Here is a 57,671-nt window from a genome sequence, read left to right on the forward strand (position 1 = left end):
GTACTTCGCGCGGTGGTGGACAGGCTCCAAAGCCTCCAGGTGATTGTCCTCACGGCGCACGGGTCTCTGGATTCGGCAATCCAGGCCCTGCGTTTCAGAGTTCATGATTACATGCTGAAGCCGGTTTCTCCGGAGCAAATTATTGCAAGTATTGAGAAGGCTTTAGATGCCAGGCGGGCGGGCGATTCGGGTGGTTCTTCACATAGCAGAAAGACTAACCTTTTTTCCCTGCCGGGTGGAACCACTTTAGACCTGGCTAAACGGGTGGTTTGCTGGAAGGAGGGAGAAATCAACCTGACACCAACCGAAGCGCGTCTCCTGGGAATTTTAATGACGCATCTGGGTGAAGTGATCCCTCACTCCGAACTGGTCAAGCATTGCCAGGGCTACCATGTGGATAATGAAGAGGCGGCACGTATTTTAAGGCCAGTTGTGAGCCGGTTAAGACAAAAGATGACCCTGATTCCGGGATGGGGGGAATGGATTAAAAACGTGAGAGGTTCAGGGTATATGATTGAGTTCCCGCATGATCAAAGCTGAGAGTTCCAGGGTGGTTCGGAGGCGGGAATGGACGGGGGATTGAGCCAGGAAAGCCAACCGGTACCGGCTCTTTTTTGAGGCGGAATTTTATCCAGTCCAACCAAAAGCAGGCTGATTGCCAGCAAAGCGGCACCCAACCATTGCTGAGGGCTAAAATGTTCTCCGAGAAATGCAATAGAAAGAAATACGGTCAGTAAAACCTCACTCAGCCCGAGCAAGGAGGTTTGTAACCCGCCCAGCTTTTTTACCCCCATAAATAATGTAATCCTGGAAAGGAAAGTGATCAATGCCATGGCGAAGGCTGCCCACCAGGCTACCTGAGGAGAAGGGAGGTGGTGATCGAAGATGAGGAAGGCAATTTCTACGGTGGCGGCCATACTGAGCAGGGTATAAAACGTGACCGTTGGTGCGGGTACATCGATTAGAATTCTCTGGTTGATGAGAAGATGAAGGGCATACAAAGCTGCCGAACCGATCATCATCATGGATCCGGCCAGGTCGATTGCCCGGGTCGGGTGCACCAAAAGAAGCATCACTGCCGGGATAGATAATCCTAACCTGAAGGCAGTAAGACGCGTGATGGTTTGACGGTCAAGGAGTAACCAGAGAGCAACAAAGAGGGGATAAAGCGAATAAAGCATCTGGCCGATTCCTGCTTCAAGGCGACCGAGAGCGGTATAGTACAGAATCGACCCTACCCCATTAATCATTCCGGCGAGGAGACAACCGATTAATCCTACTGGATAAATGTAAAAAAAGGGCCGCATCCAGAACAGCATGGCGATGCTCATTAAAATTACAGCGATGCCGCTCCGTAAGGCAATAACCGCCAGTGGAGAAAAACCAGAAAGGATAGCTACTTTTCCGAGAATGGGTACTGAGCCAAGGAAGACAGCCGAAGCCAGCGCCGCTGTAATTCCCTGATGATGTGCACTGGTTCGCATGAGCCGTATTCCCCGGGTGTGCTACCCAAGCAGTGCGCGAACTTCATCGAGTAGCTCGTCGCTCAGAAAATCGCCTTTCTGCATCAGGGTTTGAATGTGGCCGCGAAGGCGATCTTTCTCGGCTGGGGTTAATTCTTTTGCGGTTACCACGATGACCGGAATTTGAGACGTCTCCGGGTCTTTTTCGAGCTCCTGAATGACCGAGAAGCCGTCCATTTCGGGCATCATGAGGTCAAGGATGATCAGGTTGGGGCGCTCATTTTTGGCGATGGTAAGCGCCTCACGTCCGTTGGTGGCTTCAAAGAGGGTGTAGTTTCCCTGGGTTTGCAGAATTCTACGAATGAGCCGGCGGACATCGGGATTATCGTCAACGATGGCAATTCTTGGGAAACGGTCGACAGAAACCTTAGTAAGGGCTGCCAGCAAGCCTTCCTCATTCCCTTCTTCCATGGAAGAGGGAAGTGTCACCTCGCGAGACCATCCCTCGCCGAGGATATTCCGTTCAATGGGCATGGTATGGCCGGTGCAGTTAATCACCACGGTTTCGTGGGGAGCGATGACACCATTACGAACGAGTTTAACCAGCCCGGCGAAGGCAACCGCAGCTGCCGGTTCTACTGAGAATCCTTCCATCTTTGCCAGGTAATGCATGGCACGAAAAGCCTCAGCATCAGAAACACTTTCGATGGTACCACCTGAATTCTCAAGCATTTTTTGTCTGAGAAGTGAGTAAGTGCGCCCCGGATTACCAGTAGCCAGAGTGGCGATTAGGGTTTGAGGATGTTGCACGGGGGTAGCAGTGTCTTTATTTTGTTTCCATGCATGAACCATGGGCGCACACCCCTCAGCCTGAATGGCGGCAATTTTGGGGACTTTATCGATCAGTCCCATATCGTACAATTCTCTGAAACCTTTGAGAACGCCAATGGGACCCATGCCCCCCGAGACGGCCTGAATATACCAGTCTGGAGCCCGCCAGGGACCGGACGACGAGGGCTGTAAATGTGCCAGTTGTTCTGCCACTTCATACGCGATGGTTTTCATAGACTCAATACAGGTGAGGGTCCGGGCTCCCAGATCAATACTCAAACCGCGTTGTCTGGCGAAATCGGACGCGACCTGCTTGGCCTGATCGTATGAGCCTGTAATTTTGATCACCTGGGTTCCGTAAATGGCCACTTCGCGCATTTTAGCCGCCGGTACCAGGCTGGTGAGAAAAGCCCAGAGTTTAATGGAAGCCCGGGCGGCGTAAGCAGAATACGAAATGGCTACATTCCCGGTAGAGGCGATCACGAACTCATGAATGTTTGCTTCTTTCAATGCGGCTACCGTGATGGATGCCTGCCGGTCTTTGAAAGAGGCGGTTGGGCCCTGGCGTTCGTCCTTGATGAACAGATTAGGGTTCCCAAGCATCATGCCAAGGTTGGTTGCATGGATCAGAGGTGTGCCGCCCTCTCCCAGAGAAATGGAGCGATTGGGGGCGGAAAGGGGGAGAAGTTCCTGATAACGCCAGATATCAAACGGGCGTTGTTTAACAAGATCATAAAGACGGTTCTTCAGACCATTCAGGTCGTACCGGGCTTCGCGCCACAGGCTTCCACAAGCCGGGCAAGCCGGTTGAGCAATGGAAAAAGAAGAGCGGTTTCCGCAGTCAAGGCATTCTACGATGAAAGAGTTTGACATAAATAAGAATCAGGATACCTTTCTATTAGAACGGAACTGGCGCAGGGCAGATTCAAGCGTATTGAGCAATTCTTTTTCGCGTAGAAATCCCTTGGAATACAAACCGTGCCCAAAGTCTTCCAGTTCCTTATGTTGTTCGGGGGTTAAGTCTGCACCGGTGAGAATAATAACCGGAATGTTCTGATAAAGCTCTGCACTGCGCAGTCTGGCGAGCAAGTCGAATCCATTGAGACCAGGCATAAAGAGGTCGAGAATGATTGCGTCGGGGACATTTTGCTGAATGCTTTCCCAGCCCGCCTCTCCGCCTTGAGCCAGCTGCACATGGAAGCGATCATTCGCTTCGATCATCTTTTGAACCAACCGAAGGTCTTCTGAATCATCGTCGATTACCAGAATGTTTTTGATTTCTCCGGTGAAATTCAAACGATTGAGAGCATTGAGAAGGTCTTCAGAAAGGAAGGGCTTGACCAGGTAATCGGCTGCACCTAAATTAAACCCTTTTTCTTCTTCCTCAAGAATGGAGCAGACGACAATCGGGATATTCCGGGTTTCAGGGTCGTTCTTAAGGGCCTTCATCACCTGCCAGCCGTCCATTTCGGGCATCATAATATCAAGCGTGATGGCAAATGGCTTCACCTCTTTTGCCCGCTCCACTGCGGTGCGCGGGTTGGTGTGCGGAATAATTTGATATCCTTGAGGTTGTAGATAACGCTCATAAAGATGAATGACCTGCAGATCGTCATCGATGGCCAGCACAGTATATCCTTCGCTGAGAGGTGAAGCCGTTGGAGCACTCTCGGTGACGGGTAAGGGTAAAGTGAAGAAGAAAGTACTCCCTTTCCCCACCTCACTGGAGAGCAGACCAATCCTGCCGCCATGGAGTTCGATGAGGGAACGGCAGATCGAAAGGCCCAGCCCTGTGCCTCCGGTTTTGCGGGTGGGAGAATCGTCTACCTGAGAGAAAGGCAGGAAAAGTTTAGACTGATCTTCAGGGGCAATGCCGGGGCCTGTGTCGGTGACAGTAACCATGACTTCTGGTTTTCCGTCGGGGCTTAATTGCTGGCAGGCCTCTACGGTGATAGAGCCTTCTTCTGTGAATTTAGCGGCATTAGAAAGGAAATTGATCAATACCTGGCGCACGCGAATGGCATCGGCTCGCACAAGGGGCAGGCTATCGGGCAGGTTGGTAAGAAGTTTAATGGGTTTATCCTTGACAAGCCCAACAGCTGTGGACATAGCCGAGTTGATCAGATCAAGTAGATTGACATCGGAGAAAGACAGCTCCATTTTACCGGCTTCGATTTTGGACAGGTCGAGGATATCGTTGATGAGCATCAGAAGGTGCTGGCCAGAATTGTAGATTGCGGTCAGATCCTGAGTTTGAAGCTCATTGATGGGGCCGTCAATTCCTTTTAAGATAACTCTGGAGAAGCCAATAATGGAGTTCAGGGGGGTACGCAATTCATGGCTCATATTAGCCAGGAACTGGCTTTTAACCCGATCAACCTCGCGCATATCTTCGATGGCTTTCTGCGAGAGTTCGTAGGCGCGGGCATTTTCTATGGCAATGGCAATCTGGTCGGCCAGGATACCCAGGACAAATACATCGTCTTTCGAGAATGCGTTGGTACTAGTTGCATGAATATCGAGGGCACCGATAATCCGATCACCCACTTTGAGGGGGAGCCCAATTTCTGCTCGAGTCTGGAGGAGCAGGGAGTTGGGGACAAACAGGTCTGATGAAGCCACATCGTTGAGAATCAAAGGTTGCCCCGAAGCGACAACCGTACCAATCACTGAACGGGAGCCAATAGCCACCTTATGACCGCGCCGTTTGAGTTCTGTACCGGCTGGCTCAGTGGCCTCCCGGATCACTGCAAATTGAGATTGAGGATCCACCAGGTAAATGGAGGTGTGGTAAAAACCAAACCTTTGCACCAGCAGATTGACCATCCGCGAGAGGAGCACATCCTGTGCGAGGGTGCTTGTTGTATCACGAGCGATTTCGGAAGCCGTTTGAAGTTCCAGAGCGCGCCGTTGAGCTTCTCGGAGCAGGCGTTGTTTTTCAACCGCAACTGCAACACCGTTCGCCACAGTACGGAATAACCGCACATCAGCCGGATCGAAGTTAAGGCTGGCTCTGGCCGTGGCTGCGAGGGCGCCAATGCTGCGCCCGCCAGTTCTCATGGGAACGAAGCATGCGGATTGGATGTGGTGACGCTCCAGCGTGAGACGGGTGGCCCGGTCGATGACGGGGTCCTCGAGGTTGCTCACTGCCAGACCTTCTTCCGGGAGGATACGAATCACCGGTAATTCCTGAATGTCGAAGCGGGTTCCCTTTAAATCGAGTTTGCCCATGCTGTCATAAAAGCCACTCACTTCAACCCCGGTCATTTCTCCATCTTCATTGAGATCGGCAAGGAAAAGAAAACAGCAATCGGCACCGCGCGGGAGAACATTGTTAACCACCAGGGACACCATATCCTCGGGTTCCTGAGCCTGAGCAATACCGCTGGTGATGTTATAGAGAAGGGCAGTCTCTGCCAGGGCTGTCTGAGTTTGTTCAAACAGGCGAAGGTTTTCAACGGCGATGGTCAACTGGTCAACCAGAGGCGGCAGAAGGCGTTTCTCACGGTTGGTAAAGATATGTCGGCGTTCACCTTCAAGGAGCAAGGCGCCGATTTGCCGCTTCCCGGAGATCATTGGCAGGATGCAGAGTGAAGTGACGTTCTGCCGCAGGAGTTCCTGCCGCATGGCTTCATCCATAAGGGCTTCACGAATGTCTTCGTAAAAAGCCTGGGAGGAATTTTGTAATGGCTTGTCGTAGATGGGTCTGGGAAGCTCCACTCCCACGGGAGGTGGAGGCGTGCCGTGCCCGCTATACCAGTTTGCCTGGACAGAAATCCTGGAGACTTTGTTGTATGCATCGACATCAAAGAGGAGCATCACACCGCGGTTAATTTCGGCGGGTTTCACGCCATTGATGACCGCTGCAAGCATTTCCTGGAAGTCATTGGAAATGGCCAGCCGGTTGCTCGCGTTGTAGAGGCTTTCTGTTTCGTCCAGGTTGGCGCGCAGCTGGGCAAGCAGGTTTTCGCGGATGTAGGTGTTGGCAATGGCGTCAGCGGCCACGCGCAGCAGGTTGATTTCATCTCTTTGCCATTGACGCTGCTGGTCGATTTGCTCAAAGAGTAGTAAGTCTGGAGTGGTAGAGCTTCCTGAGATGGAGAGAATGAGGACGGATTGGATATTTTGGGAGGAGAAGAAGTGCTGTGCGTTTTCCGCCTGATCGGAAGATAGCGGAAGAGCCCAGCCATCGATGCGAAGGTTGGGTATGAGGGAACTGAATACTTCGTGGTTGATCTGATGGATCTTGCTTCGGTCGAACAAATAAGCGACCAGGGGGGAGGTCCAATCTTCACCCAATTGCCAGCTCTGTGAGCTCTCTTCATAATGAAGCAGGTAAACCCGATTGGCCTGCGATGCCTGTCCCAGGTATCGCAGTACATCTCCAAGAGCCTGGGTGCCTAACTCTGAAAGGGTGGCCACCGCGCGGGCAACGCCAGCCTGGTAACGCTCGCGGTTCTCAATGGCTTTCAGGGCTTCCTGCATTTGTTGGAAGAGATTGGCATTTTCGAGGGCTGTGGCGGCCTGTGCAGCAGCGGTTGATAACAACTCAAGGTGAACTTCATCAAATTGAGGGGCATTTTCCTGGTCAAAATCTTGAATCACCAGTGCACCACTTTGATGAGCCCCCATGGAGATGGGAATACCAATCAGAGAAGCAGGTACCCGATTCTCGACAGTGATTCCAAGCTCTGCCAGCCGCTGCCCGGCCTGGTGTGTGATCAACAGAGGGGAGCGGGAAGCCATAAGATATTCTGGAAGCCCATTCGCGGCAGGACGGCTTGCGACCTGCCGATTGATGCCATACTCACGATAGACCGGAAAACTTAGTTGATGGGTGTTGTGGTCCAGAATGCAAATATAGAGGTTGCGGTCGTCGAGTACCTGCCCGGCCATTTCAGCCAGGGTGTTAAAAATGGCATCCCGTGAGGTGAGACCGGTGAGGCGCTGACCGATCTGGTTAAGCATCGCGAGGTCGCGGTTGCGATGAAGAATGACTTCTTCAGCGCGCATACGTTCGGCGAGTTCCTGCTGGGCGGCCTGGTAAAGACGGGCATTTTCCAGCGCCAGGCTGAGCTGGGTGGCCACGTCCATCACCATTTGCTGTTCGTCTTCGCTCCAGGTGCGTCTTTCAGCCTCATCTACGACTTCAATGAGCATATCACCCATATCGGTAACATTCACTGGCACGGCAATTGTTGCGGGGTGGTCTTCTCTGCCGTGAATGACTTTCATCTGTCGTTCTTTGAGACTGAGCTTTCCGGCAGGTGTTCGCGGCGCGAAAGCAGAAGACAGGGCATTCTGCCTGCTATGAGTTCCACTGGATGGCCGGGAACGAATGGGAAGGGTGGCAGGTGAGGGAATGGATGATGCAGTTGCTCTTTCTGGTGAGGATGGAGAACGAAGTGTTCGCTTTTCAGATTGAGTTTCCTGGATGAGCTGGATGATGCCACGCCATGCTTCGCTTTCACCATTCACAGGCGCATGGAGAATGACGAAGCGGGCTTTTCTCCAATTACCGGAGGCATCGCGGATGGAGATTTCCGATTCAGAAGGGAATTCTTTTGCCTGGAATAAACGCTTTACGGCTTCTATCGAGGATGGATCGAGCATGAATTCATCTGCCGGTTGGTGGATCCAATCCTGTGGAGAAAACCCCAGACTCGCAATTTCAGCAGAACAAGAAAGATAGCGAAGGTTCTGGTCTGCGGTCCAGTGCCACCCTGATGGCGAGGTGACATCCTGAGAGCTGGCCCCCGGCGCAGGAGTATCCACGACCTCATTCAGGTTTGAGAAGAGAGAATTAAGCCGGTTGTGAAATTGTTTCTTGGACATAGGCTTTGATCTCCTGTGCCAGGGCGCGGTATTGAAAAGCGGAACGAGTTTTCGGTGCGTGGATCAGCACCGGCACACCAGCAATAGCACTTTCACGCAGGCGGGTATCAACTTCGATGACGGTATCTAATACACCGTTGCCAAAGGTGGTGCGGAGCTGCTCACTTAAAGTGCGATGGATGCGGTTGCGACGGTCGAAGAGGGTTAAAAGGAGCCGGTAAGTCAGGTTCGGGTTGCCATTAAGGCGAACTTTTCGGATCAGGGTCATCATATTTCGGAGGGCATGGATGGAAAAGAACTCAGCCTGAGTGGGCATGATTAACAGATTAGCCGCGGTTAGAGCGTTGGTGGTAATAGCACCCAGAAAAGGCGGACAATCCATCAGAATAAAATCATATCTGGAACTGATCGGTTGCAGAGCGTTGCGTAAAATAACTTCATACCCGGACCGGATTGGGAGGAAGCGTTCGGCCAGACCCAGGCTGGAAGAAGCTGGAATCAGGTCCAGGCCAGGGACAGCAGTTTTCAGCACCAGATTCTGACCGGGTTTATCTTCCAACAGCATACTCGCTGAAGTTCGATGTCCATTTTCTGATTGAAGTGCCAAAGCCATGGTGAGGTTGGCCTGGGCATCCAGATCGATGGCCAATACACTCGAACCAGCTTCGGCCAGAGCAGCCCCGAGAGACAGGGTGGTTGTGGTTTTTGCTACGCCGCCTTTTTCATTGGCAATCGCAATTATGCAGCTCATTTCAATCCCTCCGAAGCGGTTGAATCAAAGTTCGTCTTTTCCATGAGGTCCGCGGCCGTTTCCATCATCGGAAACCGGTTGATCGGCATTGCGAATGTAAATTTGTGTATGAGTTGCCCCCAGAGCTTTCTGTAATTCGGTCGCAGCGATTTCCAGCATTTCCTGAGGATCGTTGGTGGCACGAATTTTACCGGTGATTTCGAGAACTTTCTTTTCCCGCTCAGCACGTTGAACGGTCCTTTCCAGTAAGCGTGCCGCTTCAAGTGCAATACCTACCTGCTGGGCAACTTCTCTGACTGCCTGCAATTCATCGTCCGACCAGGATTGACGTTCAGCAGTATCTTCAACGCGAATGGCTCCGATTACCTCTCCACGTACCGAAATGGGCACTGCCAGAATAGTACGCGTGGTTTGATCGGGCAGTTGCTCTTTGAGCACCAGAGGTTCATCGCTATTCAGGGCCAGAGTCTGAGGAAGGGGTTCGGATTCAGCAGGGATGAGCCCCTGAGGCGTATATTGATAAGCGCGGATTTTTTGACGGGTCAGATGGGTTTCCCATTCCTGGCGTAAGTACTGACGGTGAATGTTCTCGGCTTCGGCCAGAGCCCGCGCGGTGTCGGTATAGAGACGGTTGTTATAGATGGCAACTGCAATCTGGTCTGCCAGGGTAGCAAAGAGTTCTACATCTTCTTGCGAAAAGGCGTCAGGTTCGATACTCTGAATATCAAGCGCACCAATCACTTCATCGTTTACCTTCAATGGAAGAGCCATTTCGGAACGGGTTAATGGAAGATCAGGGTTATCGAAAAATACTGAGTCTTCACCTACATCGGTGGCAATTCTGGGATTACCAGTGCCGGTCACATATCCTACGATACCGGTTTTACCCACTCCTAAACGGTGGTGGCGGGCAAGCATTCGCTGCCCTCCTTCTGAATTGGCCGCCCGCAACACGGCAAATTCTCTGGCGTCATCTAACAAGAAAATCCCGACGTGGTAGAAACCAAAACGTTCACTGATGAGTTGGGTGATTGAGTTGAGTAAGGGCTGGAGTTCCTGTGAAGTGACGATACTGCGCGCTACTTCTGCTACGGTTTGAAGCTGACGAGAGCGGTACATCAGGGCTTCATTACGCCGGGTGATTTCCTGGGTACGTTCGGCCACACGATTCTCAAGGTCGGTGATGAAAGCCCGGAGCTGATCAGCCATCTGGTTAAAAGCTCTACCCAGGGTACCAAATTCATCGGCGCCGAGAATGTTTGTGCGGGTTTCCAGATCACCCTGAGAAATTTTCTGCGCAGTACGGGTGAGGCTGGTAATGGGCGCGCTCAGGTAATTGGAAACACCGACAGAAATGAAACCCACTAAGAGAGATAGAATAGTGGCAACGAGTGTAGCCACACGAATGTGAGGATCTCGGATGGTAGCATCATTAAAGTCTGCCTGAATGTATACCACCTTCCAGGGTTTTTCTGTCATTGAGGCAACGCCACCGATTTCACCCCATGGGTCAGGCTCACTTTCTGGATCCAGGTTGCCTTCAAAAGAAAAGGTGGGGTCGGGGTTTTGAAGTGCCTGAGCGAGAACCACCTGGCCGGTTCCCTGGATGGCGCTCTGGCGGTTGGGTAATCGGTTTTCTGCGATGAGCGTTTCGATTTGGGCGGCCTGCAGGCCGGTGACCGTTGTGTAAACCAGATTAGGGGTAAAAGTATCGGCCAGGCGAATGGTATAGTCGTCGAAAAGCATGGCGTGCGAGCGAATACCCAGCAGGCCAGAATAAGTTTCAAGAATGCGTTGAAAGATCAACGCATTGAACCGAACCCGATACACTCCAACGATCTGGTTTTTGGTATTTCTAACCGGTGCACTAATATAAATAAAAGTTCCTCCCGCTGGATCAAAGACAACATCTGAGACGTAAGCCCGGCCATTCTTCATAGGCACGTTGAAATACGGCTGGTCAGATTCGAGGCGGCCTTCATTGGCATCGGTTGTGTCAATAAGGTTTTTACCGTCGGTGTCCAGCAAAGCATAGGAGGTTAAGTAAATGCGTTCGTTGCTCTCACTATTGAGGAGGGTCTTAAACACCGAGCGTACTTCGCTTTCAAGACGAGTATCAATGCGGCCATGAGTATAGATGTTAAGGAAGTTTACAATTGGGGTAAGTTGAGCTTCCTGTTGTACCGCACGGAGGTTGGATCTCAGGAAGTGATCAATATAATCGGCTACCTGTTCGGCTGAAGAGACCACATTGGCCCGGATGGATTGCCGTTGTTGCTGAATTGAAAGCTGGGTTAATACGATGGTCGCCACCGACAAAGATGTGATCGCAATTGTGATAAATGCGGTGGTGAGCCGTAATTGCATGGTGGAAGCAATTAAATTGAACAGAATGAGGATAGTATAGATTCCGAGGAGTAAGATGAATAATGCTAATAGAATAGAATTGACGACAGGGATTTCAATGGAAATAAACGGTGAATAAACTCCTCCCAGAGAGATCAGTGCTGAAGTGGCAAGGCCAGCAAGAATGACGGAAGAGTTTTGGTGGTATTCACGGGTGATAGAAGAGAAGAGAAGGATGTAGATGAGATAAATGAGTGCTGAGGTAAGCCCGGTGTTTTTAATGAACATGGCCTGGGCCAGGAAGCCCAATCCAAGTAAAGCGCCCTCCCACCATAAATGCGTAATGGAAAATCGATTACGACGGATTTGTTCCAGCCCGTAAAGACCGGTTCCAAAGGCTCCCAAGAACATGAGCGCCGGTAAGAGAACTTGCCATTGCCTGGTATTCAGGACCAGAAAAAGGTATCCACCAAGTACAAGCAAAGAAACAGCAGATACCACTGCCAGGGTTACCTGGATGGGCCTTGAGGGTTGATAGCGATGGCTCTCTTTTGTGGCCGGAATAGATGTGGTTTGGCTCATGAAACCTCCAGCATATAACCTCAAGTGGACCGATTTCCACCAGGTGTTAATTGCACCAGGACTTCAGACACGCCCAGCGAATTTCCTAATTCACTGGCTGTAATTTTGAGAATCGATTCGATATCTGTTGCGCTGCGTACCTTCGAAGCAATTTCCCCGACCATGCGTTCGCGCTCAGCACGGGCCTGAATTTCCTCGACCAGGCGCACGTTATCCAGAGAAAGGGCCATCCTCTCAACAGCCTGTTCCAGCAGATTCACCATTTCAGGGCTTACCTGACGGGTACCAAATTTCACCTGAACCAGCCCAATGACCTGCCCTCTGAGCTTGATGGGCAATGCCAGTTGCGAGGCATCTTCATGGGCGGTCGAGGTGGGAGCATCTTTTTTCCAAAGCACTCTGGTAAATTCTCCCGGGTTCGCCTGGAATGGCTCGACCCTGGCGTTGTGATAACGGAAAGCAAAACGGCGGTTGCTATTGCGCAAATGTTGTTGCCAGGACTGGCGGGTAGATTGACGGGTGCGTTCCTGAACCTCTTCCAGGGTCTGACGCATTTGGGTGAAGATGCGGCTTTTTTCCAGCGCCCCTGCAAGTTGGTCTGCAATCGTTTGTAGAATTTCAACATCATCGGCAGAGAAAGCATTCTCGTGGTCACTTTGCACATCGAGGACGCCAATGACCTGGCCGTTCATTTTCATCGGGATGCCCATTTCTGAGCAGGTGTTGGGAAGGTAAGGATTTTTATAATGAGCCGGGTCTTCCTCAACGTTTCCACTGATACGAGGTTCTCCTTTGCTCATGACATATCCCACAATACCCACTTCCCCGATTTTCAGGCTGTGGTGGCGCTCAAGCATGATCTTTCCGGCTTCACCGCTACCGGCATGGAGAACCGCATATTCTCTGGTTTCATCAGGCAGGAAAATAGCCACATAGTAAAACAGAAATTGTTTTTGAATGGTATCTACAGCAGTTTGTAGCAGAGAGGATGGTTCAGTTTCGGAGACAATTTTCGTGGCGACCAGCCCAATGGCTTCCAGAAGGGCATTTTTATGAGCCATTTCTTCCAGGCGTAATCTGAACTGGCGTTCGGACTGGTTGCGTGCTTGTTCCATGAGTTGGGCGGAATGCCGTAATTCCTGGATTACCCGGGAGAATTCCCACGAAAACTGGTGGATACTGATCAGAAGATAATAACCGCAGAGGAAAAGAGAAAAGACGAGAGAAACCCAGGCAGCCAGGTCAGTCCTTGGCGCGAACCATTGGGATAACCAGGGGATCGCCGCGATAAAAGCACCCCATCCGGCGGTTCCGGTAGCCACGCCGGCGATTAACAGAATGATTGCTCCGGTCCTGAGACCAAAAAAGGCGGTTGCTAACCCGATCACAGAAAGAAGGAAGAGAGCGCCTGTTCCCTGTAAGCCCCTTGATAGAAGTTCAGAGAGTGAGAATGTAGCCAGTATGGCGATCAGGACAATGGCGCGGAACTGGAAGGATAAGCGTCGGTTGACCGTGAAGAAGAGAGCACCTGCTAAACCAGCCCAAATAAGAGCCTGCAAACCAGGGTCGATATTCCAGGAAATGGAATACCCCCACACCAGGTAGGCGCTCAGACCGGCAAAGAATGTAGCCATCCAGGCTTTTTGAAGAACTACCTCGCGTTGAAGATGCAGATCATCTCGGTCTCGCAGGTGATCGGGGATGGTTTCAGGATTGATCGAATGCAAAAAGCTCATCCGGCCCGCTCCTTTCCGGTAAATGCGGCGTCTTCATTCAATTCTTCTGGAGAAAGTAGTTGTATGGATACCTCGGCCACATTGGGGAGGCTTCCGAGTTGTTGTACGGCCGACTTTAATATGCCTTCCAGGCTGGCTGAGCGGTAGAGTTCAGCGGACATGTCGTTCAGTTTCCGTTCCTGGTAGACGCGCCATTCTGACTCCTGAACGAGGCGGGCATTTTCAAGAGCCACAGCGGTTTGAGTTGCGACCGACTCCAGGAAGGTTTGATCCTCTGGCGTCAGTTCTTCCTCATCCATCTCAAGCACCATTTCGCCGATGAGCTGGTTACGCAGCAGGAGAGGAACCTTGACGGTCTTTCCATTGCCAGTGGTTGAGCTTCCTCCAGCTCCCTGGTATTCAAAGGCCAGTTTCTCGGATTCGTAAATTTGAGACCAGGCTTTTTGCACGTAGTTACGGTTCAGAAGGTTGATTTCTTCCAGGTTGCGGCTCAATTCGGCAAACAGGTTGGCGTTTTCGAGTGCTACCCCCAGACTGTCAGCGATACCCTGAAGTACGAGAATGTCGTCCTGGTCAAATGCGTTGGGTTCCACTGATTGGAAGGTCATGGCTCCGAGTACTTCAGTGTGATAAAGGATAGGAATGGCCACTTCGGAGCGGGTTCTGGGAAGATAAGGGTTGCTGAAGCGGACGGCTTCTTCACCAACATCCAGGGCAATTCTCGGCTGGCGATTAGCAATACACCAACCGATCATGGAATTGCCTCCCACGGCGAGCCGATGCCCTTGCTCCAGCATGATACGGCCTGCTTCACCTGTGCCAGCCTTAAGCACGGCAAACCTGCCAGAGGGGTCGAGAATGAAAATGCCGACATAATAAAAGTCGAAACGTTCGCGGATCAGGTCTACGATCTGTGAAAGCAGAGAATGAGCATCTCGCAACCGGCTAATGGTGCGGGTAATTTCAGCGGCAGTACGCATTTGTATGAGGCGCCGTTGAATATCCAGTGTGCGCGCCTGGATCGTCTCTTCCAGCAGGCCGCGTTGTTTTTCTAGCGTGGTCACAAGGTTTTCATTTTCTCGCAGACCTTCCTGCAACCCGTTAACCAGGGTGCCAATTGCATAAGCCAGGGTACTCGCAAAAAGGGTGTATAAAAACAGTCCATTGGCCCAATGAGGGCTGCGGAGATAAAGGTCATAATCCGGTAAAATTTTAGGATTAAGCGTGACCAGAAGATGGATGATTACAATGGATAAAAAGCCAAAGCCGACCGTATAGAGCCCGGGAATGAAACCAAGCAGGAGGGTTGTGAGGGCGCTGGCGGTGGTGATGTAAAAACGAAATTCACCGGGCAGACTGCTATCGAAAAACTGTAGAAATCCAAGCAAATAAACGATGGCAATGATCAATCCCGAACGTACAGTTTGCGGCCATTTACGATTCAGGGTTGCCAAGAAGAGGGTCAGGAAAAACAGGATGTAAGTAAGAGCAAAGTACCATTTTCCATCGAGATATTCTGTGCGCCCGGCGAGGATGATCAAAGGGATCGAAGCCACCAGCATGGAAATGAGGATCGATTGCAGAATGCGCTCACGGTTGACGATCAGGCTTCCCTTAGACGCAACCTCTGGTGGAATGTAGGTTGGGAGCAGTTTTCGCAAGAATTGGATCATGGTGTCTCCTTATGACCATTACTACCGTTTTTAGCGGGACTGTCCGGAGTAACGGAGGAAGAGCCGGGTGGCACAAGAGCAATCTGGGCCTTTTTGACCGGGAGGGCGCGACCAATTTCCTGGACGGAGGTTTGTAAGATGGTAGGTATATCGACGGAGCGGCGGATCTTGCTGGTAATTTCGAACAACGTCTGTTGTCGTTCAACCTGGCGACGAATTTGCTCTACCAGGCGCCAGTTTGCAATGATTGCCCCAATATTGTTCGCCAATGCCACCATGATGTCCTGGTCGTTCTCATCGAACGCGGATGGTTGCTTGGATTCGAGGCTGAGGACGCCAATCAATTCTTCGCCAAACAGTACGGGTAGAGCAAGGAGACTGCGAGCGGCTTCTTCCGGGTTAACATCAGTGGCAAGCACGGCATTATTGATCCTGACAGGACGGCGTTCGGCGGCTGCCATACCAACCGGGCCTTCACCAAGAGGGATACGCAGGGCAGGCATGGAAGTAAGGTAGCCAGTGAATGCGGCCAGTTCGAGTTCATTGTGGCGGTTGAGCAGCCAGATGCCCGTTCGGTCTGCTACTTTTGCAATTTGAAGTCCGGCTACACTCTTTTCCAGAGATTCTCTCAGGTCGCTGGCGGTAGAAGCAGCCAGGTTAATCTGGTGTAAAAGTCTGTGTTTTCCAAGCATGCTCTGGGCAGCAGCGAATAATTCGGCATTATGAATTGTGGCAGCTAACTGATCTGCAAGAATGCCCAGAATTTCAATATCCTCGGGAGCAAAGGCGTTAGGCTGTTCGCTTTGCACGTCGAGTGCTCCAATCACCTTCCCTGCAAAGATGAGTGGCAGCGCCAGTTCGGCACGAGTGTTTGGAAGTAAGGGGTTGGGGTGATGGTTGGGGTCGGTGGTGACATCGTGAGCGATCACAGCCTGACCAAGCGCTGTGGCCTGCCCAACGATGGAGCGAGAGCCGACTGCCAGGCGATGCTGGTTTATCTTCATCTGGCGGCCAGCTTCACCGGTTGACTCGCGGAGTACAGCATATTCGCTCAGCGAGTCGAGTAAAAATACCGAGGCGTGGTAAAAGCCGAAACGTTCACGAATGAGGTTAACGGCTTTACCGAGTAATTCGTCGAGGTCCAGAATACCGGCAGCATCGCGTGCGATTTCTGCTGTGGTGCGGATCTGCTCGGCTCGCTCTCTGGCGACGGTTTCTGCACGAACCATTTCGGTGATGTTGCGCCGAATGACCAGAAGCCCGGTTGCTTCTCCAGCAAAGTTCAGAACAGGAATACGTGAGACCAGATCCCATCGCGGAGTGCCATCGTGCATCACCTGTTCCACGTCCCCCAGCCGCGGTTGATTCGATGCGAAGACAGTCTGCTCTATCTCATAAGCGCTGGAAGCTTCTTCCTGGGTGAAGAGGTCGAAATCGGTCTTTCCGGTAAGATCTTCGGGTTTTAGGCCAAACATGCGAGCAAAAGAAGCGCTGACTCGTTGATAGGCTCCGTGTTCATCTTTGACGATGATTGCATCGGGAGAGTTTTCAAACCAGGAGTTGAGCCAGATTCTTTCCTGTTCGAAAGTGGCCAGTGCGGCGTGCAATTCTTCAACAAGTTGTGCGTTGCGGATGGCGGTTGCGATTTGCGGGGCGAGGGTCATCAACAGGTTAAGGTCATTTTCATCAAAGCGTTGTTCTTGATCCTGGTCCTGAATGACCAGCGCACCGATCAATAGACCTCCGGCGATGAGCGGAACACCCAGCCACGATTTAGCCGGGCGTCCGACAATATGTGCGCCCAGTTCCAGGGCTCGCCGTTCGGTTTCATTGGTCAGTAAAAGGGGTTTTCGGTTCTCAATTACGAGTGAGGTTAAACCCGAGCCCACAGGGATAGGCTCAAGATCGAGCTTTTGCAGATTTTCGTAAGCGTAAGGGAATTCGATGATCTGTTGATCAGGATTTACCAGGGCCAGGATGAAGCCGAGGTCTTCTCCCAGTGTTTCGGTCACCAGTTGGTGGAGTGTGCGGTAAAGCTGCTGGAGATTAGTCTCGGCAGATGTGGCCCGACTGAAGTTGGCCAGCACCTGTAATTCGGCAAGGCGGTGCTGCAGTGTTTGGAGCACGTTAAATTTGTCGAGAGTAGCGCTGATAACTTCTGCCAGATTGGTGTAAGGTTGAATGGAAGCCTGAGTGACTTTTTCTCCCTCATAGAAACCTACAACCAGCAGTTGCACGGGTTTCCCTGTACGCATACAGGGTAGAATAACTGCTGAACGGCACCCCCGCCTGAGGAAGAAGGATAAGATGTTGTGGAACTCAGATGGGCGGGTGAAGTCTTCGATATAAACAGGCTCGCCACGGGCAACGATCTCGTAGGATTTGCTGACGGGTATTTTAATCGAAGAGAGATCCAGTTCCAGTTTTCGAGTGCGGGGATCATACAGGGCCTGGATGGTATAGTCACTTTCGGTAACTGACAACAATGCGGTAACATGCTGAAGCTGGGCAATCCCGTTGATGACCTGGTTTGTGGCATCCTGTTCTGTTTCAGCAGAGGTTACCAGTCGGGTCAGCCTGTATAACTGGGCTGTCTCTTCAAGGTTCACCTGGGTGGATTCGAGCAGGCGTGTATTCTGGATTGCCCCTGCTACCTGGTTAGCGATGGTCTGAATCACGAACTGGAGATCAACATCCAGGCCATCGACCTGTGCACTGTACACTTCCATAACACCAAGGACTTCGGTGCCCACGGTGATGGGAATGGCGATCATGGAACGACAATAAGGCAATTCTTTATCTGTGGGGTAGGTCGGATCTGACCTGACATCGGGCAGGTAACGGGGACGGTTATGGGTGGCAGCCCACCCTGCAGGGGTGTTGCTGTCCAGTGAGAAACGGGTATGCTCCCGTTTAAAGTCTCTCCCTGTTGTCCCATACATTTCGCGTAATACCAGGGAGCGATGGACCTCGTCAGTAAGAAAGATAGCGGTACTGTAGAGGTTGAAACGTTCGGTTACCAAATTAACTGTCTTTAATAAAATATCTTCCAAACGAGACGAGGAAGTGACTATTTGAGCTACTTCTGAGGCAACACGGAGCTGGCTGGTGCGCTGTTCCACCTGACCTTCAAGGTTTGAATACAGAACCGCAAGCTCTTCAGCCATTTTATTCATTGAGGTTGCCAGCTGGCCGATTTCATCTTTGCGTTTGATCTGGATACGATCCTGAAAGTTTCCCTCGGCATACTTTTCTGCAATGTGGCTGAGTTGTAACAAGGGTTCAATGACGCGGTTGGTTCCCACGTAAGTGATGGTGGCCAGAGCGATTAACATGACCAGGAGGATGGTCAAGATGGAACGATCCAGCAGAGGAACCTGTCCGAAGAGCTCGCTGGTAGGTACCTGGAGCACCAAAGAAAGAGACAGCGCAGGAATGTTCTGGACGTAAGCAAGCACCTCCTGAGCGTCGTAAGAACTAAATGTAAAGGGTTGTTTTGTTGCAGTGCCGTCCACGTAGGGGGCAACAGCCTCTTCAAATGAAGGCAGGGCGGGCAATGCCACAAGGGTGTTGTTTTCAGCGGTGGTGAAGACTTCACCCGCGGGATTGCGGTAGAAAGCACGTGCTCCAGGTAGGAACGCGACGGCTTGTTCAAGAACACGGTAAAAAACCAGGGTGGGAGAGACCCCAATGAGGGTGTAGGTATGGTTCAGGTTTGGAGTAACTACTACCTGGGTGGAAATCAATACGAGACCATCGCGGGTGGATCGGAAAGGATTAAAGGCGACCGTACTGCGGGTTTGACCGATGAGAGGTTTAATGGCGGGATGAGTTACTTTAGCGGTTCCGAAATTGTCATAGATAAACTGGCTGTCCGAAGAGGCAACCACGGTGCCGCTTTCATCCAGAATAAAAAGCTGGGAGAAAATGGGCTCGCTAACCGAGGTGCCCTGAGCAGTGGTGAAAAGTAAATTCCGTAAAGCAAATACCGCGGTGGTGGCTTCGGAACGACTGACGAATGGATTAAGGGAGGTTTCAAAAGTGGTTGTGAAAGCGGGGTCTTTGATTAAACGTTGAAGAGTGTCCTGGCGGGTCTGAGTAAATGATTCAATTTGCCGGGAACTGTTATTAGAAATTTGGGAAAGCTGATTGGCGACGAGAGATTCGATCTGTGCACGTGTCCGGTAATAGGAAACCGCACCCACAAGCCCTACGGGGATGAGCGCAACGATAATAATCGCAACAAGAACAGATTTCTGAAGGCTATCTTCTCGCAGGAAGCGAATGAGCCGGTAGAAGGGTCGGAAACGCGACGGCTTGCTTTTGCGGTCTTGTGTGTTCTGGACACTCATGCGCAGCTCCTTAATACGTCATTTCCCAGACCGATTCGCCATTGAGAATTCGCTGGATTTGATCGGGAAATTTATCTGGGTCGAGGGGTTTCCCAAGGAAACCATCGAAACCGGCTTTCCGCGCCTTTTCCATTTGTTCTTTGCTGGCTTCAGCGGTTACGGCGATGACGGGGATGTTTTTAAACCGTTCTGCCTGGCGGATTTTCCGCAGTGCACCGTAGCCATCTTCGTAAGGAAGGCGGATATCCATGAGGATCAGGTCAAGGCGAGGGAGAGAATCGGCGTATTCGACAACTTCATACCCGGAGGTTTTCCACTCACAGTGAATGCCAAGGTAACCCAACATACGGGCGATGAGGACAAAATTGGAGACGTTATCTTCAACTACGAGAACGGTTTTCTCAGAAGACATGGATTCACCTTCGCAAGAGAGGCTCAGCCTGCCAGGGTTGCAGGATTGTTACCAGTTATTGTAAGTAGCCAATGATCTGATCGACAAAGCGGTCAACGTCGATGGGCTTTTCGATATAACCATCACACCCAGCCTGTAAGGTGCGCTCGCGGTCGCCTTTCATAACGTTAGCAGTTATGGCAATAATCGGGACACCTTTCAAGGTGGGCAGGCTCTTCAGTTCCTGGGTCAGGGTGTAACCGTCTATATCGGGCATGTTGATGTCCATTAAGATCAGATCCGGTTGGATAGAACGGAGCAATTCCATGGCCCGGGTTGCATTTTCGGCTTCGATCACTTCAAAACCGGAGGCCATCAGTAATCGGCGGACCAAAAGGCGATTATCGAAATTATCTTCAACGTGGAGGATCTTTTTTGTTGCAGACATCTGTGGCTGAATTTCTCCAAAGGAAAATGAACAGGTTAACCAGCCCGTGGAAAATCGGGGTATTCCATGTGTTTATTGTAATGATTTATTAAAAGGGTGACATTTCAAAGGGTTGTCAAAAACCTTGCATTTTTGTTAGGTGCATATCAGCGGACGAGTGGAGTTATTTTATGGGAGGGGCTGTTTTAACCAGTCTACTACTCCAGCAAGATTGGGAGCGACAAGATCGGGTTGAATGGAAGAGTTGGAGAGGTGAGCTGGGGTTGTTTCACCACTGAGAACGAGGATGGTGAGTAAGCCAGAAGCTCCCATGGCAATATCGGTGTACAATCGATCTCCGATCATGGCCATCTGGTTGACGGGGATCGATACTTTTTCGGCGATGGCGTCGACCATGGGACGATTGGGTTTACCGATAATGTGGTCAGGCCGTCTCCCTGTTGAGGCGGCGAACATTTCGATCATCGATCCGATATCTGGAATGAAGCCGGTTTCGGTAGGGCAATTGATATCGGGATGAGTGGCGATATATGGAATACCTGTCACCAGCCATTGGCACAGGCGGGCCATTTTTGAGTAGGTGATAGTGGTGTCGAAGCCGAGCACCACACATTCAGGGTCCTGATCGGTAAGGATAAACCCGTGGGAGGAGAAATCTTCTTCCAGCGCCGGTGTGCCCACCAGATAAATTCGTTGAAAAGGTGTGTGTTTTTTTAAAAAGATGATGGTGGCATCACCGCTGGTAAAAATCTGGCTTTCTTCTGTGGGTAGACCAAGGCGAGTGAGTTTCTGCGCGTATTCTTTTTTATTTTTGGAAGAATTATTGGTAAGAAAGAGGTATGGGATTTGATGTTCTGTCAACCACTGAAGGAGCTCTCTGGCGCCGGGGAGTAATTTATCTCCCAGGTAAACGGTGCCGTCCATATCAAGTAGGAAACAGCGTGTTTGTTTTAACCTTTTTAATGGTAGGCTCATTTTGATTGGATATAGAGGTAGAAGGCAGATAGAAAAGAAAGAAACCAGACCTGGTTTCTTTCTGAAGAGCGGGTGATGGGACTCGAACCCACGACATTTTGCTTGGGAAGCAAACGGTCTACCGCTGACCTACACCCGCCTGACGAGACAGATTTTATATCAAGAGAGCTTTTTTTGCAAGGTGTTATTCTTTTTTATGGGATGTGAATCTTTGTGAAAAGCCTGCAGGTTTCGAAGAAGGGTACGGGCAGAGAGCGCACGGAGCAGAGAACAAGCGGGTGTATTGCAATCCCCATGCTGAGATATGCGGAGGGATGCAATCCCAAGCCTTTGAATTTCTTGGGGCTGGCTCTTCTCTTGCAACGCTTGCAATAGTGGAGGAAGGTATTCCTGTACCGGAAACCTGTCAAGTACCTGGAGTAAACTATAACGTTCCAGGAAGGTGGTATCAAGTAAAATAGCAATTATTAACCGGGCTGCAGCCAGACGGACTTCCAATGGAAATCTGGATGAAATGGCAAGGAGTAATCCCTGAGGGGAAAGGCTTTGAATGTTTTCGAAGAGATGCGATGGAAAACCGGGCGCACCTGAAGAAGCGCGATGGGTTTCCAGGTCTCGAAGGAGGGCTATTAGCTGTTTTTGTTCTTCCTGTACTTTGCTGTCCATCCTGTTCCTGGAGCCATTATAGCAGAGCCCTGAGAGCAAGGATGGGCGCCCTGAGGTGATTTAATGCCGATGAAATTGCTTGTGCGTAGAATTGTGGTCGGATTTGCACTGGCTCTGATGAGCCTGGGTGCTCCATTAACGGGAGATTACCGGGGAATTCACGGGCAACAGCCTGGACCTAATAAGATTTATTTGCCCATCATTTCCAACTGGAAGATTCAGAATGGGCCGGAAGTTTACACTTACAGTTATTATATGTCGACCGCGTCTCCCCAGGAACTCTATAACCGCGGCTGTGACCTGGGGAAGAGAGACCTTTCCTTACCGGGGATACAGGATAATATTGTGATTTTAGATTTTGGTGGACCAAGGCGACTCGATTCCGGGGAATATGCGGCCCGTTTGTTTGGAAGCCCGATTGTTTATGTTTCAACCAGCCAGATTGCCGCAGCGGTGGAGGCGTTTGGTGAAGGCTATTACCTTTGTAGTGGAGATGATATCTTTTCTACCGTGGTGATAGGGATTGGCACGAATAATTATACCTATGACGGGAGTGACATATATCAGGTCAATTATGCTCACGGACGCGCCTGGGCTCAAATGGTTAACGCTGTAAATGATTGGTTCAAGATGAAAGGATATACCCGCCAGGTGAGTGCCGTGGGAGCCAATGATATTGAGTTAAGCTGGAATACCTATGAAGCGACCAGAGATTGGCTGGTAGGATATGATTCGGTCAACCAGTATGATTTGATCAATTTTGGGGCTATCCCCGGCTGCCCTTATTTCAAAAGCCCCGGTTCGCAGTGTGGAAATGAAAGTTACAAGTGGACGAAGGAGCAGGTATGGTATGTCATCTGGGGGTCACCCCCGGTTTACCCGCTGCCCGAAATTTACGCCAACAGCGGTGTGAATGCGGAACAGTGGTATCTGATGAGCGTATACTCTTATCAAATACACGGAATACCCCTGGAGTTTCGAGGGGTCATGACCCAATACTGGGCTTGTGTAGACCGTTACGATTCCGACTGCCCGGTACTTGACAATACCCCACTGGAAGGGTGGAACCAGCTCTCATCGTTGGTCAATAGCGATTCGCGTACCGCGCATCAGATCCGCTGGTCAACTGACATTGCCTGGAACAGGAGACAGTATGTACCGTAAATGGGGCTGGATTGCAGCAATAACAGGTGTTGTGGTCATTGGTGGATGGTTGGCTTTCAGGGTGGTGAGTATGGCCCTGGTTAATGCCGTTCAAGCCTCGTCGAAGGAAGCCTTACCAGGGCAAACCGTGACACCACCGGCGCGACTGGTTAGCAAAGAACGGTTATTAGACCCTAACCTGGATGTACAGAGCCGGGCGTCTCTTGCTGAGAAGTTGGAATTACAGCAACGTTTGGAGGAGAATCAGAAAGCCGGGGAGGTTGCACCGGCTCCAAAAAATCGCCCCCCGGAGCTTCCAGGAGCGGGGATGAAAGGAATTGCAGAAACACCCATGTCGGGTATCTTCCCTGGTTCAGATGGTCTGGTGCGCCCCGAAGAGGCGGAGATTATCAATTACTGGGCGGGGAGTTTTGATGGATCAGGGTGGACTGTACTGGCGGGTTCAATGCCGCAGGATCCTTCTAAAGGGGTGGTGATTGTCTTGAAAAACGATCAATTTTCTTTAACAGATTATCAATTCATTGCTGCGCCGGATGGAATTGAACAGCTCCGGGTTGTGAGTGTTGAAAATGGAATGGTTTTCCTTGAAGATCGGCAGGGGAAGAAAGTAGCGTTCAATTTAACCTCGATGCGTTTTTCTCCCTAAAAAGAGGGTTAACTGCAAAAAGCAGAGGGCACCCTCTGCTTTTTGATCAATCATGAGACGGAACAGATCAGCCTTGAGGCGGGTTTACAGGGGGAACGGGGGTTGTTGCTTTTGCGCTCTTCTTGCCCCGCCGGAGGAGCTTCCAAAGGAAGCGCAAGGGGAGGAATATAACCAAACCCACCGGTAAAACGAAAAGAACCAGCCAGATGGCCACATTGGCCAGGAATTTCAGGGCGTCCAGGGTGGCTTGCAGTGCGTTCCGAGCGACACCTACCGGTTTCCATCCCCCGATAGAGAGTGGTTCAATGGCAGCTTTAGACTGGATATTCACGGCAATCATCGAAAGTGCGGCAGACTCCTCGTAAAATTTCATCTGTCCTTTGATGACTTCGATCTGTTCACGCACACTCACCAGCTGGTTATATACTGCCAGAACATCTTCGGTCTTTGTGGCATCTTCCATGATCCGTTGAAGTTGTTTTTCAGTATTCTCAAGGTTCTTAAGGCGTGAATTCAGGTCGGTATATTCTTTGGTGACGTCCTGACCGGATATGTTTTCTGAGAGGATATCCGTGTTTCTATCGGGAACCATGGCTTTAATACGTTCGAGAGTATCGTTCAGGCTCTCAACAGGAACCCGGATGGTAATATTGGCGGCTGGGACTTCTACGCCGTTGGTAGTGGTTGTGCGATAGAGGTTGGAAGAAACTACATACCCCTTCTTTTCTGAGGCAAGTGTGGCAATAGCATCCAGGGTGGCGGCGGGGTCGTTTACGGCGATGCTGAGGTTGGCATTTTTAATGACCAGGCGTTCGACACCGTTGGAGGCCGTCATATCGGCAAGGCCGGCAGTACCCCTGGAGGGTTGAGCGGCTTCTTGAGGTGATGTTACCCCACTGAATGCGGGGGCTTCGGCTTTTTGAGCATCGTTCTGGCTGGCGCTCATTGGAATTGACCTGGACGGTGCACAGGCGGTGAAAATGAAGGTTAAAAGGATCAAAAGGGAAACCAGGCGCTTATTCATCTCTTTTCCTCCTCGAATCGTGTTTTCATGCAATAGACGGAGAAACCGTACACACAGTTCCATCTCCTTGTCTGGCCAGGCTTTTTTCTACCACCCATCTCGAAGGCGGAGAGCATGACGTTCTGGCAGGCTGGCATCTAAAATACCCTGTTGAACAAGCGCTACATCGTAGAACACCCGCTTGAGGTGCCAGGTGCATGCTTCTGTATCCAGAATGGCATACGCGGCGCGGGGATCATGATCGCGGGGTTGCCCTACGGAACCGGGATTGAGGATGGCGCGTGGCTTCAGTTTAAAGATTTGATCAGCCTGTGGAATTGTCCAGCTGGTGGGCTTGCCCGGGGGAGTGAGAAAGATGATGGGTAAGTGAGTGTGTCCGACGAGACAATAATGAGTATCGAAGAAACTGAAATTGTGTGCAGCGGCGGATGGGTCGAGTAAATATTCCCAAATTGGGTTGCGCGGGCTTCCGTGAGCTAGCGTGAAATCGCCTTTGATCTGGGAGTCAGGGAGAGATTCCAGCCAGGATTTGTTGGCCGATGATAACGTGGCACGCGTCCATTGAACGGAAAGTCTGGCTTCCTGATTGAAGGTATGCAATGGAATGGCTCCAATGACTGCGGCATCATGATTACCCATCAGGCAGGTGAGGTCGGGGATGCCTTTGAGGGTTTGAATGCACTCATTGGGATAGGGGCCATACCCGACCACATCGCCCAAACACCAGGTTTGATCTACCTGACCGGCATCTTGGAGCACAGCCTGAAGGGCGGGATAATTCCCATGAATGTCAGAAATCACCAGGATACGCATGGCTGCTAAGGAATATCGAATCGAAGCTCCCACTGTCCGGGAGCAGGGCTGGTTAGCGTAGAGGTTTCGCCTACCAGGACAATCCAGGACGGGCCGGGTTTAAGATGCATGGGTAACCCCCAGGAATTGAAAAATTGGATCGGACGACCGTTGCTGACCGTTCTCCAGGTACCTTCGATACGTACCCCATCTCTGAAAAATACGGCGCGTTTTCCGGCGTTTTGATCAAAGAGAGCAATATTGTGTTTGGTAGGGGCCAGTTCGGTATAAGTGGCAAAGACAAGGATCACATTCGCCATGGCAATTGGCCGGTTGTTAATCCGATCTACCAGAGGTTCCATGGGAATGGTGGGTGAATCACTGTTTGCGCCGGTTTCAATCCAGCGACGATACAGGCCGGTTTCTCGGTCATATCGCCATTCTCCACGTGCCTGACGACTGAACTGTACAGCAAGAAATTCAGCCGGTTCATTGACAGGATGAATCTCGTCTGAAAAGATCATACCACGCAAGTCGCGACGATCATTGCTGCCTTTTCCTAAACTGGTGTAATAATCCGATAATTCACGGGTATTCACAAAGAGGGTGGTTTCTGGAATCTCGGCCTGGATGCGATATTTAGGTGGAGAAGGGACATCTTTTTCTGCAAGGGCGCGTGGGCCCAGTTCAGCTAATATTTCCTCGTCCGTCGAGTCATCGGCGTTACCATAAAACAGAATCCCCTGATACATCTCGGCAAGCTGGGCGTCTACGAGGCGTCCGGAACGTACAGGCCCAGCCATTTCTGCATCCTGCCCGAGAAAAACTGCCATGAAGCGGTTAAAACCATAGCCGATATAGTATTCAAATACCAGATCGGCAAACGAGAGGCCAGCATGCGGACGACCCGCCCGAGGATAATTGGAAATCTTTACCATCACGGGGCGGCGCTCCAGGCGTGACAGGTCTTCAACTGGAAGGCCTGTAAGGGGGTTAATGTTGGGAGGTAACTCGGGTAATTCGACCAACGGCATCGGGGTGGGGGAGGGTAAAGGTTCCTGATTAGCCTGAGGGGTCGGGAGCTCGGTTGTTACGGCTTCGGCCTGTAGATTGGGGTCGCGAGGCGACCAAACCGCCGGTTGAGGGGGAGTGGTCTGGCACCCTGTAAATCCGAGAGCCATTAACCCGACGACCACCCAGGAAAGAAATCGATGGGGGAATCTTCTGGATTCTCGATTCTCAAAAGCTGTCATGGGAAAATGAACGTTACGCATCAGGGTAAAAAAGGAAGTCCCTCCCGCAAGTATAGCATGAATCTGGGAGGGAGCTTAAGGAAACCAGAAGGTTTTACAACCTCACTCTTTAAAGTGTTCGATTAGATCTGCGGCGTAATCAAACCGGTTGAAGGCTGGCATGATATAGATTCCCCGGATTTCTGAGCGTAACTCTTCGACTACCTCAATGGCTATTCGGACACCTTCCTGCGGCCCCTGTTCACCCGCAGCAGTCATTCGCTGAAGGATGGATTCGGGAATCAGGATGCCGGGTACTTCCTGGTGCAAGAAGTTTGCATGACGGCTATTGTATAGGGGAAGTACTCCCATCAAAATGGGAACTTCAAGCTGACCACCAAATTCAGCATGGACTATTTTAAGAAAGGAGCGGGCTGCGGCTGTATCATAAACTGGCTGAGTGAGAATAAAGTCGGCGCCAGCTTTAATTTTCCTTTTGAGGTTTTTAATTTCATTTTCTGGATCCTGGGGGAGCAGGTTGAGAGCGCAACCCACAAAAAAACCAGTAGGTTGGCCAATGGTTGCACCAGAATGATCAACCCCTGTGTTGAATCCCTGTTTAATAAGCTTGATTAATCCAGAAGGAACGAGGTCGTAATTGTCCATGGCATCGGGATAATCGCCAATGGCGGTGGGATCACCCATGACCACGAAAACATTTCGTACCCCAAGGGCGTGGGCAGCCAGTAAATCGCCCTGCACACGAAGAAGATTCCGGCCGCGAGTGGGAAAATGGAGCACGGTCTCGATGCCCACCTGATTCTGGATTAAATTGCATACTGCCCACGGGCTCATACGCATACGTGCCATGGGGGAGTCGGCCACATTGATGACATCGGCGCCAGCTTCGGCGAGCATGGAAGCACCAGCCAGAAGTTTGTGGGTCGAAAGGCCACGTGGAGGATCCATTTCAACAGCCGTGACAAATTTACCTTCAGCAAGCCTCTGGGCAAGGCGGGTGGGCCTTTCCTCGAGCGGAGCTTCTTCGGCTGAGGATAGGGTGATGATATCGGATGTCTGAGTACAACCCTGAGGGCGATTCTGAAGGGCACGAGCCATGGCCTGAATGTGCTGGGGGGTTGTGCCACAACACCCTCCGATCACACTTGCGCCAACGGTACAAAAAGAGAGGGCGTATTCTCCGAAGTAATCGGGAGGGGCGGGGTACATAATTCGTCCCCCGACCTGCTCGGGCCAGCCAGCATTGGGCATGACTGAAAAATAGGCTCCCTGGATCTCTGCGCGCATCAGTTTTAGAATGCGTAAAATCTGGTTGGGGCCTCCAGAGCAATTGACCCCGATCACGTCTGTTCCGGCATCGTGTAAAAACCGTGCGACCCTGGCGGGACTATCCCCGAGAATGGTGCGGTCGTCGCGGGTAAAGGTGACAGAGGTAATCACCGGGAGTGAGGGGTTGAGCTCGCGGACAGCCTGGAGCGCTTCTTTTATTTCGAACAAATCGGACATGGTCTCAATGATGATTAAGTCGACCCCTGCCTCCATCAACGCTGCGGCCTGTTCTTTAAATGCCCGTCGAGCCTGTTCAGGCTGAACGCGGCCAAAAGGAGCCAGGCGTACTCCAAGAGGGCCAATATCTCCGGCGATCCATACATGCCGGCCTGTGGCCTGAATTGCCCGGCGGGCCAGCTCAACCCCTGCCTGATTAATTTCAGCCAGCTTCGATTCCAGGCCAAACCTGGCCAGTTTATAACGATTGGCACTGAAGGTGTTGGTCTGGATCATGTTGGAGCCAGCCTCAATGTATTCCTGGTGAATTTCCGTCACCAGTGCAGCATGGGTCAGATTGAGGGCGTCAAAACAGCTGTCGAGAGAGGCGCCGCGCGCATGCAGGACAGTGCCCATTGCGCCATCTGAAAGGACGGGTTTTTGATTGGCCAGAAAGTCTAGGAACTCGTTCATTACTCAATCCTGTTTCATTAATTGATCGATTCTTGCTTCACCAACTGAAAAATACTTTGCCTGGGGATGGTGGAGGATAATAGCGGCTGTAGATTGCTCGGGTACCAACTGGTAGGCCGGAGTAAGGCTCATCCCGAGCTGTTCTTCGGCTGGAAGAAGGCGAAATACAATCTGATGGTCGCTCAATTCAGGAATGGCAGGATACCCCCAGGAATAGCGTTTGCCCTGGTCGGGTTGAAGCCCCAGTTCGCGCCGAATGTGGTTATGAAGGTAATCGGCAGCGGCTTCGGCCGTTTGCACGGCCAGTCCGTGTACGAAGTAGGCTTCAGAATAATTACCGGCTTCCTGCAATTGATTGAACCTCACAGTTGCTTCGGCACCGACGGTGACAACTTGCAGGGCGACAACATCCATGGTATCTGAACTGGTGGGAAGAAAATAATCGGCCAGGCAAAGCAGGTCACCGGCGGGTTGGCGTGGGAATTGAAAGCGTGCAATCTCCCGGCGGAGACCCGTGGAAAGAGCTTCAGGATCAAAAAGAATCAGGGCATTACCCTCGGCCTGAGCGGGCCAGTAACCATAAACACCGCGGGGTTGAAGCCACCCCTCACGCATTGCTTCTTTTTTCATTCTTTCAAAGCGGGAAAGAAATTCTTTCTCAAGTTGATCCCAGGCGTCTCCATGGGTGTTTTTAGCGCCCCACGAAAGACGAAACAGTTCGTTTAAGGAAAGATGCTCGAAGACCGATTCCAGGGGCATTTCTTTCACTACAAATGCCCCCCACGCGGGAGGCCGTGGGATGAAAGTGGCCGGAGGTATGCTTGAACGTACTTCAGGACCTGAAGGTTCGTTTTCGCGATGAGAGACTCGTTCAAGTTCCTTTTCGGCCTCACGGCGAATTTGCTCAAGGAAAGGCTGGCGCTGATCCGGATCGATAAGACGATCCATGGTTTCGAGCCCCTCGAAGGCATCTTTACAGTAAAAGACTCCCGGCGAATAAAATTCCCCGGCCTCGGTGAGAAGAATGCGCCGTCCAAAGTGGCGGTTGATGGCTGCTCCCCCGATTAATACGGGGAAGGAGAGCTTTCGCCGGTAGAGTTCATTGACGATGAGAGGCATTTGTTTGCTGGTGCTGACTAACAAAGCGCTCAACCCAATTGCGTCTGCCTGGACTTCAATGGCTTTAGAAATAATGGTCTCGGCAGGTACCTGTTTCCCAAGATCAATGACCTGGTAACCGTTGTTCGAGAGAATCGTCTTCACCAGGTTTTTCCCGATGTCATGGACATCGCCGTATACAGTGGCCAGCACCAGGGTGCCCTTGGAAACCCCTTCTTTTCTGTCAAGGTAGGTTTCCAGGTGGTTAACAGCTTTCTTCATAACTTCAGCAGACTGTAATACGAACGGGAGGATCAACTCCCCGGCGCCGAAACGGTCACCAACTTCCTTCATGGCGGGGAGGAGCACTCGATTTAAAACCTCAACTGCGGCTTCGTGGCTGGTCTTCTCCCTGGCTGAATGAATGAGGGTGTCGATATCGGCTTCGATGCCTTCTTTTTGCCGATGGAGGATGCGCCAGGCAATCCGTTCTTCGGGAGTCATAGACGCGAGCTGGTTTTTCTTTTCATCGGGCCGGGCGGATTGTTTCTGACTACTGCGATTGAAGAATTCGATAAGCCTTTGAAGGGCATCTTCACGGCGGTTGAAAAGCAGGTCTTCAGCGAGTTCTTTTTCTTCGGTAGAAATTTCCGGATAGGGGGTAATTTGTGCCGGGTTGACGATAGCCATGTCGAGGCCAGCCTGAACGCAATGGTAAAGCATGACGCTGTTGATAACGGCACGGGCAGCTGAGGTTAACCCGAAAGAGACGTTGGATACACCCAGTGAAGTGAGAACGCCGGGAAGCTCTTTTTTGATCAGCCGAATCCCTTCGATGGTTTCGATCGCAGAGCGTGAAAATTCCGGATCTCCGGTGGCCAGAGTGAAGGTCAGGGCGTCAAAAACCAGGTCTTCGGGACGCATTGAGTGTTCATCCACAGCTAGCTGGTAAATGCGGCGAGCGATTTCCAGTTTGCGTTGTGAGGTTTTGGCCATTCCTTGCTCATCAATGGTGAGAGCAATGACCGCCGCATTGTATTTTTTGGCAAGAGAGAGCACCCGATCAGCCTTAGCGCGACCAGCTTCCAGGTTTATGGAATTCAAGAGACACCGGCCAGGGGCGTTCTGAAGAGCAACCTCCATGACCTCGGGCTCGGTGGTATCAATAACCAGGGGGAGCCGGATAGCAGGAGCCAATTTTTTTACCAGCCGACGCATCAGATCTGCTTCATCGGATCGTTCGGTGAGGGCGGTACAGAGGTCGAGCCCGTGAGCGCCGCTATCCATTTGCTGGCGAGCCAGTTCGAGCGCGCCCTCAAAGTCTTCCGCAAGCATCATCTTTTTAAATTTCTGGCTTCCCTGAGTGTTGAGTCTTTCCCCAATTAAAAATGGGGGCGGTTCCTGGCGCATTGGGACAGCCTGCGTGGCGGATGCGAGCCTTGGAAAAGAATAAGTCGGGCGGGGATGAGGGTGCTTATTCCCTACCAAATCGACCAGCAGACGAAGGTGCTCAGGGGTTGTTCCACAGCATCCCCCCACAACGCTGACATGAAAGCTGTTGACGAATTCTGCAAGGGCACTGGCAAAAGGAAGGGGCTTGAGAGGGTAAACAGCTTTGCCATCTACATTAAGCGGCAGGCCGGCATTCGGGATGCAAGAAACCGGAATTGGTGAATTTTCTCCCAGATAACGAATTGATTCACGCATGTGGTCGGGCCCGGTCGAACAGTTCAACCCGATGACGTCGATCGGCATACCCTCTAAAATGGCCAGAACAGCGGTGATATCGGTGCCAAGGAGCATTCGACCGGTGGTATCGAGGGTGACCTGAGCCTGGATGGGTAGAAAAATGCCAGTTTCTGAGAAGGCTTGTTGAATGCCAAGAATGGCGGCTTTGACTTCCAGGATATCCTGAGATGTCTCGATCAACAGGAGATCAACTCCGCCCTCGATCAACCCGCGAGCCTGCTCACGGAAGACATCGGCCAGCTCATCGAAGGAGACATTGGAAAGTTCGGGATCGTCCATGGAGGGGAGTTTCCCGGAAGGGCCCATCGACCCGGCTACCAGGCGGCCATGGCCCTGGCGGCTGTATTCATCAGCCAGTCGACGAGCCAGGGCTGCAGCGGTACGATTAATCTCAGTAACACGGGCCTGGAGGCCATACTCCGACAGAGTAATCCGGTTGGAGCGAAAAGTGTCTGTTTCAATGACGTCAACACCTACCTCGAGGAAAGAACGATGCACCGATTCAACCGCCCGGGGGCAGGAGATGACGAGAAAATCATTACAACCGTTGGTTTGTTCACCGCCAAAGTCTGCAACGGTTAAATTTTGTTGTTGCAGGTTGGTGCCCATGGCACCATCGAACACAACGGTTCTTTGTTTGAGTAAATCAAGGTAACGATGATTGGTGAGTTTCCGAGCCATAGGTAATCTCCACGTTAAACGAAAAGCCCCGCTGGAACGGAGGCTGATGGGTTTCAAAAGCCTCATCTTCCAGACGCCTGTGAAGTTCACAGGAAATCTGCCGGAATTGGCACCTGGCTCTCAGGCCGGTTGCCGAGGTTTCAAAGGGCCGGTCCCTCCACCTCTCTGGATGAGTAAACGGGATATTTCTACCGCGTTTCAATTGTTGAGGGCGATCATACCATAATCAATCTAAAAGGGCAAATTTTATTTCGCCGGGGAGACGAAATCAGTATAATTTGAGAAACAATTTTTTTAACCATCCGGGATTCTATGAGACACCTTCCTCTGGCTGTATTTCTCAATATCACCATTCTTCTTGGTTCAGCTTTAGCGGGAGGGTGTACCTCCCATTTTTCCACGAAGGAAGAGACTCCTTCTGTATTGACTGAAATGCCAGTGGTGGGTGCTACAGCACGACCGATCGAGAGCCCTACTCCTGAGCCTACAACATCGCTTCCGATATTGAGCGTTAAAGTCGATTCTCCCCTTCAAACGATCCGGGAGGTAGGGGGTGGCAATTTTATTCATCGCTTTGGAGGAGTAACTGGAGGATTCGACCCGGTCAGTCGCCTGAACTGGAATACGCTGCAACCTCGAGCGGCGCGTGTGGCAATCGACCTGGACGAATGGGAACCTGTTAACGATAATGAGGATCCCAATGACTTTTACGATGATGGATTTCTCGACAACGAGGGCAGTCATGTTCACGCTACCTTCCAGTTTATGCAGGAGGTTTATCCTCAGGGTGTGGAAATAATCGCCAGCGTCTGGAGAGTACCTGACTGGATGGTAGAGAATCCGGAAAACGAGTCGCAACGGATCATTCCCCGGGAGCGTTACCCGGAGGTGATCGAATCGCTGGCGGCGTGGCTTATGCGGGCGAGAGATGAATATCATGTGAAAGTCAGTTACCTCTCCTTTAATGAAGCCAATTTGGGTATCAATGTATTGCTTTCTCCTGAGGATGCCATTGAAATGATCCGCGAGGGGGGCGAGCGGTTTAAAGAGCTGGGGCTGGAGACCAGATGGCTGCTTGGAGATACTTCCAATATGGGAGAGAACATTTCTTATGCCAGCCAGATTTGGGATGCTGTTGATATTCGGGGGTATCTGGGACCACTCGCCTTTCATAGCTGGGATGCACAGGCCTCAGACGATGTATTGCTTGGAATCGGGGCATTCGCAGATAAGAATGGGTTGGATGTTTGGTGCACTGAGGGGGGCTGGGATGCTCAATTATGGCAGCATCCGGATCGATTCCCGGGGTATACCCACGCCTTAAATCTGGCTGCGATATATGCGCGTGTACTGAAAATGACGCGAGCCAGCCGTGTGTTATACTGGCAAATGGCCGGTCGTGATTATTCTCTGAATGATGGGCAGAAGCCTTATCCTTCTCTGCAATTTCTTGATGAATTCAAACGGCAATTTCCAGAGGGAAGTCAGGTGGTTGAGACTTCCCCCGATCGCTCTGCGATTAAGTTCGTGGCGGCTAGAAAGGGCGAAGCGGTAGCCGTTTTACTGGTGAATGTTTCACTGGGGGAGGATGTTTGGGTGGAGGGATTGCAGGATGGGACTTATTCTGTGGTCTGGTCATCGGCTAAAGAGCCAGAGGTGAAGGTGTCTCAGCTTCAATTTGAGGGAAAGAGAGCGAAAGTGCACCTGGAAGGATTCAGTATTACATTTCTTACGAATCGTTCCAGGTGAAGGGCTCCATGGATTGAGCGGATGAATCTTATGAAATACCTTGACCGGTTGATTAAACCATCCACGCGGGCATTCCTTCGTGAAGCCCGGAACATCCGGGGGTATTCTCTATTTGACCTTTTGCATGGGTACGTTTATTTGCGCTGGCCTTATTTTTACATTGCAATGGGGAAGGGTGACCATCCATTGGCCAGGCGCATGACGCCGGTGTTGAACTGGATAGGGAAAATGATCGCCGCAGAGGCTGGAAAGAGGGAGGAACAGGAAAATTCTGGTTTCGAGGATACTTATCACGGGAAAGTTGTTCCTTTGAATGCTGCTCGTGAGTTGATCTCAATCCGGGAGGAAGTCAGGATTCAGAACCTCGAACAGGTGATTCCTTTCAAGAGGGCAAAAGATATTGTGTTGAAAAACCCGGAAGCGATTGTCGTGCTGGATTGCCCGTGCCGGGTTGCAAAACCTGATCCTTGCCTCCCACTGGATGTGTGCCTGATTGTCGGTGAACCTTTTGCCAGTTTCGTCATGGAGCACCACGGGAAGCGCGCCCGTAGGATCACTTCTCAGGAAGCGGAGAGAATCCTCAGGGAAGAAGACGAACGGGGACATGTTCATCATGCATTTTTCAAGGATGCTGTCCTGGAACGGTTTTACGCCATTTGTAATTGCTGTGCCTGCTGTTGTGGTGCAATGAAGGCGCAAAAGCAAGGCACCCCGATGTTAATTTCTTCGGGATTTATTTGCAGGGTTCAGGCAGATTTATGCCAGGCGTGTGGTCTGTGTGGATCCCGGTGCCAATTCCATGCCATTTCTGTAGAAGAAGTTGCCCGGGTGGACGAATCGGCGTGTATGGGATGCGGTGTGTGTGTCAATCATTGCCCGAACGGGGCACTGTTCCTGGAACGAGATCGAACACGCCCTGAGCCGTTGGAAATCGTTCGGTTGATCCATGAGAACCGCGAACCATGATTATTATGATGATTACGATATAATCCAATCTATGAGTAACACAACGGAACCTCCTGCCTTTCCTTCTTTTCGCACCTTTCTCTGGGCCGGTATATTACTCAGTTTACTGGGGTGGGGAGGGCTGGCCATCCTCGTGGCCACTACATTACCTACCCTTGGGCCACGATGGTTGTTTTTCTTTTTATTCCTTTCGGCGGTGAGTGGAACGATGTTGCCTGTTGCGTATTTTATCAACCTCCGATTTCCAACCAATCCGCCAGCCGACGGAGGCGTGATTATCCGAGAAGCCGTGATGGTAGGGATTTACGGTTGCCTTCTGGCGTGGCTCCAGCAAGGGCGGGTTTTGACTGCTCCTCTGGCGTTGATTCTTGGCCTGGGCTTTGGCATCATTGAATTTCTTCTTCGGGTACGCGAAATTAGCCGCTGGAAGCCCAAGGAACCGATCGATGAGTGAACTAAGAAAACTCCCGGCGGTGGATCAGCTCCTGGGGGAAAGGAGTGGTTCTGCCCTGCTGGAAGAATTTGGACGAGGATTAACTATTGCAACAGTCCGAGAAGTACTGGATGAACTTCGCGAACAGCTCAAGCATGGCGAGAGGAAAACCGTACCAGATCGCGATGGGATTCTGGAGCAGGTCCATCAGAAATTGATCGAAAAAACAACGCCCCGATTGCGTTCTGTGATTAACGCAACGGGTGTCATTTTACATACAAATCTTGGCAGGGCTCCCTTAAGCAAGGATGCCCTTCAGGTTATTACAGAGGTTTCGGCAGGATATTGCACTCTGGAATATGATCTTCGGCGCGGTGGGCGTGGATCTCGGAGCATACATGTGGAGGAGCCCCTCTGTTCTCTCACAGGCGCAGAATCGGCAGTGGTGGTTAATAATAATGCCGCGGCTTTACTGTTAATTCTGAGCACTCTGGCGAGACGGAGACCAGTGGTGATTGCTCGTAGTCAACTGGTAGAAATTGGAGGCGGCTTCCGCATCCCAGAGGTGATGGCCCAATCTGGAGCAAAGTTAATAGAGGTGGGTACAACCAACCGGGTTCATCTGGAAGATTACCGCGAAGCTTTGCAAACCTCAGTGGCACTGGTGGTGAGAGCTCACCATTCGAATTTTAAAATCATCGGTTTTACCTCTGAGCCGGATCTGCATGAGATCGTTGAGGTCAGTCATGAGCGGGGTGTGCCTGTGGTGGATGATCTGGGTTCTGGAGCTCTCCTTGATACGGCCCAGTTTGGGCTGGCGCATGAGCCCACAGTGCAGGAATCACTTGGCGCAGGGGCTGACCTGGTTTGTTTCTCGGGAGATAAGCTTCTGGGAGGCCCCCAGGCAGGGATCATTGTTGGAAAGGCTGTTTTGATCGAGAAAATCAGGAGACATCCTCTGGCCAGGGCAGTTCGAGCTGACAAGATGTGCCTGGCGGGGCTGGCAACCACCCTGCTTCATTACCTGAAAGGGGAAGCAGTTCAAAAAATCCCAATCTGGCAGATGATTTCGGCTTCAGCGGAAAAAATTCATCAACGGGCGCTCGGCTGGCGTGAAAGCCTTGGAGCAGGAGAAGTCATCTCGGGGCGGTCGATGGTGGGTGGAGGAAGCCTTCCCGGGGAGACGCTTCCAACCTCGCTGCTGGCCCTTGAGCTTTCGGAAGCAAATCGATTTTTAAAACGGTTGAGAGAATTGCCTTATCCTATCATTGCCCGCGTAGAAGAAGAACGCCTGGTTTTTGATCCGCGAACAGTGCTCCCTGAACAGGAGCAAGCCTTCCTGGATGGATTAAATCTGGTTCTGAAGTCTACCAATCAAACGTCACAGAAGAAAAGGAAAAACCCTCTATGAAAACCGATTTGGACACCATACTTCGAGAAAACGATCTGGATGGAATGCTTGTAGTGGGTGCAGGAATGCACAACCCGGCAATGGTATACCTCACAGGTATTGCTCACCTGACCAGCGCAGACTTAATCTGGAAGACGGGAGAAGGTGGAACCCTGTTTCATGGGCCGATGGAACGCGATGAAGCCGCCCGAAGCGGAATGAGGTTGCGAAGTTATAGTCTGTACCCCCTCAGTGAGCTGCTCAAAGAAGCTGAGGGAGACATGACCAGAGCCATAGCCTTACGTTACGCGAAGATGTTTAAAGATTGTAACCTGACCCAGGGGCGGGTAGTGATTCTCGGAAAAAGCGACGCTGGTTATGCCCTGGATGTGTTTCGTCTGGTACATGGCCTTCTACCTGACCTTCAGCTGGTGGGAGATGTAAACAATCGGGTCATGCAGAAGGCAATGGCGACCAAGGATGCTGACGAGGTAAACCGAATCAGACAAGTAGGCAGGATCACTACCGAGGTGGTTGGCAGAACGGCGGAATTTCTCTCTTCACAAAAAGTGAAAGACCAGTTGCTGGTTACAGAAAATGGAGAACCAGTAACTATTGGTATGGTCAAGCGGAAAATTAATTTATGGCTGACCGAACTCGGGGTTGAAAATCCCGAAGGCACGATCTTTGCCATAGGGCGAGATGCAGCCGTTCCACATTCCAGTGGAACGCCCGGTGATACTCTGCAACTGGGGAAGACGATTGTGTATGATATTTTCCCCTGCGAAGCTGGCGGGGGGTATTATTATGACATGACACGAACCTGGTGCCTTGGATACGTACCGGATGAAGTGCAAAGACTGTATGATGAAGTACGAGAGGTGTACGAAAAAATTGTTGGACAGCTGCGAGTTGGGGAACTTCTGCGTACGTACCATGAAAAAGCCTGTGACTTATTTGAGGGGGCGGGTCATCCAACCATTCGCACTGATCCCTCTACAGAGATAGGGTATGTTCACTCCCTAGGGCATGGGGTTGGTTTATATATCCATGAAAGACCAATGTCGGGGATCACGGCAACGGCGGAGGATGTGATTCAAACGGGGAGCGTCTTTACTATTGAGCCGGGGTTGTATTATCCGGATCGGAATATGGGTGTTCGTCTTGAGGATACCTTCTGTGTCACCGAACAGGGGAAAATAGAACGTCTGGCAGAATATCCTCATGATCTTTTGATCCCGGTCAAAGGATAGAAACTGATGGAAACCGGAATACGCCAGAGTCAACCATTCGCTTTTGCACGAATCCTGGGGATCGAATCCTCATGCGATGAGACTGCGGCGGCGGTTTTAGAAAATGGTCGTTCCTTATTATCCAGTGTAGTGGCTTCTCAGATTGAAATTCATGAGCAATATGGGGGTGTTTTTCCTGAGGTAGCTTCAAGACAGCATATAAAAACCGTCTATGCGGTCATTGAGCAAGCGCTACAACAGGCACATCTCAGTCTGGGCGATGTGGATGCAATCGCGGTGACCCGGGGGCCGGGCCTGGCTGGTTCACTGGTTGTGGGGATGAATGCGGCCAAAGGGCTGGCGTTGGGAGCCAACCTTCCACTTCTGGGAATTAACCATCTGGAGGGGCATATTTATTCCGCCTGGGTGCAACCCCCGGGCCCCAGGATCATCCCCCCTGAACCGGAGTTTCCCTTGCTTGCCCTTCTGGTTTCTGGAGGGCATACAGAACTAATCTTAATGAATGAGCATGTGACCTACCAGCGTCTGGGTGGAACCCGGGACGATGCCGCAGGAGAGGCTTTTGATAAAGTGGCCAGATTGCTTGGGCTTCCCTATCCTGGAGGACCATCGATTCAGGAGGCAGCAGAACGGGGTAACCCTACGGCGTTTACCTTTCCACGGGCGAGAATGGAAGGCGGGTGGAATTTTTCTTTCAGCGGATTGAAGACCGCTGTGTTGCGCGTAGTCAAAGAACTGGAAGCGACAGGTAAACCACTCCCTGTGAGCGACCTGGCGGCCAGTTTTCAGGCTGCGGTTGTGGATATTCTATTCACCAAAACACTGAAAGCTGCTCGGCAGTATGCTGTTCGAGACATTGTTCTGGCGGGTGGGGTTTCAGCTAACCGTGCATTGCGACAGGCTTTTCTGGCGCAAAACGAGTTCAAGGTGCACATTCCTGATCTGGCGTTATGTACGGATAATGCTGCCATGATTGCGGCAGCCGGTTATTATCGGTTTATCAAGGGGTATCGGGACTCGCTTGATCTGGATGTATTACCGACCTGGCCACTTTCATGAGGGAACGTTACTTATTATAGATTGGGGCATCTAATATGACAGAGAAAGCACCTGTAAAAAATGAGGTATCTCTTGAAGCCTTAAAAGCAGGCGATAAGGCTGAATTGGCTCGCATGGTAGAACTGTACTCAGAACCCATCTATCGCCTGGGTTTAAAAATGCTTGGGTCAGAGCAGGATGCTGAAGATGTGCTTCAGGAAACTTTTATGAAAGCCTTGCGGTCGATTCAACAGTTTGAGGGTCGTTCCAGTATTTCGACCTGGCTTTATCGGATAGCCATGAATGAAATTTTCCTCACCCTGAGGAAAAAGAAACCCATGGAAGAGTCGCTGGACGGGTATGATTCGGATAGTGAAGAACCCGAGAAACCCAAAGAGATCATCGACTGGTGCTGTCTTCCGGAAAATGAATTGATGAATGCAGAGGTGCGAAAAACGATGAGCCAGGCGATTGAGAAGCTTTCGCCAGCATTGCGTTCTGTTTTTATTCTGAGAGATATGAACCATTTATCGGTGAAGGAGACTGCCGATGCGCTGGGAATCTCAGAAGCGGCAGTAAAAACCAGATTGCTGCGAGCTCGATTGCAGTTGCGTGAAGATCTTTCAGTGTATTTTAGCCATAAAATGCCATGAACGGGCGAAGAAAGGAGTTGGGAATGACTCACCCTCAACGTAATTGCCAGGAGCTGTTAGCGTCGCTTTCAGAGTACGTGGATGGCGATTTAAGCAAAGAACTATGCGCTGAAATTGAAAGACATCTGGAAGAATGCCATGATTGTCAGGTGGTAGTCAATACGCTTCGGAAAACCATCGATTTGTATCGTCAGGTAGAGTTGGAAGATGAACTTCCGAAAAGCGTTATGCAAAAATTATATTTTCGTTTGAATATTGAAGATTATCTCTCTCGATAAACCTTTTTTCTTTCCCTTGTAACTTTTTCCTCATTGGGCGATCTAATCCTGTGGAATGAACACTGAGGATTACCAGGATAGTCGGTTTGAGGAAACGAACCGGGCATCCCGGGGAGGAACGGAAGTTCGTCAGGAGTATTCCGAGGTGCAGCAACCGTGTTCTCAACCGGCTTTACCGGGTAAAGTGTGCCCTCGTTGTGGTAAGGGGGTACTAGATTATGATGGCTTGTTGGTCCTGCGGTGTGAATATTGTGGTTTTACCGAATCGGGTGGTTTTACCTGATAATTTTTTGATTGCCCCGTTGGGGTTTATGATGAACACAAAAGGAGTGTGAAAAGATGGAACCGATGCTTGATGAAAACATCCGACAACAGGTGCGTGAATTTTTCAACGATCTGGAACATGAAACGGTGATCTTGTTTTTTGGGAGTGATGATCCGGCAGAATGTCAGTACTGTGCGGAGACACGCCAGCTTCTTGAGGAAGTGACCAGCCTCTCGGATAAGCTTTCGCTTAAGGTGTTTGACCTGCGTGCTAACCAGGCTGAAGCAAAACAATACAAGGTAGATGCCGTGCCCACTTTTGTAATCGCCGGGAAAGACGGGGATCAGATTCTGGATTATGGGGTACGTTACAAAGGCATCCCTGCCGGGCATGAATTCACCTCGCTGGTGAATTCACTGCTGATTGTTTCTCGGAGAGAATCGGGACTTTCTCCAGAGACAAAAGCATATCTTCAGACCCTGAAAACCCCGGTTCATCTTCAGGTTTTTGTCACGCCTACCTGCCCCTATTGCCCGAGAGCGGTGGTGCTGGCTCATCAGATGGCGGTGGAAAGCCCGTTAGTGGAAGCTGAAATGGTGGAAGCAATGGAATTTCCTGAACTATCGAACCGTTTCAACGTTTCAGGTGTACCGCAGACCACCATTAATATGGGAGCGGTGAATGTGGTGGGGGCAGCACCTGAAAGTCATTTGGTCCAAGAGATCCAAAAGGCACTGGCGAACTGAACGGAGGTCGCATGGACGCGCGGGCAACCTGGAAGCATGGACTTTCTTTTAAGGGATGGGCAAGCAGTGGTTTTACAGTAAACCTGGGAGGAGCGCCCGAAGTCGGTGGTGAAAATGATGGGTTTCGCCCGATGGAATTACTGCTGGTGGGGTTGGCCGGTTGCACGGCTATGGATGTCATTTCTATTCTGGAAAAGAAGCGCCAGCAGGTGACGGGATTTGAGGTCAAAGCTCATGCTGAGCGTGCGACGGAACACCCCAGGGTGTTCACGGAAATCCAGCTTGAGTATGTGGTTACCGGGCACGCTATTGATCCTGAGGCGGTCAAACGGGCGGTAGAATTATCTGAAACGAAATACTGCTCAGCGCAGGCCATGCTTGGTAAGACGGCTCATATCCAGCATAAAATTACTATCCTGGAAGCCGACTGATAGCTGAGCTCCTGAAGATCATTGGTTTTACCGTTGCGGTAAGGACTGCAGTTGGGCTGACTGGTCAGAGCAAACACAAGCTCTGACCAGTTTTCCTTGCCGGGTTAGAGTGCCGAGGTAGGGAGCTGAACCATTGCGAGCAACCCAGCCTTCGAGATTAAAGGCAAGGAGGCCATCCGCAAGGATCCATTCTCCATTGTATTTCCGGGCAATATGGACATGGGTGCCTGTGGCGGTACCTCCTTCGCAGGATGGATGACCCAGAGGCTGGCCTGCAGAAACGATGCTTCCCTGAGGGATTAAATCCCGGGCGGAGAGGTGTAGGTAAAACACAACCCAGCCGGTGCGCTCATCACCATCGCCATCCAGGTCGAGTACGGCGATGCCAGTGTCGGTTCGGGCGATGACGCCATCTGCCACTGCGGTTGCAAATTCCTCAGTACTGGTACACCCTCCGACGACTGAAGGAGGGGCAAAATCGAGAGCGGCCAGTGGGGCACCTTCACCCCAGGGGTTGTGTGGCCCACCAGTGAAAGCCCAGATTTTTCCAACCTCAAAGGGAAGTTGCATTGGAGGCTGGCGCAGGCTTCCGGGGATGTGAGGAGATGCCGTCCATGGATCTCCAAATAACTGAGAAAAAGTGGCTGCGAGACCCTCAGGGGCGATAGCGCGTTCGTAGTCTGCAGGGGAGAGGTGAAGGGAAAAGTAGTAATGGAGGGCCACCGTAGCGGCGTTTTGCCATGGATCGGGACGTTCGAGACGCCCATCCGTGAGGGTGATTTCTTTTAATTCTCCGGTACGCCATCCATAAAAACCATTATTCAGGGCGTTTGCAGCCCAGGTCAGTTGCCGATACAGGCCCTGTAAAGCGGTGGAGTGTTCACCAAGGGGGTAAGCAGAAAGGTCAACCGGGGGTTGCGCTTCTGATAGTGCTCCCAGCTGGTATTCCAGGAGAGCCAGGAGTAACCGAGGGCTGATGGAATAATACGTGGCAACGAAATCAACCATTTCGGCGCCACTTCGGTTACGCCCGGCTATATAACTACTATAATTCTTCAACCATCCAGAATGCGAGGCCACAAACCCGGCGGTATCAAAGCCAATTGCTGATGGGCCATTAACAAAGTGGGCGTCCGGAATGATCTGATAGGCTGATCCCCATAAAGCCTGGTAGTAGATGGGAATTTTCATCGGCATTCCTGGTGGCATGGTGGTAGCATCTTCCGGGATGAAAGGGTTTGCCTGTCGAATCTCCCTCACGGTTGTATTGAAATGGGCTGCGAGTGCCGGGAGGGTATCTCCGGGCTGTGCAGTGTAATCTACCAGCTCGCCTGGCGAAAAAATGGGTCGGGTGGGTTGAGGGGAATAGGTGATTTGTGGTGCAGCAAGCGCTTGATTTTTAAGCGCCTCATCAGAAGCCTGCCCCATGGCTGATTCGGCAGAAAGGCAGCCGGTGAGAATGAGGGAGCCAGTGGCCCACCATAACCATAGTTTTACATGAAAGGGGATGTGTACCGGGGTCATAAGGATTGACCAAGATTATAATCGATCCGATCATGATATTATGGCCGGGGTGTGTACAATGCGGCTTTGGAAAATGGTTTTACCTGGATTGTGTCTGTGGGGGTGTATTTTTCTGGGGAATGGGTGTTCAACAGGAACGATCCAGACTCATGAAACCCAGGTACCCACCCGTCCGTTGCCACCGACGATGGAGACCGGCGTGCCAGAAGGACAGGTGCTTGATCAATCTACAACTCCAACCCCTTCTGCACCTGAAGTGAGAAGATCCCCCGAGGTGACTCTGAGCAGTATTCCATCTCCAAACCAGATGGTTTCTTCCTTAGAAAGTCTTCTCCCTGCCAATTTTAAGGCAACAACTGAAGAGGCATTGGAAGGTTTGCTGGCAAGGCTTGACGAAGAAGATCCTGGTACTATGGATGGGCCTCTGGCAGTTGCCATGATGCAGGAAGCAGGATTGCTGGATCGTTCGATTTCACCTCATCGATTCTGGTTGCTCAATGCAGTCCGCGACTGGCAAATACTCGAGGTGTTTTTTCCTCATGAAGGCTATTTTTGGATGGAAAAGAGAGGGGTTCTAGGCCAGATTAACCTGATGGATTTTCCGTTTTTTCCTGGTGATCTGGTTTACTTGATCCCTCCCAAGGAAGATTATATTGGTAAATATCTCCTGATTACACGGGTAGATCGTCAGGGGAGAGTTTTTACAATAACCAATCAATATCTGCCATCAAGAAAGACGTTTATAGTCGATGAATTTTTAGTTTATGATCCAGAACAGCGCGAAAAGGGATTAATCGGGTCTTCAGGCGTGTTCGGGGGGTACCAGGGCCTGATCCTGTGGCGGAAACGTCCTCCCGTGGATCTCTCCACTGTGGGGGGGCGCCTGGACAGGACATTAGATCGTGGGGGAATCTGGAATGTAATGATTAAGAAGTCAGGGGGGGAGGTGATTTACTCACGGTCAGCCGATGAGACCGTTCATCCGGCCTCAACGATTAAAATTGCGATTGGTTTGCTGGTGATGAAATCAGCAGAAATTGAAGGAATGAGCCCGGATCATTTTCTGCAACGGGCTCCACCAAACGCGGGCCGGACTTATGCCCAGTTGCTTCGCGCCATGCTTGTGGTAAGTGAAGAAACTGCAACAGATCTGTTAACCCAGGATTTGAAACGGAGAATGGGAGAAGATGGGATAAGAAAGGTGCTTGATGAATGGGGTGCGCCAAACACTTCAGTCGAACCCCGTCGAACAACCGTCCGGGAGATCACCCGCCTGCTTGAAGGCTTACAAACGAAGACACTGGTGGGGCCGGAGGCTAGTGACATTTTAATCCATTTCATGGCAGAAATGACAGAAAATGACCGCATCCGTCTGTGGAAACTCGCTCCGATGTTACCTGAAGGAACCCTCCTGTATAACAAACGAGGTTCAATGACCGGTCCGGTTATTGTGGCCGATGCAGGTGTGCTTGTTCTGCCTAATGGTGAGGCTTACGTTTTAACTTTCATCGGAAGGTCAGATGCATGGACGACCTTCGAAGAATTGGACGCAATTCTGGGTGACGCGGTGATGGAATGGTATCGGACGGATATGCTGAAAGAACCCTTGAACTGATCACCGGTTGATCCGAGAGTTGTAATCTCCATAGATTGAAGCTGTAACGGTTTGGTCTTCTTTCGTCAACGTTCCCTGATAATCTTTAGCACCGGCATGAGCACGCCAGCCACTGAGGGTAAAAGGGAGCGGTCCATCGGCTAAAATCCATTCTCCGTTATACTTTCGCGCCACATGAACATGCGTTCCGGTGGCCATTCCACCTTCACAGGACGGATGACCAATGTTGTCATCTGTGTTGACCCAGGTTCCTGCCGGCACACGATCTTCTGTGGCGATATGGAGATAGAGAATCGCCCATCCGGTTTGCTCATACCCATCCCCATCCAGGTCGACCACAACCACACCCGTTTCGGAGCGGACGACCAGGCCACTGGCCATGGCAGAGACCCAATCAGAAGATTGATAACAATCCTTTTCGGTGGTAGAAGGGGCAAAATCAAGGGCGGCGCGGGCACCATCAGGGCCCCAGGCCGAATGCGGCCCACCGGTGAGGCTCCAGAATTTCCCCTTCCGAAATGGAAGTTCAAGAGGCGGCTGGGTTAATGTGGCCGGAAATAACGGTTCTACCGATTGAGCACGAACCCACGGACTGCCAAACATGCGTTCATAGAGTGCCGGGAGGCTTTCTGGGCCGTAAACAGCCCCGGCCCAGTGAAGTTGATCATACAGCTGGGCCATCAGGTAAAGCAGAGCCACCGTTCCCGCGTTGAGATCGGGAGCAAGGCGAACTCTGGATCCATCCTTAAAGGTCAACTCGGTTACCCGGCCGTCACGCCATCCGTAATATCCGATATTCAATTGCTGTACTGCCCATGAGAGCTGCAGAGAGAGCCCCTTTTTTTCATAATCCGGATACCCTGCGGGGAAATCAGTCTGGGCGAGGTTAGCGGGTTGGCCATAAACCCAGTGACTTTGATATTCAAGAAGGGCTAAAAGAAGACGAGGATTGATGGAATTATTGATGGCCACACTGTAGACTGCTCGTGCGCCATCGTTCCATCCATTGGTATGCCATTCATGGATTGTAGAGAGGTAACCCCCGGCTTCGGTTACGAAACGGTTGATGTCAAAATCCAGAGCAGAAGGGGAAAACACAATCTCGCTATCGGGCATCACTTGCTCTGATGAAGTGGTTTCGTCCAGTCGACGTGGAATGATTAACAATTGTCCGGGGTCGAGTAAACTTTCCTGTGGAATGGGTGATGTTGAGGAAATTTCATCGGGAGATACATTGAATCGGGCAGCCAGGGCCGCAAGAGTATCGCCGGCCTGAGTGTAATAGAGAAAGGGTGGCCGGGGGGTGGCGGAGATTTTGGGAGCAGGTGTGAAGGTGGGGGTGGGTTGGAGAGTTGGCGGTTGGACGGAGGTTACCTGAGGCTCTTCAGTAGGAATTTGGGGTTGGCTGATGGATGCGACTTCTGATTCTGGTGTGAGAAGGGGTTTTAAAGAAGAAAGCAAATTAAGCGGTCCGGTCAGTGTCCAGGCACAACCGAAGATACCGCCGAGAAATATCAGAAGGATAATGGCGGATTCGATAAACCTAACGGTAGATTTGGTTCTCCGTCTTGCGGCCTTCCCACGCCTCAACGATCTGTCCATCACGTGTTAACCATCCATCATATTCAATACCGTCACCGCTGGAAACCCAACCATCCAGAACAAAGGGAAGGTGGGTGTCGGCTGGAATCCACTCTCCATTATAACGCCTGGCGAGGTGGACGTGAGTTCCGGTAGAATAACCACCTTCACAACTGGGATGCCCGATCCGTTCTCCGGCCCGAAGCCGGGTGCCGGCTTGAACCCGGTCGCGAGACTCGATATGCATATAGAGGACACTCCAACCAGTCTGTTCCATGCCATCCGAATCCAGGTCCTGTACCACCGCACCGTTTTCTGCTCGAACGATGAGTCCATCGGCTACGGCTACAACCCAGGCATCACTCAAGACACATCCCAGAGCTTCACCAGGGGGAGCGAAATCGAGTGCTGCCCAGGCTGAGCCACTTCCCCAACCGCCATGGGGGCCGCCGGTGAAAGACCAGACTGTCCCGGGCTCAAAGGGCAATTGCATGGCTGGCTGGGTGAGATCGTCGGGAATCAAGGGTTCCACCGCGTAATCAAAAGGGTAGCCAAATAGTTTCTGATAGGTTGCAGCAAGGCCGTTTTCGGAGACGGCAGTAACCCATCCGGGCTGATCATACAGGAGAGAAAAGAAATGTTGTATTCCCGCGGTTCCAGCGTTGATGGTTTGGTCGGGTGGAACCACAGCCCCATCACTGAGAATCCATGCGGCAACGCCTCCGCTTTTCCAAAGATAATACCCCCGGTTGAGGTTATTCGCTGCCCAGGACAGTTGCCGGTAAAGTCCTTTGTATGCAGGATGAAGGTACCCTATGGGGTAATCCAGGGTTTTTTCAGGCGGGTAACGGAGGGTAACCCATCCAGACTGATACTCCAGAACGGCCAGAAGGAGGCGCGGGTTGACGGAGTATTCGTGCGAGACACGCTCAACAATCTGGGCTCCGGTTAAGGTGATTCCATCTACTTCCTCTCGCAAATTGCTGAGGTAATTATCGATCCCATCGACAAAGGTACGGATATTAAAAAAGGCGGCGGCAGGACTATTAACCAGTTCGGAGTCCGGGATTATTTTGTAGGACGGACCCGGAGGAAGAGGTTGAGGGGCAGGAATGGTAAGCACCTGCCCTACATTGAGCAGATCAGGGTTGTTGATTTGATTGGCTTCAACAATGCTTTGAATACTGATGCCATATCGCTGGGCAATGATACCCAGGGTGTCACCTCGCTGTACCACATATGTCTCAGGCTCCTTCCGCAGGGTAGGCAAAGGATGAGGTGAGTCAGGAGTGGGCGTGTACTTTGGTAAATCAGGGTCGCGAGTGGCAAAATATAGAGGAGTTCGGGTGGGGGTGGTAAGAACAGGTAGGGTTGTTTGAAATGAAGCCGAAGAGCCTGATCGGGTTTTCCAATTTTTATCATTGGTGGTTGGGCGGACACAGGCAACCAGAAGGAACCCCAGATTGATTAACCAGAGTGCATTCCGGATATATCGAGCGATCATCTTCGCCACCCCTCAGGGTGTAGGAGTTGGGGAAACAGGTTCTTCAACAGGCCCATATTTGGAGCGACATACCAAATCATAATATTCCAGTTCGATCGCCTGAGTTTGCAGGGCGGCATCAGCAGCCTGTTTGGAAATCTGACGAACGGTATCGATGTGGGAAGACGCATCCTGATCCCAGTAACGGGGAAGAACCATCAACGGGTCTTGTACATATCCTTCAGGCCGGAAGGAAGGGCGGGCAGGATCTTCAGAATCGGCCAGGGGAATCCAGTTATACATGAGGGGCCCGCGTGGATTGACTGTGAAGCCGAGTTGATATCCCACTTCGCGGGCGATTTGTACCCCCAGTTTACTGAAATTACCGCCTGGCCAAATATAAGCAATAGGAGCTTTTCCAAAGACCTCGGTGATTCTGCGCATGGAGCCTTCCAATTCGTTTCTGGTGAATTGTTCTGCGGTGATATTTCCATACAGGGGAGTATCAATCATGGCTCCCGGCTTGAATTCATTGATATTAATGTTATGGATCACTCCGTGGGCCTGATGGTCAACCCATCCCTCGTTTTGGAGTTTTTGATTCTCCGATAAAACCCGCTGACTTGCTTCTGGCTCGCTGATCCAGGCATTGGTCAGTACCCAATGGTTTTCGCGAAGGAATGCTTCAAAGTGATCACGATAATAGGCCTCGGAATGAAGGTCGTCTACAATTAAAAGCACGGAACGGAAGGGAATTTTTTGATTATGTTGCAAGAAGCCTGCCAGCTGTTCCATGGAAATGGCTTCAAACCCTTGCTGCTGGAGGTCTCGCAAGAGTTGAGAGACCCTGGCATGGGTGATCTGGTAAGGGTGCGAAACCTCACCATCGGTGATGGAATGAAACATGATTGGCATTACCACCGTGCCCGGCGGGCTTTTATCGGGTGACCAGCGGTCCTTCAAGTACTGACAGGTATCGCGAATGTAGGTATGTGGAGTGTCGAGAGGGTTTAGCAACCCGGTTGTGAAAGGGGAAGGGAGTGCCTGTGGCGTGCGTATCGGAGTGACGGTGAAGGTAGCGGTGAGGGTGGCGGTGGGGGAGGGCGTTGGCGTTAAAGTAGCGGTTGGAATGGAGTGAGTGGCTTCGGAGAGAGCCTGACGAAAAACTTCGGTAAGGGTGGGATTACCCGAGGTTGACAGCGCAGGAGAACTGGCCTTGCTCGAAGAGCAGGCTGTAAGGATGGGGATGAGGAGAACTCCTCCAAGAAGAAACCAGGCTATGAATAAAGCCTGGTTTCTTTGAAACGCACGTCTCATGGCCCCATTTTACCATTGACGGAAGGGCAGAGCTTAATCACCTCGAATAAACGCTTCGGTCATTTCCCGGGCAACATCATCTTTAAACTGTTTGGGAGGTGTCTTCATGAAATAAGATGCCGGTGCATAAAGCGGGCCGCTTAAACCACGATCGAGAGCCAGTTTCACACAACGTACGGCATCGATGATTACCCCGGCGGAATTGGGAGAATCCCAAACCTCCAGCTTGGCTTCAAGATTAAGTGGAACTTCCCCAAAGGTTGTGCCTTCCATACGGATATAGCACCACTTTCGGTCGGTAAGCCATGGCACATAATCGCTTGGGCCAACATGGACGTCATTTTCCGGGAGGGGGTAGGGGAGCATGGAAGTGACGGCGTTGGTTTTGGAAATTTTCTTTGATTCAAGGCGCTCTCTTTCGAGCATATTGAGGAAATCAGTATTACCGCCAAAATTTAATTGGTACGTCCGGTCGAGACGCACTCCCCGATCTACAAAGAGGCTGGTCAACACACGATGTAGAATCGTGGCACCAACCTGAGACTTAATATCATCGCCGATGATGGGTAAACCACGCTGGCGGAAACGCTCAGCCCAGTATTCTGAGCTGGCAATAAACACAGGAATAGCATTGACAAATCCGCAACCAGCATCCAAAACCTGTTCCACATACCATTTGGTGGCCATTTCAGAACCAACCGGTAAATAACTGATCACCACATCGGTTTTTGTTTCTTTGAGAATACGCACAATATCTGCTGTGGGACCAGGGGCTTTTTTGACAATTTGAGAAAGATATTTTCCCAGGCCGTCGTGGGTCATCCCGCGATAAACGGGTACATCCAGATGAGGAACCTCGGCGAATTTATAGGTATTATTGGGGTAAGCAAAAATGGCTTCTGAAAGGTCCTTACCAACTTTGGTGTCGACCACATCAAAAGCAGCGCTGAATTCGATGTCGCGGATATGGTAGCCACCCAGATTGACATGCATCAGCCCGGGAACTCGATCGGTGTCGGCTGCATTACGATAGAAATAAACTCCCTGTACCAGAGAAGAAGCACAATTGCCCACTCCGATGATGGCGACACGTACCTTTTTATTGCTCATTTCATCTCTCCTCGATGTTGAATCTCATTTACTGATTAATCCGATGACTCAGATTAACTTTCGCGTGAAAATTATACTCCCCGAATGATTTCGAGAGAGCCGCAGTCTTCACCTTCGCTCCAATCTGTCCTTCAGGCCAGGTTTAAAAGAATGGTGTTTAGAATTCCTCGATGATGGAAGTATTCCACCTCGTTTTTGGTGTCCAATCGAACTATGACCGGGAAGGAATGAATGGTGCCATCGGTGCGGGTCATTTCGACAACGATTTCTCCGCCGGGAGATCGGATCTGGTGAAGATTGCGAATGTTGAAAACCTCTTTCCCGGTGATGCCATGGGAAGCGGCATTCTCGCCGGGTTTAAATTGGAGAGGAAGGACCCCCATTCCTGCCAGATTGGATCGATGAATTCTCTCGAAAGATTCGGCAAGGACAGCTCGAACACCCAGCTGTTGTACCCCTTTGGCCGCCCAGTCGCGGCTGGAACCAGTGCCATATTCTTTTCCGGCAATAATGATCAGAGGAACCTTTTCGTCCCGGTAGCGCATGGCAGCATCATAAAAGGACATTTTCTCTTCAGAGGGGAAATGAATGGTAAAACTGCCTTCCTGGCCACCAAGGAGTAAATTTTTCAGGCGAATATTGGCGAAAGTACCCCGGGTCATGACACGGTCGTTCCCGCGGCGCGAGCCGTATGAATTAAATTCATGGATGGGCACGCCCTGCTCAAGTAAGTATTTTCCTGCTGGACTGGAAGGTGAGATGTTCCCTGCCGGTGAGATGTGATCCGTTGTTATTGAGTCGCCGAAGAGTCCAAGTACGCGGGCACCCAGAATATCTGGAACGGGGGGCATTTCCTGAGATAGATCTGCAAAGAAGGGAGGCTCCTGCAGGTATGTTGATTCAGCCCGCCATTCATAGAGAAGGGTGGAACCACTCTGGATGGCATTCCAGGTAGGATTACCGGTGAATAAATCGCTGTAATTGGAGATGAACAGATCGGGACTGATAGCGGTGTGGATCGTTTCCAGAATTTCCTGGTTGGAAGGCCATATATCCCTCAGGTATACGGGGCGTCCTTCCCGGTCATTGCCCAGGGGATCAGTGGTCAGATCAGTCTGAATATTGCCAGCCAGAGCATAAGCCACCACCAGGGGTGGAGAAGCCAGGTAGTTGGCCTGCACACTGGGGTGTACCCTGCCTTCAAAATTGCGATTTCCAGAAAGCACTGCCGCGGCTACCAGATTCCCTTGGTTAATAGCCTCAACCACAGGTTCAGGAAGAGGGCCTGAGTTCCCGATGCAGGTAGTGCAGCCGTACCCCACCAGATGAAAGCCGAGTTTTTCAAGGTAAGGGATTAATCCAGCCTTTTTCAGGTAGGCGGTAACCACCCTTGATCCAGGCGCGAGGCTGGTTTTTACATAGGGTTGAGTGGTGAGTCCCTTTTCAACCGCTTTTTTGGCTAACAGGCCTGCCCCAATCATCACATAGGGGTTAGAAGTGTTGGTGCAGGATGTAATGGCGGCAATCACCACAGAACCATGGGTCATTTCCGTGTCCCTGTGATCCATTTTGAGGCGAACCCTTCTGGAGATATCCGTCTGGGTGAGTCCAAAGCCACGTTCGATCCGGGGACGCAGAAGGGACTGGTGAAAATTCTGTTGGACGTTTCGTAACGATACCCGGTCTTGAGGGCGCTTGGGGCCTGCCAGGCTGGGTTCGATGCTGGCCAGGTCAATATCCAGGGTCAGGGTATACTGAGGTTCAGGTGAGTCATCAGTCCTGAAGAGCGCCTGGGCGCGATAGTAAGCCTCGACCAGGTCGGTGGGCCGTCCGGTCAGGCGAAGATATTCGAGGGTTTGCTGATCAACCGGCCAGTACAGGACGGTCGCCCCTGTCTCAGGAGCCATGTTGGAAATCATCGCGCGATCTGCCAGCGTGAGGTTGGATAAACCCGGGCCAAAAAACTCCACAAATTTATCAACCACCCCGATTTTTCTCAATTCTTGAGTGATGGTCAGGGTCAGGTCGGTGGGGGTCACCCCTTCCTGGAGTTTTCCGGTGAGCCGAATTCCGATAACATCAGGGGTGACAATCTCAAGAGGTTCACCAAGCATGGCGGCCACGGCCTCGATGCCTCCCACACCAAAGCCGATCACGCTGAGGCCATTAATCATGGTGGTGTGAGAATCGGTACCGACCAGGGTCTCCGGAAATACAATTTCTTTTCCATCGATGGTGCGGGTCAGTACTCCGCGAGCAAGATATTCCAGATTGACTTGATGAACGATTCCTGTAGAGGGCGGGACAACCCGAAAGTTCTTAAAGGCTTTTTGAGCCCAGTGTAAGAATTCATAGCGCTCTCGATTGCGTTCAAATTCGAGCTCCACGTTTTTTTCGAAGGCGTCTGGAGAACCAAAATAATCCACCTGCACTGAGTGATCGATGACGAGATCAACCGGTACGACCGGGTTGATTTTCTCTGGGGGGCCTCCAAGGCGCTTCAAGGCTGAACGCATGGCCGCCAGATCGTTCATCACGGGAACGCCGGTAAAATCCTGTAAAACGACTCTACCAGCATAAAACTGGGTGGGACGACGCTCTGCCCGGGGTTGCCAGGCTGCCAGTGAGTAGACATCATCGGCTGTGGTTTTTTTATCATCCCAGTTACGTAATAATCCTTCCAGCAGGACACGAATGCAGTAAGGTATTTGGTGAAGTCGGTCGGCTGGAATGCCAGGAGCACGAGTAAGATCGAAATAGTAATAAGAACCGAGGGGTGCGAGGGCTTGCATCCCGTGAAGTGCTTTCATGAAAGGCCTCCCTCTATCAGGAATATTGAGGATATTTTAACTAATCCTACCGCAAAACGAAACAAACCGGTACGATTTTACCCCATTTCCTTGACACCTTCCAGACATCATGATATAAAACCGCGAAATGATGAAGACCAATTTAGCGATCAAGCGAAGCTTCTTTCCACCAACCTTCCGGGAAGGTTAGGAGCTTTCGCGTTCGTAAATTTTGTATAACGAGAGAACCTTCCGGAAGGAAGGTTTTTTTATTTTGGGGATCAGATATAACGCGAAGGAGGTGGTGTCTCGGAGGCGGTATCTCATGAGATGTTCTGATGTGAGTTGATTATTGGAAAGAATAATTTCAAAAAAGGATGGCCAAAGGAGGAGAAAATGAAAAGAGTCGTACTGTGGGTTGCGCTCATTATTTTGGCGGTTTTGGTGTTGACCGCCTGCACGCCGGGTTCAACCAGCGGAGGAACCCAATCTTCGCAGGGTACACCGGAGGTGACACAGTCTGCTCAATGTCTGGGGGCGGCAGATACAGCGATTGTGGATTTGAAGTGCCGGAAAATCACAGTAGCGGTTGAAAATGCTTACCTTCCATTTAACTACATTCTTGTGGCGACGGGTGAACCGGGTGGATGGGATTACGCCGCTCTAAAGGAAATTTGTACCCGCCTGCATTGTGAACCGGTGTTTGTGGAGGTGGCCTGGGACGGAATGATTCAGGCAGTGGCGGATAAACAGTATGATATGGCCGCAGATGGAGTAACTATTACCGAAGACCGAAAGAAAATGGTTGATTTTTCGGATGGTTATATCCGGGTTGATCAACGTTTGCTGGTAAGGAAGGGAGAAACTCGTTTTGACAGCATTGAAGCATTTGCTGCCAATGAGAAACTGACACTGGGCACTCAGGTCAATACGACCAATTATGAAACAGCCAAAAAATTCTTACCTGAGAGCCGGATTAAGGCCTTTGAGCAATTCCCTTTTGCTGTTCAGGCCCTTCTTTCCGGAGATGTGGATGCGGTGTTGATTGATGAAACCGCCGGACAGGGGTACCGCGGCGAAAATGCTGAGAACCTTGAATTAATTGGCCCGTCGATTTCCAGTGATGAGCTGGGTTTTGTCTTTCCTAAAGGCAGCGACCTGGTGGCTCCCTTTAATCAAGCCATTGCTGCGATGAAAGCAGATGGCACGCTTGAAAAGTTGAACGCCTATTATTTCGGTCCCGATTTCAAAATCAGTGAAGGTGATATCAAGTAACGGTATTTACTGATGTCCGGTGCAGGGTTGTCACACCCTGCACCGGATTGTGAAGTATTTACTGGAGAAAGGAGATCCCCCATGGCTTACGAGGATGCGTCGCTTGCGCAGGGTAACGTCGTTACAGTTTACCGTGAGTCGTTGAGACTGCGGCTAGAGCGTTTTCCCTGGTGGTTTCTGGTAATCCTTCTGGTCACTGCTTTGACGGCTTTGATTATCACTACAAAGAGCACTTATACGGAAGCGTTCAGTTTTATTCGGGCAGGGTTGTCGGTTACAATCATGACAACCATTTCGGCCTATTTTATTGCCTTAACCCTGGGAATGATTACCGGGTTGGGAAGAATTTCAAGGAATGTGGTGTTTAAAAACCTTGCCACATTTTATGTAGAGGTTGTCCGCGGTATTCCGATGCTGGTGTTGATCTTCTTCATTGCGCTGGTTCTTGTACCAGCAGTTACGTCGAGCCTGAACACGCTGGGAGAGCGGTTGTCTGCGGCCGGCCTGGGTGGGCTGGGGGCTTTTTTCTCGTCGGTTACTAATAAGGGGGTACCCATGCAATTGCGGGCAGTGATTGCCCTCTCGGTTACTTATGGGGCATTTTCGGCGGAAATTTTCCGGGCGGGAATTCAATCTATTCATAAAGGGCAAATGGAAGCTGCGCGCTCTCAGGGAATGACGTACGGGCAGGCAATGCGGTATGTTATTCTCCCTCAGGCTATTCGCAATGTATTACCAGCGCTTGGGAATGACTTTATTTCGATGCTGAAGGACTCTTCGCTGGTATCGGTCCTGGCCGTGCGAGATATTACTCAGGTGGCGAAACTTTATGCCGGTCAGACTTTTCGATATCCTGAGGCTTATTTAACCCTGGCGGTTCTATATTTATCGATGACTATGCTTCTTTCGCTGGGTGTAAAAGTACTGGAGAAGAGGTTCCAATCGTCATGAGCGAAGAGGAAAACATCATCGTTATCCGAGACGTTTCCAAGTGGTTTGGTAAGGTCCAGGCCTTGCGTAAGGTCAACCTGAGTATTCGGCGAGGATCGGTGGTAGTGATCATTGGGCCAAGCGGGTCGGGAAAATCCACACTGTTACGATGTATTAACCACATGGAAGTAGAGGACGAAGGCGAGATACTCATTGATGGACAGCAGTTACCGCGAAGCGAGAAACTGATCAATGCAATACGTGCAGATATTGGGATGGTGTTTCAGCATTTTTATCTCTATCCACACCTGACCGTTCTGGAAAATATAACTCTTGCCCAGCGTATTGTACGCAGGCGGTCCAAAGAAGAAGCAGAACGCATTGCAAGAGAGCAGTTAAACCGGGTTGGAATTGGGGAAAAAGCGGATAGCTTCCCTGCTCAGCTATCGGGTGGACAACAACAACGGGTGGCTATTGCCCGGGCACTGGCGATGAATCCAAAAATCATGCTCTTTGATGAACCGACGAGTGCGCTAGACCCCGAAATGATCAAGGAGGTGCTGGATGTGATGCTCGATCTGGCGAAAGCCGGGATAACCATGGTGGTTGTGACGCACGAGATGGGTTTTGCCCGGGCGGCAGCGGATGAAGTGGTATTTATGGATGAGGGGCAAATTATTGAGCAGGGTGAGCCGGCAATGGTTTTTGATCACCCGCGGCATGAGCGTACCCGTTTCTTTCTCTCCCAGATCCTTCATAAGTAAAAATTCTCAAGAAAAACAATTGACATTTCATAGAAGCTCTCTATAATTAGAATTATTTATTTTCCGGGACATCGTCCCAAAAATAGGGACAAACAATGAGCCTCCATGCCAATGCTGCGCTGGTACGTGTGGTAAAAATTCTCGAATGCTTTTCACAGGAACCCCGTGAACTGGGGGTACGTGAGGTGGCGCGGCGTACTGGTCTTTCTTCCAGTGCAACTGGGCGATTAATGCTCTCAATGAAAGAGCTGGGGATTTTGAGTCAGAATCCGATTACGAAGGATTATTCTCTTGGATCGCGAGTGTTGACCTGGGCAGGGGCGTTTCTGGCGAATTGTGATATTCGGAATGTGGCTTATCCATACTTGCTGGAATTGCATGCACGGACCAAAGAGACGATTAGTCTGTATATTCTGGATGGTAATGAGCGGGTATGTGTAGAAAGGCTGGAGAGTACCCATAATGTACGTTTTGTGGCTCCGCGGGTGGGCAGGCATCTCCCGTTACATGCTGGCTCAGCGGGAAAAGTTTTACTGGCCTTTTTACCTGTTCAGCGAAGAGAAGCCATTTTACAGAAAGAACCTTTGGAAAGCTTAACGGAAAAAACCCTGGTAGACCCGGATCAAATTCGACGTGAAATTGAGAAAATTCGAGAGATGGGATACGCGATGAGTCATGGAGAATGGATTCTGGATGCGTCTGGGGTTGCAGCGCCAGTATTCAATCAGAATGGAGAGGTGGTTGCGGCAGTGACCATTTCGGGGCCAACCCAACGTTTCCCAGATGAAAAAATGCAGGAATACGCCCAATTATTAATCGAGTTTACCGATCGAATCTCTCGAGATTTGGGGTATCAAAGGTCTCTAATCCGATAAAATTTAGATACAATGAGAATGCCAGAATTTGGGTGACGGGTTTATGGTTTCGTGAAAAAGGGAGAACGCAATGAATATCCATGATCGAATTGCTGCACAGCTTCCGGCCTGGCGTGAGAGGGTGAACCGGCTCCGTAGAGAGTTTGGTGCGCTTAAAGTTGGTGAGGTGACCGTTGAGCAAATTTATGGGGGGATTCGCGGGGTTCAAATTCAGGTGAGTGATATCTCTTATGTGGACCCTCTGGAAGGAATTCGGTTGAGGGGGTATTCCATTCCAGAGGTGATAGATTACTTACCGAAAGTGCAGGGGGCTGAGTTCCCCATGGCGGGTGGGTTATTCTATTTGTTGATGGGAGATACCCTGCCTACAGAAGAAGAAGCACTGGAAGTAGAGCGAGCGTGGTACGAACGGTCGGAAATCCCAGAGCATGTGTATAAAACTATTCAAAGTTTTCCGCCTAATACACACCCGATGACGCTTTTCTCGGCGGCGATCCTGGCATTGCAACCAGACTCGATTTTTGCCCGATTATATGCCGAGCGGGTATTTTCGTATGAAGGTTTACCCAAGAGTGATTACTGGATCTACTATCTTGAAGATAGCCTGAACCTCACGGCGAAATTACCGGGGATCGCCTCTTTTATTTACAACCTGAAGTATCGTAATGGTGAGATCATTCCCTACCGGCCTGATTTAGACTGGGGAGCGAACTTTGCTAATATGATAGGCAAGGGGGACGATCCACGTTATCACGATCTTGCCCGGCTTTTTTTGGTGATTCACTCTGATC

Annotated in this window: 42 protein-coding genes, 1 tRNA gene and 1 riboswitch (2 of these 44 running past the window's edge); of the genes, 19 read left to right on the forward strand and 24 right to left on the reverse strand. The window is 51.0% G+C overall.

The window, feature by feature from the left end; translation table 11 throughout:
- Nucleotides 1-540 carry the 3' portion of a response regulator transcription factor gene (locus ATHL_RS05535; RefSeq protein ID WP_062190614.1) on the forward strand. The gene continues 186 nt to the left of window position 1, outside the view, so the window shows 540 of its 726 coding nt (coding positions 187-726); its start codon lies off the left edge, out of view; its stop codon occupies nt 538-540.
- Here ATHL_RS05535 and ATHL_RS05540 read toward each other — a convergent pair.
- From ATHL_RS05540 to ATHL_RS05600, 13 genes are all read right to left on the reverse strand, one after another.
- Nucleotides 531-1,484, reverse strand: a complete 954-nt coding sequence (locus ATHL_RS05540; RefSeq protein ID WP_062190616.1) for a DMT family transporter — start codon at nt 1,482-1,484, stop codon at nt 531-533. The two genes, ATHL_RS05535 and ATHL_RS05540, sit on opposite strands and share 10 nt — an antisense overlap.
- A 21-nt stretch (nt 1,485-1,505) precedes the next feature.
- A complete protein-coding gene (locus ATHL_RS05545) occupies nt 1,506-3,167 on the reverse strand; it encodes a pyridoxal-phosphate dependent enzyme (RefSeq protein WP_084001200.1) in 1,662 nt (553 codons plus the stop codon).
- A gap of 9 nt (nt 3,168-3,176) precedes the next feature.
- Complete coding sequence (locus tag ATHL_RS05550; RefSeq protein WP_062190618.1) at nt 3,177-8,129, reverse strand: GAF domain-containing protein; 4,953 nt, start codon at nt 8,127-8,129, stop codon at nt 3,177-3,179.
- On the reverse strand, nt 8,098-8,880 hold the full coding sequence (locus ATHL_RS05555) for a ParA family protein (RefSeq protein WP_062190620.1): 783 nt from the start codon (nt 8,878-8,880) through the stop codon (nt 8,098-8,100). Before ATHL_RS05555 ends, ATHL_RS05550 begins: the two co-directional genes overlap by 32 nt.
- A gap of 24 nt (nt 8,881-8,904) precedes the next feature.
- On the reverse strand, nt 8,905-11,808 hold the full coding sequence (locus tag ATHL_RS05560) for a GAF domain-containing protein (RefSeq protein ID WP_062190623.1): 2,904 nt from the start codon (nt 11,806-11,808) through the stop codon (nt 8,905-8,907).
- 20 nt (nt 11,809-11,828) lie between these two features.
- Entirely contained in the window at nt 11,829-13,544 is a 1,716-nt protein-coding gene (locus ATHL_RS05565) for a GAF domain-containing protein (RefSeq protein ID WP_062190632.1), read from the reverse strand.
- Nucleotides 13,541-15,217, reverse strand: a complete 1,677-nt coding sequence (locus ATHL_RS05570) for a GAF domain-containing protein (protein WP_062190634.1) — start codon at nt 15,215-15,217, stop codon at nt 13,541-13,543. The genes ATHL_RS05565 and ATHL_RS05570 overlap by 4 nt, the downstream gene beginning before the upstream one ends.
- The gene (locus tag ATHL_RS05575) at nt 15,214-19,569 is read right to left on the reverse strand and encodes a GAF domain-containing protein (RefSeq protein ID WP_062190636.1); all 4,356 of its coding nucleotides are present in this window, start codon (nt 19,567-19,569) and stop codon (nt 15,214-15,216) included. Before ATHL_RS05575 ends, ATHL_RS05570 begins: the two co-directional genes overlap by 4 nt.
- 10 nt (nt 19,570-19,579) lie before the next feature.
- On the reverse strand, nt 19,580-19,981 hold the full coding sequence (locus tag ATHL_RS05580) for a response regulator (RefSeq protein WP_062190638.1): 402 nt from the start codon (nt 19,979-19,981) through the stop codon (nt 19,580-19,582).
- Between the two features lie 55 nt (nt 19,982-20,036).
- On the reverse strand, nt 20,037-20,408 hold the full coding sequence (locus ATHL_RS05585; protein WP_062190640.1) for a response regulator: 372 nt from the start codon (nt 20,406-20,408) through the stop codon (nt 20,037-20,039).
- Nucleotides 20,409-20,576: 168 nt separating this feature from the next.
- Entirely contained in the window at nt 20,577-21,383 is an 807-nt protein-coding gene (locus ATHL_RS05590) for an HAD-IIA family hydrolase (protein ID WP_062190642.1), read from the reverse strand.
- A gap of 67 nt (nt 21,384-21,450) precedes the next feature.
- Nucleotides 21,451-21,522 (reverse strand) — tRNA-Gly (locus ATHL_RS05595).
- Nucleotides 21,523-21,542: 20 nt separating this feature from the next.
- The gene (locus ATHL_RS05600; protein ID WP_062190644.1) at nt 21,543-22,049 is read right to left on the reverse strand and encodes a hypothetical protein; all 507 of its coding nucleotides are present in this window, start codon (nt 22,047-22,049) and stop codon (nt 21,543-21,545) included.
- A 63-nt stretch (nt 22,050-22,112) separates the two neighbouring features.
- On the opposite strand from ATHL_RS05600, the gene ATHL_RS05605 reads away from it, so the two are divergent.
- Both ATHL_RS05605 and ATHL_RS05610 read left to right on the forward strand, forming a co-directional pair.
- Nucleotides 22,113-23,213 (forward strand): hypothetical protein, encoded by a 1,101-nt coding sequence (locus ATHL_RS05605; RefSeq protein WP_114679467.1) that lies wholly within the window; start codon nt 22,113-22,115, stop codon nt 23,211-23,213.
- On the forward strand, nt 23,203-23,859 hold the full coding sequence (locus ATHL_RS05610) for a hypothetical protein (protein WP_062190648.1): 657 nt from the start codon (nt 23,203-23,205) through the stop codon (nt 23,857-23,859). Before ATHL_RS05605 ends, ATHL_RS05610 begins: the two co-directional genes overlap by 11 nt.
- Before the next feature lie 67 nt (nt 23,860-23,926).
- On the opposite strand, the gene ATHL_RS05615 is transcribed toward ATHL_RS05610, so the two are convergent.
- The 5 genes from ATHL_RS05615 to metH form a co-directional block, all read right to left on the reverse strand.
- Nucleotides 23,927-24,883, reverse strand: coding sequence for a DUF4349 domain-containing protein (locus tag ATHL_RS05615; RefSeq protein WP_062190650.1), 957 nt, complete (start codon nt 24,881-24,883; stop codon nt 23,927-23,929).
- Nucleotides 24,884-24,970: 87 nt separating this feature from the next.
- Nucleotides 24,971-25,696: a metallophosphoesterase family protein gene (locus tag ATHL_RS05620; RefSeq protein ID WP_062190652.1), complete on the reverse strand. Its 726-nt coding sequence runs from the start codon at nt 25,694-25,696 to the stop codon at nt 24,971-24,973.
- 5 nt (nt 25,697-25,701) lie between these two features.
- A complete protein-coding gene (locus ATHL_RS05625) occupies nt 25,702-26,928 on the reverse strand; it encodes a DUF3048 domain-containing protein (RefSeq protein ID WP_162787600.1) in 1,227 nt (408 codons plus the stop codon).
- Between the two features lie 102 nt (nt 26,929-27,030).
- Nucleotides 27,031-28,887, reverse strand: a complete 1,857-nt coding sequence (locus ATHL_RS05630; protein ID WP_062190656.1) for a bifunctional homocysteine S-methyltransferase/methylenetetrahydrofolate reductase — start codon at nt 28,885-28,887, stop codon at nt 27,031-27,033.
- A gap of 3 nt (nt 28,888-28,890) precedes the next feature.
- Nucleotides 28,891-32,415, reverse strand: coding sequence for a methionine synthase (metH, locus tag ATHL_RS05635; protein WP_062190658.1), 3,525 nt, complete (start codon nt 32,413-32,415; stop codon nt 28,891-28,893).
- Nucleotides 32,416-32,474: 59 nt separating this feature from the next.
- A riboswitch (SAM riboswitch) is annotated at nt 32,475-32,591 on the reverse strand.
- Nucleotides 32,592-32,727: 136 nt separating this feature from the next.
- Between metH and ATHL_RS05640 the strand changes: the two genes are divergently transcribed.
- The 10 genes from ATHL_RS05640 to ATHL_RS05685 all read left to right on the forward strand — a co-directional run bounded on the left by ATHL_RS05640 (nt 32,728) and on the right by ATHL_RS05685 (nt 41,617).
- The gene (locus tag ATHL_RS05640; RefSeq protein WP_062190660.1) at nt 32,728-34,164 is read left to right on the forward strand and encodes a hypothetical protein; all 1,437 of its coding nucleotides are present in this window, start codon (nt 32,728-32,730) and stop codon (nt 34,162-34,164) included.
- Nucleotides 34,165-34,194: 30 nt separating this feature from the next.
- Nucleotides 34,195-35,130 carry a 4Fe-4S dicluster domain-containing protein gene (locus ATHL_RS05645; RefSeq protein ID WP_062190662.1) on the forward strand — a complete coding sequence of 312 codons (936 nt, stop codon included), beginning with the start codon at nt 34,195-34,197 and terminating at the stop codon, nt 35,128-35,130.
- Between the two features lie 31 nt (nt 35,131-35,161).
- The gene (locus tag ATHL_RS05650) at nt 35,162-35,584 is read left to right on the forward strand and encodes a hypothetical protein (RefSeq protein WP_162787601.1); all 423 of its coding nucleotides are present in this window, start codon (nt 35,162-35,164) and stop codon (nt 35,582-35,584) included.
- The gene (gene selA, locus ATHL_RS05655) at nt 35,577-36,974 is read left to right on the forward strand and encodes an L-seryl-tRNA(Sec) selenium transferase (protein WP_062190665.1); all 1,398 of its coding nucleotides are present in this window, start codon (nt 35,577-35,579) and stop codon (nt 36,972-36,974) included. The genes ATHL_RS05650 and selA overlap by 8 nt, the downstream gene beginning before the upstream one ends.
- Complete coding sequence (locus ATHL_RS05660) at nt 36,971-38,206, forward strand: M24 family metallopeptidase (protein ID WP_062190667.1); 1,236 nt, start codon at nt 36,971-36,973, stop codon at nt 38,204-38,206. Before selA ends, ATHL_RS05660 begins: the two co-directional genes overlap by 4 nt.
- A 6-nt stretch (nt 38,207-38,212) precedes the next feature.
- Nucleotides 38,213-39,265 carry a tRNA (adenosine(37)-N6)-threonylcarbamoyltransferase complex transferase subunit TsaD gene (gene tsaD, locus ATHL_RS05665; protein WP_062190669.1) on the forward strand — a complete coding sequence of 351 codons (1,053 nt, stop codon included), beginning with the start codon at nt 38,213-38,215 and terminating at the stop codon, nt 39,263-39,265.
- A gap of 35 nt (nt 39,266-39,300) precedes the next feature.
- A complete protein-coding gene (locus ATHL_RS05670; protein WP_062190671.1) occupies nt 39,301-39,897 on the forward strand; it encodes an RNA polymerase sigma factor in 597 nt (198 codons plus the stop codon).
- Nucleotides 39,898-39,920: 23 nt separating this feature from the next.
- Nucleotides 39,921-40,175: an anti-sigma factor family protein gene (locus ATHL_RS05675; RefSeq protein ID WP_062190673.1), complete on the forward strand. Its 255-nt coding sequence runs from the start codon at nt 39,921-39,923 to the stop codon at nt 40,173-40,175.
- A gap of 339 nt (nt 40,176-40,514) precedes the next feature.
- Nucleotides 40,515-41,186 carry a protein disulfide oxidoreductase gene (gene pdo, locus ATHL_RS05680; protein ID WP_062190679.1) on the forward strand — a complete coding sequence of 224 codons (672 nt, stop codon included), beginning with the start codon at nt 40,515-40,517 and terminating at the stop codon, nt 41,184-41,186.
- A gap of 11 nt (nt 41,187-41,197) precedes the next feature.
- The gene (locus ATHL_RS05685; RefSeq protein WP_062190681.1) at nt 41,198-41,617 is read left to right on the forward strand and encodes an OsmC family protein; all 420 of its coding nucleotides are present in this window, start codon (nt 41,198-41,200) and stop codon (nt 41,615-41,617) included.
- 27 nt (nt 41,618-41,644) lie between these two features.
- Here the strand turns inward: ATHL_RS05685 and ATHL_RS05690 are convergent, their stop codons facing one another.
- Nucleotides 41,645-43,141 carry a M23 family metallopeptidase gene (locus ATHL_RS05690; protein WP_062190683.1) on the reverse strand — a complete coding sequence of 499 codons (1,497 nt, stop codon included), beginning with the start codon at nt 43,139-43,141 and terminating at the stop codon, nt 41,645-41,647.
- Between the two features lie 73 nt (nt 43,142-43,214).
- Here ATHL_RS05690 and ATHL_RS05695 point away from each other — a divergent pair, with 73 nt between their 5' ends.
- Nucleotides 43,215-44,756, forward strand: coding sequence for a serine hydrolase (locus ATHL_RS05695; protein WP_162787602.1), 1,542 nt, complete (start codon nt 43,215-43,217; stop codon nt 44,754-44,756).
- Here the strand turns inward: ATHL_RS05695 and ATHL_RS05700 are convergent, their stop codons facing one another.
- The 5 genes from ATHL_RS05700 to acnA all read right to left on the reverse strand — a co-directional run bounded on the left by ATHL_RS05700 (nt 44,757) and on the right by acnA (nt 53,057).
- Nucleotides 44,757-46,358 (reverse strand): M23 family metallopeptidase, encoded by a 1,602-nt coding sequence (locus tag ATHL_RS05700; protein WP_114679468.1) that lies wholly within the window; start codon nt 46,356-46,358, stop codon nt 44,757-44,759.
- Nucleotides 46,300-47,841, reverse strand: a complete 1,542-nt coding sequence (locus ATHL_RS05705) for a LysM peptidoglycan-binding domain-containing M23 family metallopeptidase (RefSeq protein ID WP_062190689.1) — start codon at nt 47,839-47,841, stop codon at nt 46,300-46,302. The genes ATHL_RS05700 and ATHL_RS05705 overlap by 59 nt, the downstream gene beginning before the upstream one ends.
- 12 nt (nt 47,842-47,853) lie before the next feature.
- The gene (locus ATHL_RS05710) at nt 47,854-49,137 is read right to left on the reverse strand and encodes a polysaccharide deacetylase family protein (RefSeq protein ID WP_062190693.1); all 1,284 of its coding nucleotides are present in this window, start codon (nt 49,135-49,137) and stop codon (nt 47,854-47,856) included.
- 33 nt (nt 49,138-49,170) lie between these two features.
- Nucleotides 49,171-50,247 carry an inositol-3-phosphate synthase gene (locus ATHL_RS05715; RefSeq protein WP_062190695.1) on the reverse strand — a complete coding sequence of 359 codons (1,077 nt, stop codon included), beginning with the start codon at nt 50,245-50,247 and terminating at the stop codon, nt 49,171-49,173.
- A 131-nt stretch (nt 50,248-50,378) separates the two neighbouring features.
- Nucleotides 50,379-53,057 (reverse strand): aconitate hydratase AcnA, encoded by a 2,679-nt coding sequence (gene acnA, locus ATHL_RS05720; protein ID WP_062190697.1) that lies wholly within the window; start codon nt 53,055-53,057, stop codon nt 50,379-50,381.
- 375 nt (nt 53,058-53,432) lie between these two features.
- On the opposite strand from acnA, the gene ATHL_RS05725 reads away from it, so the two are divergent.
- From ATHL_RS05725 to ATHL_RS05745, 5 genes are all read left to right on the forward strand, one after another.
- A complete protein-coding gene (locus ATHL_RS05725) occupies nt 53,433-54,311 on the forward strand; it encodes a substrate-binding periplasmic protein (protein WP_062190699.1) in 879 nt (292 codons plus the stop codon).
- Between the two features lie 81 nt (nt 54,312-54,392).
- Nucleotides 54,393-55,262, forward strand: a complete 870-nt coding sequence (locus ATHL_RS05730; RefSeq protein WP_062190701.1) for an amino acid ABC transporter permease — start codon at nt 54,393-54,395, stop codon at nt 55,260-55,262.
- The gene (locus ATHL_RS05735; protein ID WP_062190703.1) at nt 55,259-56,005 is read left to right on the forward strand and encodes an amino acid ABC transporter ATP-binding protein; all 747 of its coding nucleotides are present in this window, start codon (nt 55,259-55,261) and stop codon (nt 56,003-56,005) included. The genes ATHL_RS05730 and ATHL_RS05735 overlap by 4 nt, the downstream gene beginning before the upstream one ends.
- A gap of 95 nt (nt 56,006-56,100) precedes the next feature.
- Nucleotides 56,101-56,880 (forward strand): IclR family transcriptional regulator, encoded by a 780-nt coding sequence (locus tag ATHL_RS05740; RefSeq protein WP_062190705.1) that lies wholly within the window; start codon nt 56,101-56,103, stop codon nt 56,878-56,880.
- Nucleotides 56,881-56,950: 70 nt separating this feature from the next.
- Nucleotides 56,951-57,671, forward strand: partial view of a citrate (Si)-synthase gene (locus ATHL_RS05745; RefSeq protein ID WP_062190707.1) — the 5' portion only. Its footprint extends 641 nt past the window's final position; 721 of the gene's 1,362 nt are visible here — the first part of the coding sequence; the start codon lies at nt 56,951-56,953; its stop codon lies beyond the right edge, outside the window.

It is taken from the genome of Anaerolinea thermolimosa, assembly GCF_001050195.2.
GTDB classification, from domain to species: domain Bacteria; phylum Chloroflexota; class Anaerolineae; order Anaerolineales; family Anaerolineaceae; genus Anaerolinea; species Anaerolinea thermolimosa.

Coding starts and splice junctions, on each gene's coding strand:
- ATHL_RS05650 (WP_162787601.1), top strand. CDS start 35,162: ATGAGTAACACAACGGAACCTCCTGCCTTTCCTTCTTTTCGCACCTTT.
- tsaD (WP_062190669.1), top strand. CDS start 38,213: ATGGAAACCGGAATACGCCAGAGTCAACCATTCGCTTTTGCACGAATC.
- ATHL_RS05610 (WP_062190648.1), top strand. CDS start 23,203: ATGTACCGTAAATGGGGCTGGATTGCAGCAATAACAGGTGTTGTGGTC.
- ATHL_RS05735 (WP_062190703.1), top strand. CDS start 55,259: ATGAGCGAAGAGGAAAACATCATCGTTATCCGAGACGTTTCCAAGTGG.
- ATHL_RS05730 (WP_062190701.1), top strand. CDS start 54,393: ATGGCTTACGAGGATGCGTCGCTTGCGCAGGGTAACGTCGTTACAGTT.
- metH (WP_062190658.1), bottom strand. CDS start 32,415: ATGGCTCGGAAACTCACCAATCATCGTTACCTTGATTTACTCAAACAA.
- ATHL_RS05685 (WP_062190681.1), top strand. CDS start 41,198: ATGGACGCGCGGGCAACCTGGAAGCATGGACTTTCTTTTAAGGGATGG.
- selA (WP_062190665.1), top strand. CDS start 35,577: ATGAGTGAACTAAGAAAACTCCCGGCGGTGGATCAGCTCCTGGGGGAA.
- ATHL_RS05575 (WP_062190636.1), bottom strand. CDS start 19,569: ATGAGTGTCCAGAACACACAAGACCGCAAAAGCAAGCCGTCGCGTTTC.
- ATHL_RS05555 (WP_062190620.1), bottom strand. CDS start 8,880: ATGAGCTGCATAATTGCGATTGCCAATGAAAAAGGCGGCGTAGCAAAA.
- ATHL_RS05695 (WP_162787602.1), top strand. CDS start 43,215: ATGGTTTTACCTGGATTGTGTCTGTGGGGGTGTATTTTTCTGGGGAAT.
- ATHL_RS05540 (WP_062190616.1), bottom strand. CDS start 1,484: ATGCGAACCAGTGCACATCATCAGGGAATTACAGCGGCGCTGGCTTCG.
- ATHL_RS05605 (WP_114679467.1), top strand. CDS start 22,113: ATGCCGATGAAATTGCTTGTGCGTAGAATTGTGGTCGGATTTGCACTG.
- ATHL_RS05570 (WP_062190634.1), bottom strand. CDS start 15,217: ATGATCCAATTCTTGCGAAAACTGCTCCCAACCTACATTCCACCAGAG.
- ATHL_RS05740 (WP_062190705.1), top strand. CDS start 56,101: ATGAGCCTCCATGCCAATGCTGCGCTGGTACGTGTGGTAAAAATTCTC.
- ATHL_RS05590 (WP_062190642.1), bottom strand. CDS start 21,383: ATGAGCCTACCATTAAAAAGGTTAAAACAAACACGCTGTTTCCTACTT.
- ATHL_RS05580 (WP_062190638.1), bottom strand. CDS start 19,981: ATGTCTTCTGAGAAAACCGTTCTCGTAGTTGAAGATAACGTCTCCAAT.
- ATHL_RS05700 (WP_114679468.1), bottom strand. CDS start 46,358: ATGGACAGATCGTTGAGGCGTGGGAAGGCCGCAAGACGGAGAACCAAA.
- ATHL_RS05620 (WP_062190652.1), bottom strand. CDS start 25,696: ATGCGTATCCTGGTGATTTCTGACATTCATGGGAATTATCCCGCCCTT.
- ATHL_RS05670 (WP_062190671.1), top strand. CDS start 39,301: ATGACAGAGAAAGCACCTGTAAAAAATGAGGTATCTCTTGAAGCCTTA.
- ATHL_RS05560 (WP_062190623.1), bottom strand. CDS start 11,808: ATGAGCCAAACCACATCTATTCCGGCCACAAAAGAGAGCCATCGCTAT.
- ATHL_RS05660 (WP_062190667.1), top strand. CDS start 36,971: ATGAAAACCGATTTGGACACCATACTTCGAGAAAACGATCTGGATGGA.
- ATHL_RS05645 (WP_062190662.1), top strand. CDS start 34,195: ATGAAATACCTTGACCGGTTGATTAAACCATCCACGCGGGCATTCCTT.
- ATHL_RS05725 (WP_062190699.1), top strand. CDS start 53,433: ATGAAAAGAGTCGTACTGTGGGTTGCGCTCATTATTTTGGCGGTTTTG.
- ATHL_RS05585 (WP_062190640.1), bottom strand. CDS start 20,408: ATGTCTGCAACAAAAAAGATCCTCCACGTTGAAGATAATTTCGATAAT.
- ATHL_RS05715 (WP_062190695.1), bottom strand. CDS start 50,247: ATGAGCAATAAAAAGGTACGTGTCGCCATCATCGGAGTGGGCAATTGT.
- ATHL_RS05545 (WP_084001200.1), bottom strand. CDS start 3,167: ATGTCAAACTCTTTCATCGTAGAATGCCTTGACTGCGGAAACCGCTCT.
- ATHL_RS05690 (WP_062190683.1), bottom strand. CDS start 43,141: ATGACCCCGGTACACATCCCCTTTCATGTAAAACTATGGTTATGGTGG.
- ATHL_RS05615 (WP_062190650.1), bottom strand. CDS start 24,883: ATGAATAAGCGCCTGGTTTCCCTTTTGATCCTTTTAACCTTCATTTTC.
- ATHL_RS05640 (WP_062190660.1), top strand. CDS start 32,728: ATGAGACACCTTCCTCTGGCTGTATTTCTCAATATCACCATTCTTCTT.
- ATHL_RS05710 (WP_062190693.1), bottom strand. CDS start 49,137: ATGAGACGTGCGTTTCAAAGAAACCAGGCTTTATTCATAGCCTGGTTT.
- ATHL_RS05630 (WP_062190656.1), bottom strand. CDS start 28,887: ATGAACGAGTTCCTAGACTTTCTGGCCAATCAAAAACCCGTCCTTTCA.
- ATHL_RS05600 (WP_062190644.1), bottom strand. CDS start 22,049: ATGGACAGCAAAGTACAGGAAGAACAAAAACAGCTAATAGCCCTCCTT.
- acnA (WP_062190697.1), bottom strand. CDS start 53,057: ATGAAAGCACTTCACGGGATGCAAGCCCTCGCACCCCTCGGTTCTTAT.
- ATHL_RS05675 (WP_062190673.1), top strand. CDS start 39,921: ATGACTCACCCTCAACGTAATTGCCAGGAGCTGTTAGCGTCGCTTTCA.
- ATHL_RS05550 (WP_062190618.1), bottom strand. CDS start 8,129: ATGTCCAAGAAACAATTTCACAACCGGCTTAATTCTCTCTTCTCAAAC.
- ATHL_RS05565 (WP_062190632.1), bottom strand. CDS start 13,544: ATGAGCTTTTTGCATTCGATCAATCCTGAAACCATCCCCGATCACCTG.
- pdo (WP_062190679.1), top strand. CDS start 40,515: ATGGAACCGATGCTTGATGAAAACATCCGACAACAGGTGCGTGAATTT.
- ATHL_RS05705 (WP_062190689.1), bottom strand. CDS start 47,841: ATGATCGCTCGATATATCCGGAATGCACTCTGGTTAATCAATCTGGGG.
- ATHL_RS05625 (WP_162787600.1), bottom strand. CDS start 26,928: ATGACAGCTTTTGAGAATCGAGAATCCAGAAGATTCCCCCATCGATTT.